The sequence below is a fragment of the Variovorax sp. LARHSF232 genome (genome assembly GCF_052871435.1).
In genome coordinates this window covers 221399-277741 of the sequence record NZ_JBIXJS010000008.1, presented here as the reverse complement: position 1 = coordinate 277741, position 56343 = coordinate 221399, and the positions used below count along the sequence as shown (strand labels likewise).

The 56343-nt window shown below is 67.7% G+C and carries 51 protein-coding genes and 1 pseudogene (1 of these 52 running past the window's edge); 25 read left to right on the top strand and 27 right to left on the bottom strand.

The window, feature by feature from the left end; translation table 11 throughout:
* From recC to ACIPRI_RS20540, 9 genes are all read right to left on the bottom strand, one after another.
* Positions 1–984, bottom strand: partial view of an exodeoxyribonuclease V subunit gamma gene (gene recC / locus ACIPRI_RS20580; RefSeq protein ID WP_446623324.1) — the start only. Its footprint begins 2571 nt before the window's first position; the window shows 984 of its 3555 coding nt (coding positions 1–984); its start codon is at positions 982–984; its stop codon lies off the left edge, out of view.
* Positions 985–1039: 55 nt separating this feature from the next.
* Entirely contained in the window at positions 1040–1516 is a 477-nt protein-coding gene (locus ACIPRI_RS20575; RefSeq protein ID WP_446623323.1) for a GAF domain-containing protein, read from the bottom strand.
* A 138-nt stretch (positions 1517–1654) separates the two neighbouring features.
* On the bottom strand, positions 1655–2134 hold the full coding sequence (locus tag ACIPRI_RS20570; protein ID WP_446623342.1) for a VOC family protein: 480 nt from the start codon (positions 2132–2134) through the stop codon (positions 1655–1657).
* A 141-nt stretch (positions 2135–2275) separates the two neighbouring features.
* Positions 2276–3274 (bottom strand): Bug family tripartite tricarboxylate transporter substrate binding protein, encoded by a 999-nt coding sequence (locus ACIPRI_RS20565; RefSeq protein WP_446623322.1) that lies wholly within the window; start codon positions 3272–3274, stop codon positions 2276–2278.
* Positions 3275–3306: 32 nt separating this feature from the next.
* Complete coding sequence (locus ACIPRI_RS20560; protein ID WP_446623321.1) at positions 3307–4302, bottom strand: hydroxymethylglutaryl-CoA lyase; 996 nt, start codon at positions 4300–4302, stop codon at positions 3307–3309.
* A complete protein-coding gene (locus tag ACIPRI_RS20555) occupies positions 4299–5534 on the bottom strand; it encodes a CaiB/BaiF CoA transferase family protein (protein ID WP_446623320.1) in 1236 nt (411 codons plus the stop codon). The genes ACIPRI_RS20560 and ACIPRI_RS20555 overlap by 4 nt, the downstream gene beginning before the upstream one ends.
* A gap of 128 nt (positions 5535–5662) precedes the next feature.
* A complete protein-coding gene (locus tag ACIPRI_RS20550) occupies positions 5663–6565 on the bottom strand; it encodes a LysR family transcriptional regulator (RefSeq protein ID WP_446623319.1) in 903 nt (300 codons plus the stop codon).
* A gap of 53 nt (positions 6566–6618) precedes the next feature.
* On the bottom strand, positions 6619–6894 hold the full coding sequence (locus ACIPRI_RS20545; protein WP_446623318.1) for a DUF2164 domain-containing protein: 276 nt from the start codon (positions 6892–6894) through the stop codon (positions 6619–6621).
* A gap of 60 nt (positions 6895–6954) precedes the next feature.
* Positions 6955–7860, bottom strand: a complete 906-nt coding sequence (locus ACIPRI_RS20540; RefSeq protein WP_446623317.1) for a DUF72 domain-containing protein — start codon at positions 7858–7860, stop codon at positions 6955–6957.
* Positions 7861–7965: 105 nt separating this feature from the next.
* Here ACIPRI_RS20540 and ACIPRI_RS20535 point away from each other — a divergent pair, with 105 nt between their 5' ends.
* A complete protein-coding gene (locus tag ACIPRI_RS20535) occupies positions 7966–8796 on the top strand; it encodes an alpha/beta fold hydrolase (RefSeq protein WP_446623316.1) in 831 nt (276 codons plus the stop codon).
* Positions 8797–8807: 11 nt separating this feature from the next.
* Here the strand turns inward: ACIPRI_RS20535 and ACIPRI_RS20530 are convergent, their stop codons facing one another.
* Together ACIPRI_RS20530 and ACIPRI_RS20525 are read right to left on the bottom strand one after the other, a co-directional pair.
* Complete coding sequence (locus tag ACIPRI_RS20530) at positions 8808–9428, bottom strand: TetR/AcrR family transcriptional regulator (RefSeq protein WP_446623315.1); 621 nt, start codon at positions 9426–9428, stop codon at positions 8808–8810.
* Positions 9429–9463: 35 nt separating this feature from the next.
* Complete coding sequence (locus tag ACIPRI_RS20525; RefSeq protein ID WP_446623314.1) at positions 9464–10570, bottom strand: aromatic ring-hydroxylating oxygenase subunit alpha; 1107 nt, start codon at positions 10568–10570, stop codon at positions 9464–9466.
* A gap of 18 nt (positions 10571–10588) precedes the next feature.
* Here ACIPRI_RS20525 and ACIPRI_RS20520 point away from each other — a divergent pair, with 18 nt between their 5' ends.
* Positions 10589–11128, top strand: coding sequence for a hypothetical protein (locus ACIPRI_RS20520; protein ID WP_446623313.1), 540 nt, complete (start codon positions 10589–10591; stop codon positions 11126–11128).
* A gap of 19 nt (positions 11129–11147) precedes the next feature.
* Here the strand turns inward: ACIPRI_RS20520 and ACIPRI_RS20515 are convergent, their stop codons facing one another.
* A complete protein-coding gene (locus tag ACIPRI_RS20515; protein WP_446623341.1) occupies positions 11148–11363 on the bottom strand; it encodes an alpha/beta fold hydrolase in 216 nt (71 codons plus the stop codon).
* Between the two features lie 364 nt (positions 11364–11727).
* Between ACIPRI_RS20515 and ACIPRI_RS20510 the strand changes: the two genes are divergently transcribed.
* The 6 genes from ACIPRI_RS20510 (at position 11728) to ACIPRI_RS20485 (ending at position 19302) form a co-directional block, all read left to right on the top strand.
* A complete protein-coding gene (locus ACIPRI_RS20510; protein ID WP_446623312.1) occupies positions 11728–13149 on the top strand; it encodes an FAD-binding oxidoreductase in 1422 nt (473 codons plus the stop codon).
* 65 nt (positions 13150–13214) lie between these two features.
* Positions 13215–14294, top strand: coding sequence for an ABC transporter substrate-binding protein (locus ACIPRI_RS20505; protein WP_446623311.1), 1080 nt, complete (start codon positions 13215–13217; stop codon positions 14292–14294).
* 12 nt (positions 14295–14306) lie between these two features.
* A complete protein-coding gene (locus ACIPRI_RS20500; protein ID WP_446623310.1) occupies positions 14307–15401 on the top strand; it encodes an ABC transporter ATP-binding protein in 1095 nt (364 codons plus the stop codon).
* A gap of 56 nt (positions 15402–15457) precedes the next feature.
* The gene (locus ACIPRI_RS20495) at positions 15458–17176 is read left to right on the top strand and encodes an ABC transporter permease subunit (RefSeq protein ID WP_446623340.1); all 1719 of its coding nucleotides are present in this window, start codon (positions 15458–15460) and stop codon (positions 17174–17176) included.
* Positions 17177–17219: 43 nt separating this feature from the next.
* The gene (dapA, locus tag ACIPRI_RS20490) at positions 17220–18122 is read left to right on the top strand and encodes a 4-hydroxy-tetrahydrodipicolinate synthase (RefSeq protein WP_446623309.1); all 903 of its coding nucleotides are present in this window, start codon (positions 17220–17222) and stop codon (positions 18120–18122) included.
* Positions 18123–18135: 13 nt separating this feature from the next.
* Complete coding sequence (locus ACIPRI_RS20485; RefSeq protein WP_446623308.1) at positions 18136–19302, top strand: alpha-hydroxy acid oxidase; 1167 nt, start codon at positions 18136–18138, stop codon at positions 19300–19302.
* A 2-nt stretch (positions 19303–19304) separates the two neighbouring features.
* Here the strand turns inward: ACIPRI_RS20485 and ACIPRI_RS20480 are convergent, their stop codons facing one another.
* Positions 19305–20144 (bottom strand): IclR family transcriptional regulator, encoded by an 840-nt coding sequence (locus ACIPRI_RS20480; protein ID WP_446623307.1) that lies wholly within the window; start codon positions 20142–20144, stop codon positions 19305–19307.
* Positions 20145–20700: 556 nt separating this feature from the next.
* Between ACIPRI_RS20480 and ACIPRI_RS20475 the strand changes: the two genes are divergently transcribed.
* The 5 genes and pseudogenes from ACIPRI_RS20475 (at position 20701) to ACIPRI_RS20455 (ending at position 26010) form a co-directional block, all read left to right on the top strand.
* Positions 20701–22182, top strand: a complete 1482-nt coding sequence (locus ACIPRI_RS20475; protein WP_446623306.1) for an aldehyde dehydrogenase family protein — start codon at positions 20701–20703, stop codon at positions 22180–22182.
* 43 nt (positions 22183–22225) lie between these two features.
* The gene (locus ACIPRI_RS20470; protein WP_446623305.1) at positions 22226–22945 is read left to right on the top strand and encodes a cupin domain-containing protein; all 720 of its coding nucleotides are present in this window, start codon (positions 22226–22228) and stop codon (positions 22943–22945) included.
* 20 nt (positions 22946–22965) lie between these two features.
* Entirely contained in the window at positions 22966–24291 is a 1326-nt protein-coding gene (locus ACIPRI_RS20465; protein ID WP_446623304.1) for an NAD(P)/FAD-dependent oxidoreductase, read from the top strand.
* A 115-nt stretch (positions 24292–24406) separates the two neighbouring features.
* A pseudogene (locus tag ACIPRI_RS20460) lies at positions 24407–24790 on the top strand (HAD family hydrolase); the annotation flags it as partial.
* Positions 24784–26010, top strand: a complete 1227-nt coding sequence (locus tag ACIPRI_RS20455) for a M20 aminoacylase family protein (protein WP_446623303.1) — start codon at positions 24784–24786, stop codon at positions 26008–26010. The pseudogene ACIPRI_RS20460 and the gene ACIPRI_RS20455, both read left to right, overlap by 7 nt.
* Here ACIPRI_RS20455 and ACIPRI_RS20450 read toward each other — a convergent pair.
* From ACIPRI_RS20450 to ACIPRI_RS20395, 12 genes are all read right to left on the bottom strand, one after another.
* Complete coding sequence (locus ACIPRI_RS20450) at positions 25999–27159, bottom strand: NAD(P)/FAD-dependent oxidoreductase (RefSeq protein WP_446623302.1); 1161 nt, start codon at positions 27157–27159, stop codon at positions 25999–26001. The genes ACIPRI_RS20455 and ACIPRI_RS20450 overlap by 12 nt on opposite strands.
* Positions 27156–28559, bottom strand: coding sequence for an FAD-dependent oxidoreductase (locus tag ACIPRI_RS20445; RefSeq protein ID WP_446623301.1), 1404 nt, complete (start codon positions 28557–28559; stop codon positions 27156–27158). The genes ACIPRI_RS20450 and ACIPRI_RS20445 overlap by 4 nt, the downstream gene beginning before the upstream one ends.
* Positions 28552–28935, bottom strand: coding sequence for a (2Fe-2S)-binding protein (locus ACIPRI_RS20440; protein ID WP_446623300.1), 384 nt, complete (start codon positions 28933–28935; stop codon positions 28552–28554). The genes ACIPRI_RS20445 and ACIPRI_RS20440 overlap by 8 nt, the downstream gene beginning before the upstream one ends.
* Positions 28936–28955: 20 nt before the next feature.
* Positions 28956–29450 carry an Lrp/AsnC family transcriptional regulator gene (locus tag ACIPRI_RS20435; protein ID WP_446623299.1) on the bottom strand — a complete coding sequence of 165 codons (495 nt, stop codon included), beginning with the start codon at positions 29448–29450 and terminating at the stop codon, positions 28956–28958.
* A gap of 32 nt (positions 29451–29482) precedes the next feature.
* Positions 29483–30886: an aminotransferase class III-fold pyridoxal phosphate-dependent enzyme gene (locus ACIPRI_RS20430; protein WP_446623298.1), complete on the bottom strand. Its 1404-nt coding sequence runs from the start codon at positions 30884–30886 to the stop codon at positions 29483–29485.
* A 149-nt stretch (positions 30887–31035) separates the two neighbouring features.
* Positions 31036–32394 (bottom strand): DUF3526 domain-containing protein, encoded by a 1359-nt coding sequence (locus tag ACIPRI_RS20425; protein ID WP_446623297.1) that lies wholly within the window; start codon positions 32392–32394, stop codon positions 31036–31038.
* Positions 32391–33818: an ABC transporter permease gene (locus ACIPRI_RS20420; RefSeq protein WP_446623296.1), complete on the bottom strand. Its 1428-nt coding sequence runs from the start codon at positions 33816–33818 to the stop codon at positions 32391–32393. Before ACIPRI_RS20420 ends, ACIPRI_RS20425 begins: the two co-directional genes overlap by 4 nt.
* Positions 33815–34573, bottom strand: a complete 759-nt coding sequence (locus ACIPRI_RS20415) for an ABC transporter ATP-binding protein (RefSeq protein WP_446623295.1) — start codon at positions 34571–34573, stop codon at positions 33815–33817. Before ACIPRI_RS20415 ends, ACIPRI_RS20420 begins: the two co-directional genes overlap by 4 nt.
* A gap of 25 nt (positions 34574–34598) precedes the next feature.
* Complete coding sequence (locus ACIPRI_RS20410) at positions 34599–36743, bottom strand: TonB-dependent siderophore receptor (RefSeq protein ID WP_446623294.1); 2145 nt, start codon at positions 36741–36743, stop codon at positions 34599–34601.
* A gap of 141 nt (positions 36744–36884) precedes the next feature.
* Positions 36885–37244: a DUF2946 family protein gene (locus tag ACIPRI_RS20405; RefSeq protein ID WP_446623293.1), complete on the bottom strand. Its 360-nt coding sequence runs from the start codon at positions 37242–37244 to the stop codon at positions 36885–36887.
* Between the two features lie 49 nt (positions 37245–37293).
* Complete coding sequence (locus ACIPRI_RS20400) at positions 37294–38226, bottom strand: 2-hydroxyacid dehydrogenase (RefSeq protein ID WP_446623292.1); 933 nt, start codon at positions 38224–38226, stop codon at positions 37294–37296.
* Between the two features lie 11 nt (positions 38227–38237).
* A complete protein-coding gene (locus tag ACIPRI_RS20395) occupies positions 38238–39116 on the bottom strand; it encodes a GNAT family N-acetyltransferase (protein WP_446623291.1) in 879 nt (292 codons plus the stop codon).
* A 674-nt stretch (positions 39117–39790) separates the two neighbouring features.
* Between ACIPRI_RS20395 and ACIPRI_RS20390 the strand changes: the two genes are divergently transcribed.
* The 8 genes from ACIPRI_RS20390 to ACIPRI_RS20355 all read left to right on the top strand — a co-directional run bounded on the left by ACIPRI_RS20390 (position 39791) and on the right by ACIPRI_RS20355 (position 49626).
* Positions 39791–40456 (top strand): haloacid dehalogenase type II, encoded by a 666-nt coding sequence (locus tag ACIPRI_RS20390; protein ID WP_446623290.1) that lies wholly within the window; start codon positions 39791–39793, stop codon positions 40454–40456.
* Between the two features lie 31 nt (positions 40457–40487).
* Positions 40488–41780 (top strand): NAD(P)/FAD-dependent oxidoreductase, encoded by a 1293-nt coding sequence (locus tag ACIPRI_RS20385; RefSeq protein ID WP_446623289.1) that lies wholly within the window; start codon positions 40488–40490, stop codon positions 41778–41780.
* 65 nt (positions 41781–41845) lie between these two features.
* The gene (locus tag ACIPRI_RS20380) at positions 41846–43465 is read left to right on the top strand and encodes an ABC transporter substrate-binding protein (RefSeq protein WP_446623288.1); all 1620 of its coding nucleotides are present in this window, start codon (positions 41846–41848) and stop codon (positions 43463–43465) included.
* 40 nt (positions 43466–43505) lie between these two features.
* Positions 43506–44462 carry an ABC transporter permease gene (locus ACIPRI_RS20375; RefSeq protein WP_446623287.1) on the top strand — a complete coding sequence of 319 codons (957 nt, stop codon included), beginning with the start codon at positions 43506–43508 and terminating at the stop codon, positions 44460–44462.
* Between the two features lie 10 nt (positions 44463–44472).
* Complete coding sequence (locus ACIPRI_RS20370) at positions 44473–45378, top strand: ABC transporter permease (RefSeq protein WP_446623286.1); 906 nt, start codon at positions 44473–44475, stop codon at positions 45376–45378.
* On the top strand, positions 45378–47006 hold the full coding sequence (locus ACIPRI_RS20365; protein ID WP_446623285.1) for an ABC transporter ATP-binding protein: 1629 nt from the start codon (positions 45378–45380) through the stop codon (positions 47004–47006). The genes ACIPRI_RS20370 and ACIPRI_RS20365 overlap by 1 nt, the downstream gene beginning before the upstream one ends.
* An 11-nt stretch (positions 47007–47017) precedes the next feature.
* Complete coding sequence (locus ACIPRI_RS20360) at positions 47018–48106, top strand: tartrate dehydrogenase (RefSeq protein WP_446623339.1); 1089 nt, start codon at positions 47018–47020, stop codon at positions 48104–48106.
* A gap of 29 nt (positions 48107–48135) precedes the next feature.
* On the top strand, positions 48136–49626 hold the full coding sequence (locus tag ACIPRI_RS20355) for an NAD-dependent succinate-semialdehyde dehydrogenase (protein ID WP_446623284.1): 1491 nt from the start codon (positions 48136–48138) through the stop codon (positions 49624–49626).
* Between the two features lie 718 nt (positions 49627–50344).
* On the opposite strand, the gene ACIPRI_RS20350 is transcribed toward ACIPRI_RS20355, so the two are convergent.
* Positions 50345–50569: a hypothetical protein gene (locus ACIPRI_RS20350; protein ID WP_446623283.1), complete on the bottom strand. Its 225-nt coding sequence runs from the start codon at positions 50567–50569 to the stop codon at positions 50345–50347.
* Between the two features lie 443 nt (positions 50570–51012).
* Here ACIPRI_RS20350 and ACIPRI_RS20345 point away from each other — a divergent pair, with 443 nt between their 5' ends.
* Genes ACIPRI_RS20345 through ACIPRI_RS20330 form a run of 4 tightly spaced genes read left to right on the top strand, consistent with a single transcriptional unit; the run spans position 51013 to position 55315 of the window.
* Positions 51013–51873: an FAS1-like dehydratase domain-containing protein gene (locus tag ACIPRI_RS20345; protein ID WP_446623282.1), complete on the top strand. Its 861-nt coding sequence runs from the start codon at positions 51013–51015 to the stop codon at positions 51871–51873.
* A 30-nt stretch (positions 51874–51903) separates the two neighbouring features.
* Positions 51904–53094, top strand: a complete 1191-nt coding sequence (locus tag ACIPRI_RS20340) for a CaiB/BaiF CoA transferase family protein (protein WP_446623281.1) — start codon at positions 51904–51906, stop codon at positions 53092–53094.
* A gap of 10 nt (positions 53095–53104) precedes the next feature.
* Positions 53105–53935, top strand: coding sequence for an HpcH/HpaI aldolase/citrate lyase family protein (locus ACIPRI_RS20335; protein WP_446623280.1), 831 nt, complete (start codon positions 53105–53107; stop codon positions 53933–53935).
* 33 nt (positions 53936–53968) lie between these two features.
* Positions 53969–55315, top strand: coding sequence for a class-II fumarase/aspartase family protein (locus ACIPRI_RS20330; protein WP_446623279.1), 1347 nt, complete (start codon positions 53969–53971; stop codon positions 55313–55315).
* A gap of 83 nt (positions 55316–55398) precedes the next feature.
* Here the strand turns inward: ACIPRI_RS20330 and ACIPRI_RS20325 are convergent, their stop codons facing one another.
* Positions 55399–56328, bottom strand: coding sequence for a LysR family transcriptional regulator (locus ACIPRI_RS20325; RefSeq protein WP_446623278.1), 930 nt, complete (start codon positions 56326–56328; stop codon positions 55399–55401).
* Between the last annotated feature and the right edge of the window lie 15 nt (positions 56329–56343).

Sequence of the window (56343 nt, the reverse complement as noted above, 5' to 3'; positions counted from 1 at the left end):
GATGAAGTCGCGGCCCTGCTTGCCCCAGGCCGCCAGCAGGGGCTGGGCATGCAGGTGCAGCTGCTCGTCGGGGATCTCGCCTTCGCTGCCGGGCCGGCGACGGCGGTGGTGCTGGCGCGAGCGGACCAGCTCGGCGCGCAGCAGGTCCTTGTCGGCCACGATGTGCGACCAGTCGTGCTCCGAGGGGTTGTGCACGCACATCAGCACCTGCACCCAATGGCCGAGCGCCGCCAGCACTTCCAGCGACTGCTGCGGCAGCGAGGAGATGCCGAACACGATCAGCCGGCGCGGCAGGCCGGCCGGGTGCTCACCGCCCTGCGTCATCTCCGCCACCCGGGCCAAAAAGCGCTGGTGCACCGCGGCGCGGCTGCTGGCGGCTTGCGCCTCGCCCACGTCCTCCTGCAGCGCGCGCCACAGGCGCGGTTGCCAGCGAAGTTCGGCCGGCACGGCCACGCGGCCGGTGCGGCTGCCGAGGATTTCATCCTGCCCCTGGGCCCAGGCCGCCAGCCAATCGGCCCGGTAGACCTGGTACTGATCGAACAGGTCGGCCAGGCGCTCGGCCAGCTGGTGGCGCTTGCGCAGGTCGGCGTCGTCGGCCAGGAAGCGGCGCAGCGGCGCGAACGCCTCTTCGCCCAGCAGCGCCGGCATGAGGCGCATCAGGCGCCACACCAGCAGCGACTTGTCGAAGGGCGATGCGGCCGGCACCGCATCGTGGCCCAGCACCGCGCGGTAGGCGCGCCAGATGAAGCTGGCCGGCAATTCGGTCGAAAGCGCGGCGGCGATGCCGGCCCCGCCCTCGCCCACGTCGCGCGCCAGCGAAAGCTTGAGCCACTGGGCCACGCCGTTGCTTTGCACCAGCACGCATTCGTCTTCCAGCGGCGCCAGCGGATGGCGCTGCATCCAGGCCAGCAGCAGGTCGCGCAGGGCCTCGGGGTGGTTGCCATGCACCACCATGAAGCCGGGGGGAAGAGATGAGGAATTCATTGGGCGCGACGAGTCTACGGCAGCGCCCATGGGGCCCTTGGGCCCCGCATGAAGATCAGGGCCGGCTCGGTGGCTGGCGTTCCAGTTGCTTCAGATGCCGGCCGAGCAGGCCCGCCGCGCTCTGCAGGAGTTCAAACTCCTCGTCTGGCAGCGGGAGGCTCTTCATGTCGAAGTGGCTCAGCGTTCCCCACAGCGACCCCTCGTCGCCGGTCGTCAAGGGGACGCTGTGGTAGGAGATGACGACCCCCTGGTAGGGGTTGCCGTCAAGCCTTCTGTCTTTCCGCGAATCCTCGGTTCGAAAGGCCTGGTCACGCAGCACGAACTGGCAGAAGCTGTGCTTGAACGGAACCGCCAGCAGGAAATCAGGACGGACCTGATCGAGCTTGTCGCACAGGAACATGTTGCGAAGAAGCTCGCCGTCAAAGCGGTAGATCGCGGTGTAGCGGTGCGGCACCCCCTGGTTCAGGTATTCCAGCGCCGCGTCCGGGCCGCCGCGCGTCAGGGCGGTGCGCAAGGCATCAAGTGAGCGCATGGTCTTTACTCCCACGGGGTTCGTGAGCATCTCGACCGCCGGCCGCCTGGACTGGCGCGCCGGCGTTGCTTCTGCGATCAACTATGGCAGGGGCGCGAGGCCTTGTCCATCGCCCATCGCGCGCCCGCCTGACCCCGCCTAGCCCCGCCGCGCCGCCTCGATCGTGGCAATGTCGATCTTCCCCATGGTCATCATCGCGTCGAACGCGCGCTTGGCTGCCGCGCGGTCCGGATCGTTGATGGCGCTGATGAGGGCGCGCGGCGTGATCTGCCACGACAAGCCCCACCGGTCCTTGCACCACCCGCATTCGCTTGCCTGGCCGCCATTGCCGATGATCGCGTTCCACAAGCGGTCGGTTTCGGCCTGGTCATCGGTCGCGATCTGGAAGGAGAAGGCCTCGCTGTGCTTGAAATGCGGGCCGCCGTTCAGCCCGATGCAGGGAATGCCGGCAACGGTGAACTCGACCGTCAGGACATCGCCCTGCTTGCCGTCGGGGTAGTCGCCCGGTGCGCGCATGACGGCGCCGACCGCGCTGTCGGGGAAGGTTTGGGCATAGAAGTTGGCAGCGTCGACGGCGTCGCCGTCGAACCACAGGCAGATCGTGTTCTTGCTGACCATTCGCGTGTCTCCTGAAGAAGCGTGGCGGGCCCGGAACCCGGCATGGGCCGGCGCCCAAAAGGCGCCAATCTGCTTCATTCCGGCGCCTTCGTCTGTCGGACGAAACCGACGCCTTGGGCCCTTTTGGGCTCAGGGCGGCGCTCAGTCCCCCTGGATCTTCGAAGCCTTGACGACCTCGCCCCAGCGCGCCAGTTCCGCCTTGCTGTAGTCGCCCAGCTTCTTTGGATCCATGTAGTCGGCCGCGGCACCTTGTTCGGCGGCCTTCTGCTGGAAGGCCGGCGAGGCGGTGATCCGGGCGATCTCGCCGGTCAGGCGGTCGACCACGGCCTGCGGCGTCTTGGCGGGCGCGAACAAGGCGAACCAGGAGGTGGCATCGAGCTTGGGCATGCCGGCCTCGGCGGTGGTCGGCACGTTGGGCAGCGAAGGAAGCCGCGTCTTTCCGGTGACCGCCAGCGCCCGCAGCTTGCCGGACTGGATGTGCTGCATGAAGGGCGGCGGCGTGCCGAAGGTCATGTCGACCTGGCCGCCCAGCAGATCCTGCAGCGCCGGGCCGGTGCCTTTGTAGGGCACGTGCGTGAGCTGCAGGCCGGCCTGCTGCTCCAGCATCGCGCCCGTCACATGCTGCAGCGAGCCGTTGCCCGACGACGCGTAGGTCAGCTTGCCCGGGTTGGCCTTGGCATAGGCGACCAGCTCGGCCAAGGTCTTGGCCGGAACGTCCTCGCGCACCACGATCACCTGCGGTGCGCTCAGCACGTTGGCCACGGGACGAAAGTCCTGTGCCGACCACTGCGGCTTTTGCTGGCTCACGTGCGGCGTGATCACGTGGTAGCCCGAGTACTGCATCAAGAGCGTGTAGCCGTTCGGCTCGGCGCGCTTCACCGCGATGGCAGCAATGGCACCGTTGCCGCCGGCCTTGTTGTCGACGACCACCGATTGGCCGAGCGCCTTGCCCAGCGGGTCCGCGAGCATGCGCGCCGAAATGTCCGTGGTGCCGCCGGGCGCGGCGGGCACCATCATGGTGATAGGCCGGTTTGGGTATGCATCGTCCGCCGTGGCCAGGCCCGTGGCGGCCGCGCCGGATGCTGCGATGAGCGCGGCGACCAGCGCGCGGCGAGTGAATGGGTGTCGTTGCAGTGCCATGGTTGTCTCTCTTTCTGTCGTGAATGGAAGTTTCAGTGGGCCGCGCGCGCCATCGCACGCTCGCGAATGGCGACGAAGTCGGCCGGTAGCGGATGCAGGTCGAGGCGCTGGCCGGCCTTGACGATCTGGCTCGGCGTGTCGTGGCCGACCAGGGCCGGCAGGCGCTTCGATGCGTCGATGAGGCGCGCCAGATCGACGCCGGTGTCGTAGCCCATCAGCTCGAGCGCATGGACGATCTCCTCGCTGCACACATTGCCGGTGGCACCCGGCGCGTAGGGGCATCCGCCGATGCCGCCGAGCGATGCGTCGAAGCGGTCGGCACCGGCGCCGATGCCCGCCAGCACGTTCGCCAGCCCCATGCCGCGCGTGTTGTGGAAGTGCAGCGTGAGCTCCGTGTGCGGCCAGCGCGCGCGAAAGGCGGTGGTGAGTGCCGCCACCTGCCCGGGAAAAGCCATGCCGGTGGTATCGCACAGCGTGACGCCGCCCGCGCCCATGTCGTCGACGAAGCGCGCGCACCAGTCGAGCACGGTGGCCACGGGCACGTCGCCCTCCATCGGGCAGCCGAACGCGCAGGAAAGCGACACGTTGACGCTCAGCTTGGCCGTGCGCGCCAGTGCGTTGACTTCCGACAACGCCGCGAAAGACTGGCCGCGCGTCATGCGCAGGTTGGCCAGGTTGTGGGTTTCGCTGGCCGACATGACCAGGTTCATCTCGTCCGCCAGCGCATCGATGGCGCGCTCGGCGCCGCGCAGGTTGGGCACCAGCGCGCTGTAGACCACGCCGGGCGCGCGCTCGATCTGCCGCAGCACCGCCTCGGCGTCGCGCAGGGCCGGGATCGCGCTGGGGGACACGAAGGCCGTCACCTCGATCTTGGCCATGCCGGCTTCCGACAGCGCATTCACGAGCGCGATCTTCTCCTCTGTCGGCACGAAGGCCTGCTCGGCCTGCAGGCCATCACGCGTGCCGACCTCCTGCATGTGGATGCGCTTGCCGGCACCGTCCCAGGGCGCGTCTTTTCTCGTGTTCATGCCACCACCTTCCTGCCGCGCAGCGCGGCGATGTCCTGCGTTGAAAAGCCGAGTTCGCCGAGCACCGCATCGGTGTCGTCGCCCAGGCGCGGCGCCGACGAGCGCACCGTGCCCGGCGTGCCCAGCAGCTTGGGCACCACGCCCGGCACGTCGACGACATGGCCGTCGCGCGTGGTCTGCGAAAGGATCATGTCGCGCGCCCGGTAGTGCGGGTCTTCGTCGATGTCCTTGGCGGTGTAGACCTTGCCGGCCGGCACCCTCGCCTCGCCCAGGAGCGCCAGCACATCGGTCACCGACCGGGCACGGGTCCAGGCCTCGATCGCCGCGTCGAGCTCTGCCACCCGGGCCACGCGGCCGGCGTTGCCAGCCAGCGCCGGGTCATTGCCCAGGTCCTCGCGGCCGATGGCCTGCATCAGCCGCTTGAAGATGCTGTCGCCGTTGCCGGCGACGAGTACGTAGCCATCGGTGCAGCGGTAGGCATTGGAGGGCGCGATGCCCGGCAGCGCGCTGCCGGCCGCCTCGCGCACCGCACCGAAGGCGCTGTATTCGGGCAGCAGGCTTTCCATCACGTTGAACACGGCCTCGTGCAGGGCCACGTCGATCACCTGCCCCTGGCCGCCATTGACCTTGCGGTGGTAGAGCGCCGTCAGGATGCCGATGGTGCCGTGCAGCGCGGCCAGCGTGTCGCCGATCGAGATGCCGCAGCGCACCGGCACGCGGCCCGGCTCGCCGGTGAGGTGGCGCAGGCCGCCCATCGCTTCGCCGATGGCGCCGAAGCCGGGCAGGTCGCGGTAGGGCCCGGTCTGGCCATAGCCCGAGATGCGCAGCATGACGAGCCCCGGGTTGAGCCTGGACAGCACGTCGTAGCCCATGCCCCAGCCTTCCAGCGTGCCGGGGCGAAAGTTCTCGATCAGCACGTCGGCATCGGCGATCAGCCGGCGGGCGATGTCCTGGCCTTCGCTGCTGCGCAAGTCGAGCGCGATGGAGCGCTTGTTGCGCGACTGGACCTGCCACCAGACGGAGGTGCCGTCCTGGAGCATGCGCCAGTTGCGCAATGGGTCGCCGGCGCCAGGCGCCTCGATCTTGATGACGTCGGCGCCGAATTCGCCCAGCGTCTTGCCGGCGAAGGGGCCGGCGATGAGCTGGCCCATCTCGATGACGCGCACGCCCTTCAGGGCAAGCGGCGTGGGGTGCGCCGGCGCATCGGGGCTGGGGGTGTTCTTTGAGCGCATGCAGGTCTCCTTGGAGTGCATGAATTCTGGGAATTCCCCTGCGTGAAGGGAAGGACAAAGCCGCCACGCCAGCTTTCGCGGATCGCGAAAGCTGGCCCGGGTTTCCCCCTAAGAGCAAGGTACGATGGTCAGCGTTGCGGCGCGGCGCAGAGGTGGTCGATCAACAGGCGCACGTGACGCGGCACCGCATTGGCATCGCGCAGGCCGATCAGCAGGCGGCGCGAGGCCCAATCGTCCTGCAGTGCGATCTGCCGCAGGTTCATCGAGCGCAGGTGCGGCTGAATCGCCTCGCGCGGCAGCACCGCCACGCCCAGGCCCGCGGCCACCATCTGGCACATCGCGTCGAAGCTGCGCACCTGCAGGCGCATCTTCAGGCTGCGCCCCAGGGCGCTGGTCTCTGCCTGCAGGCGCTTGGCCAGCGAGGTGCCCTTGGGCAGGCTGACGAAGTCGTACTCGATGGCATCTTCGAAGCGCACGCTGCGCCGGCGCGCCAGCGGATGCCCTTGCGGCACGACGAGCACCAGGCGGTCTTCGCGGTAGTTGATCTGGTGCAGGCCGAAGGCCTGCGTGCGGTCGGCAAAGATGCCGAAGTCGGCACGCCCGTCGAGCACCGCCAGCACCACGTCGCCGCTGTTCTCTTCCTCCAGCTCGATGCGGATGCCGGGGTTCGCGCGCACGAAGGACGAGATGTCCGCGGGCAAAAACTGCGTCACCGCAGACGTGTTGGCCCACAGGCGCACCACGCCGACCAGGCCGGTGGCGTAGTCCGACAGGTCCGCGGCCAGCTGGTCGACGTCGCTGAGGATGCGTTGGGCGTGCGCCTGTAGCGCCTGGCCGGCCACCGTCAGGGTGATGCCGCGCGAATGGCGCTCCAGCAGCGGGGCGCCCACGGCCGCCTCGAGGTCGGTGATGCGCTTGCTGGCGGCGCCCACGGCCAGGTGGGCCAGTTCGGCGCCCTTGCTGATGCTGCCGCTGCGCGCCACCAGGCTGAACAGCGAGAGCGAGAACAGGTCAAGCCGGTGAAGATTCACGGGGGTGCGCGAAGGAGGAAGGTCATGCGCCTATTTTCGCTGGGCCCCCGGCTTCACTTTCGCTCGCGCCCCTTGTGCTCGTACTTGCGCCAGTACTGAAACTCTTCCTCATGGACTTCGATGTCCAGCTCCGAGACTCTGGCCTGGAGGCGCTCCTGCGCGTCGGACACGGCCTGGTTGTAGATGACCGGGCCGATTTCCTCCAGGAAGAAGCCAAGGAGTGCGCCGGCAGCCAGGTTGCCGATGGGTTCCTCCATGTTCTCTCGAAAGTACCTCTCGATGGAGGCGATGGCTTCCTTGCGGGCTTCCTTGTTCAGCGCGATGGTCATGGCGGCTCTCGTCCAGTTGGCGTGCGGGGGTTGCGCGGCCTATTCTGGCTCGCGACGATTTCAAGCGCCGCCAAAGCCGGTGCGCACGCCCAGCCGTTGCGCCAGGCTGGCCGCATCGAAGGGCGCGTAGACCTTGGTGTCGTTGTCGAAGTAGCAGAACACCTCGCGCCGGCCGCGCCGGGCCGCCACTTCGGAAGCCAGCTTCGCGTCCTTCACCTGCCGGCCCTGCCGCCAGGCCCGGATGCGCTCGGCCCAGCGGTCCAGCGCCGCCTCGCCATAGCCGCTGGAATACAGCTTCTTGTCGCCGTGCAGGCGCAGGTAGACGAAGTCGGCGGTGAGGTCCTCGATCAAGGGCCAGCGCCCGGCCGTGTCCGCCACCACCAGCGCCACGCGGTGCCGGCGCAGTTGGTCGATGAAGGCCGGGTCGACAAAACTCTTGTGCCGAACCTCCATCGCATGGCGGATGCGCAGGCCGCGCGGCGCCTTCAGCCAGCTGCGGCCGTTCAGGCGCTCGTCATGCTGGCGGGCCAGCGCCAGCGCCGCGCGGCTGTCGTGCGGCAGCAGCGCGAGAAAGTCCTCGACGCGCTCGCCCTGGTAGGCCAGGTTCGGCGGCAGCTGCCACAGGATCGGCCCCAGTTTCTTGCCCAGCGCCAGCACGCCGGAGGCCAGGAAGTTGGCCAGCGCGCCCTGCACGTCCTTCAGCCGATGCATGTGGGTGATGTAGCGCGAGCCCTTGACGGCGAAGACGAAGCCCTCGGGTGTCTGGTCGTGCCATTGCTGGTAGGAATCGGGCCGCTGCAGCGAATAGAAGGAGCCGTTGAGCTCGATGGTGGGCAGCATGTGCGCGGCGAAGGTCAGTTCCTCGCGCTGCGGCATGCCGGTGGGATAGAAGCGCCCGCGCCACGGGGGATAGCGCCAGCCGGAGATGCCGATGTGGATGTCGCTCTTCGCGCCGCGGCGGGTCATGGCTTTGCCGTCCTCACACAAATTTACTCGGCTTCTCTCGCCTTTGGGTCGCTTCTGCCCCAACCTTGCGCTCCTTCCTTTTCACCCACCATGGAGCGCACAAGCATGAGCTTTTACACCACCCAAGATGGCACCCGGATCTACTACAAGGACTGGGGCGACAAGGGCGCCACCCCGGTCACCTTCTCGCACGGCTGGCCGCTGACGGCCGATGCCTGGGACGCGCAGATGGTGTTTCTGGGCGAGCGCGGCTATCGCGTCATCGCCCATGACCGGCGCGGCCACGGCCGCTCGAGCCAACCCTGGAACGGCAACCACATGGACACCTACGCCGACGACCTGGCCGGGCTGATGGATTCGCTGGCGCTGCAGGGCGCGGTGATGGTGGGCCACTCCACCGGCGGCGGCGAGGTGGCGCGCTATATCGGCAGACATGGCACCAAGCGCGTGTCCAAGGCCGTGCTGCTGGGCGCCGTGCCGCCGCTGATGCTCAAGACCGCGGCCAACCCGGGCGGGCTTCCGATCGAGGTGTTCGACGGCATCCGGGCCGGCGTGACCGCCGATCGCTCGCAGTTCTTCAAGGATCTGACCATTCCCTTCTACGGCGCCAACCGGCCGGACGCCAAGGTCTCCCAGGGCCTGCGCGATTCCTTCTGGCTACAGGGCATGGCCGGCGGCCACAAGGGCCTGCTGGACTGCATCAAGCAATTCTCGGAAACCGACTTCACCGAGGACCTGAAGAAGTTCGACGTACCCACCTTGATCGCGCACGGAGACGACGACCAGATCGTGCCCATCGGCGCCTCCGCCATGTTGGCGGCCAAGCTGGTCAAGGGCGCCACCCTGAAGGTCTACCCCGGCGCATCGCACGGACTGGCCAGCACCCATGCCGATCAATTCAACGCCGACCTGCTGGCCTTCATTCAACAGCCTTGAGAACCCTGGCTTCAGGTCGGCAGCGCGTCGCCGGTGGACACGACTCGCAGGACCTCGTGCGCGATGGCCTTCATCCATGCCGAGTCGCTCTTGAGCGCCGGCACCGGGAAGGCCTTGCTGAAGGTGGGGCGCACGATCTTGGCGTAGTTCAGCGTGCCCAGGATGATCGTGAGCACGACCACGGCCGGAATCTCGCGGCGAACCAGGCCGGCCGCTTGCGCCTCCTCCAGCAAGGCCAGGCTGCCGAGCAGGAAGACCTCGAGCGGGCGGGTTTGCGCCAGCTGAATCCGCTCGGAGTTGTCGAGCAGTTCGCGCGTGACAAGCCTGAAACCCGTGGGCCGTGTGTGCATCCATTCCACCTGCAGCGCCACGAAAGCCTGCAGGCGCAGCGCCAGGCTGCCGGCCGGCTCGACACGCCGCTGCATGAGCGCCATCAGCTCCTCGGCCTGCTTCTCGAGCACGGCGCGGTACAGCACCTCCTTGCTCGGGAAGTGATGGAGCAGCCCCGGGTTGCCGACCTCGGCGTCGCGTGCGATGGCCGACAGCGACGCGCCCTGAAATCCGTGGTCGGCAAAGTGCTGCTCCGCGCAAACCAGAATGATTTCCTTGCGAGACTTGGGTGGGCTTGGCATCTCGCAATTGTAGGAATCGGGCGTCAGTGAGCCCGCTAGGATGCGGGGCGCAAAGCGGCGAGCTGCTGCTGAAGCTGCGAATGAAAGCGCGGCGCGCTGTATTCGAAAGTGCCAAAGGTCAGTGCCGCGTTGGCGCCCGATGCGAGGCCTGCCTGGATCGACTCGGCCAGCGCGTAGTCTTCCTGGAGGGTGCGCCGGTACAAGGCGACATTGGCCTCCCAGTGCGCCTTCGCCTTGTCGGAGGTCGGCGCTTCCGGAATCAGGGTGAGCTCGTGCACGCGCGTGCGGGTGGGGCCGAGCGGCTCGAGGCTGCCGAGCTGCGCATGGTCGGGCTGGACCAGGACGGTTGTGTTCGGGAAGAAGAAGTAGGTCAGGTTGCCGTAGCGCCTCGGGTCGAAGCCGCTGACCTCGGGCTTGTCTTCCGAGAACTTCGCCTTGATGAGGTAGAGCCGCCGATGCAGGTCGAACTCGTCGACGACCTGCATGTTGTCCACGAACATGTGGGCGATGGTCTTGCGGTGCGCCACCTTGAAGTGATAGGCCTCGAAGGCGCCGTCGATGAGCAGCTTCCAGTTGGCGTCGACCTCGTAGGAGCGCGGCGCATACGCCACGGGCGCGCGCAGCCCGGCCAGCGACTCGAGGTTGTCCATCAGCGCGCCCAGGTGCGCACCGGGGTCGCTGGCCGACAGCGCCGGATCGAGCACCACCCAGACGGTCCCCGCGCGCTCGACTGTGGCCAGCTTGCGCAGGCCCGATTCTTCCTGCTTGAGGCAGGGGAAGCCGAAGGACGCGGGCACGCACCGCAGCGCGCCGTCGGGCCGGTAGGTCCACGCGTGATACGGGCAGACGAAGGCGCGCGCCTGGCTGCCGCTGCCCTCGGGCACCACGCGGGCGCCGCGATGGCGGCAGACATTCAGGAAGGCCTGGACCTGCCCGTCTTCCTGTCGCACCAAGAGCAGCGGAATGCCGAAGTGCGTCAGCGACAGCCAGGCGCCGGGCGACGCGAGTGACGAACTGCCGGCCACGGGTTGCGGGTGCTGGCGCAGCAGGCGCAGCTCCTGGCCGGCAATGGCCTCGTTCGTGTACTGGCCAACCTGGACCTGGCCGCTCTGCGCGGCGGCGTCTGCGCGCCCGGCCTGCATGGCAAGGGTTGCTCTGCGATGAAGATCGGCGGCAAAGTCATCGCTCATCTGAAGGGCTTCCGGTTCAATGGGACGAAGGCCCGACGACGGGGTCCCTTTGCCTCAATGTACCGACTGACCAGTCGGTATGTCAATCGGTCGCACTTCTTCTACCCCTGCCTTGACGGCTGGCGTGTCGTTGGCTCCCTTCATACTGCCGGCTCACTCCTGAAAGGACGCCGCATGATTCGCCTTGACTCCCTGCCCTTGAAGCTTGCCTGCGCCGCGGCGTTGATGCAGTTGCTTTGCGCATGCGCGGGTGCACCCGCCGCCGCGCCGGCGAGTCCGACTGGCCCTCAGGGCGCGGCTGGCAGCGCCGAGGGCTGCAAGGCCGACCAGATGCCGGACGCCGCCCTGGTCGGCAAGGCCGAAGCCGATGCGCTGGCCTTGCTCAAGGGTTGCCCGTGGCGCATCGGCGAACGCGACGGCCAGCAATTTCCCGGCACCATGGACTTTCAGCCGACCCGGCGGACATTGGGCATTGCCGCCGGCAAGGTGACTTGGGTTCGGCGCGGATAAAAGACGGGCACGCGGAAGCTTATTTGGCCGCGACCTTCACGTTGACGGCTGCCTGCTTGATCAAGTCAGCGACGGCTTTCGGCTTGGACACGTAGACCGCATGGCTGCCGCCGGTCTCGGCGACGGTGGCACCGGCACGCTTGGACATGAGACGTTGCGCGGGCGGCGGGATCATCTTGTCATCCGTGGCCACCAGCTGCCAACTCGGCTTGGACTTGAACTCCTTTGGCGTGATGTACGCAATCAGCCTTCAGCAGAGCCCGCGAACAGAAGGCGAGCCACAGCCCCGCGACTTGGCAAATCCCCGTCCATAGCACCAGCGTGGGGACAGGGACAAGGTGGGACACCGCAAGGAAGACCATCAGGTAGGCGATGGTGCAACTGCGGAAAACAAAAATCTGCGGCAAATCGCCCAAGGTGCCGAGAGGCGCAATGCGTTCTCGGGCTAACCCTGATTCCCATCAAACAAGGCAACATTAATAATCTTTATTCGATTGATGTAAGCGCATTGCGATTGCATGGCCTGGTAGTTGCTTGAATTAACCGCAGCCGCACTTGGACGGCTATCAGTCCCTGAAATGGTGCAAAAAGGACCCCGAATGAAGCTTATTGAAGCGTTGATCCAACTGCTCGGACCCGACGCCGTGCTCCAAACCGAAGCGGACATGGCAGGCTTTACGGAAGACTGGCGCGGACGCTATCGCGGGGTCGCCGCCTGCGTGGTGCTCCCGTCCTCGACGGAGCAAGTCGCCGCCGTGGTGAGCGTGTGCGTGCAATACGGCACCGCCGTCCTGCCGCAAGGCGGCAACACCAGCCTGTGTGGCGGCGCGGTGCCGGACGAAGCACAGGCGCCGCCCGTGATCGTGTCGCTCAACCGGATGCGCAAGGTGCGTTCGATCGACGCGGCCAACAACTCCATGGTGGTGGACGCCGGTTGCGTCCTTGCAGCGGTACAGCAGGCCGCAGTGGAGGCCCGGCGCTTCTATCCGGTGAGCCTGGGCGCCGAGGGCTCCTGCCAGATCGGCGGCACCATCGCCACCAATGCCGGCGGCACCGGCGTGCTGCGCTGGGGCGGCACGCGCGAGAACGTGCTGGGGCTGGAAGTCGTGCTGCCCGACGGCACCATCTGGGACGGCTTGTACGCCCTGCGCAAGAACAACACGGGAATCGACCTCAAGCACCTGTTCATCGGCGCCGAGGGCACGACGGGAATCATCACCGCCGCCACCCTGAAGCTGCACCCGCTGCCCACCAGCCATGCCATGGCCTGGTTCGCACCGACCGACCCGCAGGCCGCGGTCGAAGTGCTGGGCCTGTTCCAGGCGCGCTGCGGTTCCCAGCTTTCCGCGTACGAGATGATGGACGCGCGCCAGTTGAACCTGGTGCTCGCCCACGTGGCGGGGCGGCGCGACCCGCTGGCCTCGCCCCACCCCTGGCATGTGCTGGTCGAGCTGGCCGACACGGCCGACGCGGCGACGCTCGACCAGGCCCTGCAGGACGTGCTGGAACTGGCCAGCGAAAGAGGCTTGCTCAGCGACGCCGTGCTGGCCAGCACCGAGGCGCAGCGCGCCGCGCTGTGGGAAGTGCGGCACAGCGTGTCGGAAGCCAACAAGAAGGCCGGCATGGGCCTGACCACCGACTGCGCGGTGCCGGTTTCGGCCGTGCCGACCTTCATCACGCAGGCTACCGAGGCAGTGCGCGCCCTGGTGCCGGACATGCCGGTGGCGGTGGTCGCCCATCTCGGCGATGGCAACGCGCACTTCATTCCCTTCTATTCCTTCGAGCAATGGAAGGCGCTGCCCGACCAGGAAGCCGCGGCGCAGGCCGTGCGCCATGCCGTCAACGAGATTGCCCATGTCCTGGGCGGCACCTTCAGCGCCGAACACGGCGTCGGCCGCACCCAGCTGGCGGAGATGCGCAGCTACAAGTCCGCCGTCGAGCTGCGCTTGATGCGCACCATCAAGCAGGCGCTCGATCCCGAGCACCGCTTCAATCCCGGCCGGCTGCTGCCGTCCGAGTGAAGCGCATCCCGTCTCCCCCTTTTTTTTCACCCCTTCCTGTCAACCACTCTCATCCTGGAGCTGCCATGAGCGCCAAACAATCCCTCTCGCGTCGCGTCGTCCTGAAGTCTGCTGCCGCCGGTTTGACGGCCCTGGCCGCACCCGCCATCTGGACGCCCGCCCGGGCCGCCAGCAAGCGCATCGTCGTTCGCGACGACGGCGGCATCTACACCAAGGCCTACGGCGCGGTGTTCTATCGCCCCTTCACCGAGAAGACCGGCATCGAGGTCGTGGCCGTGCAGGCCAACGCCGAGCCCACTGCGCAGATCCGCAGCATGGTCGAGACCAAGAACTACACCTGGGACATGGCCAAGATCAGCCAGCCTGCCATCCGCACCCTGACCAGCGGCAGCAAGATCTATCTGGAAAAGCACGGCCTGGAAGCCGACCCGATGGTCGCGACCATCCCGGCGCAATTCATGTCGCCCTATGGCGTGGGCAACAACGTCTATTCCACGGTGCTGGCCTACCGCACCGACAAGTTCAAGGGCCGCAAGGCGCCCGCCTCGTGGGCCGACTTCTGGAACGTGAAGGACTTCCCGGGCCGCCGCGGCCTGCGCAAGCATCCCTTCGACACGATCGAGGAAGCGCTGATGGCCGACGGCGTGCCCAACGGGCAGGTCTATCCCTGCAACGTGGACCGCGCCATCGCCAGCCTCGACAAGATCAAGGCCGGCGTCGACGTGTGGTGGACCTCCGGCGCGCAGGTCGAGCAGATGCTGGGCAACGGCGAGGTCGACATGGTGGCAACCTGGGTGTCGCGCGCCCAGTCGGCCATCGCCAACGGCGCGCCGGTCGGCATCGTCTGGAACCAGAACCTCTGGGGCTGCGACAGCTGGTCGATCCTGGCCGGCACGCCCAACGCCGACGCCTGCCGCGAGTTCATCAAGTTTTCGTCCGACCCCAAGCGGATGGCCGCCCTCACCGAGTACTTCCCCGCCGGCATGACGCAGCCGTCCGCCTTCAGCTTCGTCAAGCCGGAGGTGGCCAAGGGCTGCCCGACGCACCCGGACAACATCAAGAACGGCCTGCAGATCGATGCCCGCTACTGGCAGGAGAACCAGGCACAGGTGCTGGAGAAGTTCAACGCCTGGGTCCTCAAGTAAGCGCCTTCCACCATGTCCAAGACCAGCCTGAAGATTTCCGGCCTTTCCAAGCGCTACGGCGACTTCGTCGCGCTCGCGCCGACCGACATCGACGTCGCCCAGGGCGAGTTCCTCACCCTGCTGGGCCCGTCGGGCTCCGGCAAGACGACCTTGCTGAGCCTGATCGCCGGACTCGCCCAGCCCGACGAGGGCCGGATGTTCATCGACGGCGTCGACGCCACGCACAGCGCGCCGTACGAGCGCGACATTGGCATGGTGTTCCAGAACTACGCCCTGTTCCCGCACATGACGGTGGAGGACAACATTGCCTTCCCGCTGCGCATGCGCAAGGAAGCGCAGGCCTCGATCGGGCGGCGGGTGGCGCAGGCGCTCGAGATGATCCGCCTGCCGCACGTCGCCAAGCGCTATCCGCGCGAACTCTCCGGCGGCCAGCAGCAGCGCATCGCACTGGCGCGCTGCATGGTCTACCGGCCCTCGATCATCCTGATGGACGAGCCGCTGGGCGCGCTCGACAAGAAGCTGCGCGACCAGATGCAGCTGGAGATCAAGCGCATCCACCGCGAACTGGGCACCACCATCGTCTACGTCACGCACGACCAGGAAGAGGCGATGACGATGTCGGACCGCATCTGCCTGATGAACGGCGGGCGCATCGAGCAGCTCGGCTCGCCGGCCGATCTGTACTTCCGGCCGCGCACCCTGTTCGTGGCGGACTTCCTGGGCGAATCGAACCTGCTGCCCGGCACCGTCGCCGGCGTGGGCGCGGACGGCGTGAGCGTCTCCTTGCAGGGCAGCCAGTTGACGGCACGCGGCGTGTCGAACGGCGCCGCGCTGGCGCCGGGCCATGCGGTGCGCGTGATGGTGCGCCCGCAGAACCTGAACGTGTCGTCGGCGCCGGCGGCGCCCGGCCAGCTGTCGGGCCAGCTGGTCGACACCATGATCACCGGCAGCCTGACCAAGCTCTACCTGCAGGGCGCCAGCCAGGCCGAGCCGATCGTGGCCGCCTTCCCGACCTGCCAGGCCACCGAGCGCTACGAGGCCGGCCAGATGCTGTCGCTGCACTGGCAGGCGAGCGACGCCGTCGTGATCGCGGAAGGGACGTCATGAACATCCGCGTCAAGGCGCCCCGGCGCCGCCTGGGCGAATCGTGGCGGCAGATTTTCATGGGCGCGCCGCTGGTGGTTCTGCTGCTGGTGATGCTGGTCTATCCGGTCGGACAGCTGCTGCTGCTCAGCGTCCAGAACGACGAAGGCTTCAGCCTGGCGTCGTACCGGCAGCTGTTCGCCTCGTCGGTGTACGTCAACGTCCTCTTGATCACGCTCAAGATCTCGCTGTGGACGACCCTGCTGTCCGTGCTGGCCGCCTATCCGGTGGCCTACCTGATCTCGGCATCGTCACCGAAGCGCAAGGGCACGCTGCTGTTCTGGGTGCTGCTGTCGTTCTGGACCAGCTTCCTGGTGCGCGCCTTCGCCTGGGTCGTGCTGCTGGGGCGCAACGGCGTCATCAACCAGTTGCTGGTGTCGATGGGCGTGATCGACGCGCCGGCGAGCCTGCTCTACAGCATGGGCAGCGTGCTGGTCGGCATGGTGCATGCGCTGATGCCGCTGGCGGTGCTCACCATGCTGTCGGTCATGGAGAACATCGACCGCAACCTGCCGCGCGCCGCCGCCACGCTGGGCGCGCCCCCGGGCACCGCCTTCTGGACGGTGTACTTCCCGCAGTCGCTGCCCGGTGTGGCGGCCGCCGCCATCATGGTGTTCGTGACGGCGGTCGGCTTCTTCATCGTGCCCGCCCTGCTGGGCGGGCGCCAGGAGACCATGATCACGCAGATCATCATCGACCAGGTGCAGCAGACGCTGAACTGGGGCTTTGCCGGCGCCATCTCGGTGCTGCTGCTGGTGGTGGTGCTGGCGGTGTTCGCGCTCTACGACAAGCTGCTCGGCCTGTCCACCATGACGGGCAGCGCACCCAGCCGCACGCGGCCCGTGGCCGCCTCGGCCGGCACCCGCTGGATCAAGCGCCAGGGCAGCGAGCTGCTGATCGCGCTGGGGCGCGGCTGCGACCTGCTCCTGGGCCTGCTGCCGCGTCGCCAGGCGCGCCGCGAAGGGCCGGCGCCCGGCTGGAGCCTGCTGGTCTGGGGCGTCCTGCTGTTCCTGAGCGTGCCGGCCTTCCTGATGATTCCGCTGTCCTTCAGCAGCGGCTCGGGCCTGGCCTGGCCGCCCAAGGGCTTCTCGCTGCAGTGGTACCAGCAGATGTTCGACTCGCCGCTGTGGGTGCAGTCCATCGTGCGCTCGCTCACCGTGGCCCTGGGCGCGGGCGTGCTGTCGATGCTGATCGGCACGCCGGCGGCCCTGCTGCTGGTGCGCGGGCAGATGCGCGGCAAGTCGGCCATGCTGGCGTTCGTGCTGTCGCCGATCATCGTGCCGCGCATGATCATCGCCGTCGGCATGTTCTATTTCTTCGCGCGGGTCGGCCTGGTCGGCACCTGGATCGGCCTGGTGCTCGGCCACACCGTGGTGGCGGTGCCCTACGTCGTGATGACCATGATGGCTGTGCTGCGCAACTACGACACGCGGCTCGACCTGGCGGCGCAGAGCCTGGGCGCCAGCCCGATGGCCACGCTGCGGCACGTGACCTTCCCGATCCTCGCGGCCGGCCTGCTGTCGTCCTTCCTGTTCGCCTTCGCCACCTCCTTCGACGAACTGACCATCTCGCTGTTCGCCTCCGGCGGCCTCAGCTCGACCTTGCCCAAGCAGTTCTGGGACGAAGTGACGCTGCAGCTGTCGCCGGTCATCGCGGCGGTGTCGACCTGCCTGTTCGTCTTCATCGCGGCGCTGATCTGGGTTGCCGACCGGCTGCGCCGCGCCAGCCTGGACCGCTGAGCGTTTCCTCCATTCATCCTGTTCACACAAGAAAACCGTTCCCATGAGCTTCATCGACGCATCCAAGCTGCGCGGCATCATTCCCGCCATCCCCACCCCGGTCAACGCCGACGACACGATCAACGTGCCGGCCACGAAGGCGCTGCTGGCCTACCTGCTTGCGCAAGGCATCGACGGCGTGCTGCCGCTGGGCGGCACCGGCGAATATGGCGCGCTGTCGCGCGCCGAGCGCACCAAGATGGTCCGCCTGACCGTCGACGCCGTGGCCAGCAAGGTGCCCGTTATCCCGGGCGTGCTCGACCCGGGCTTTCACGACGCGATGGATGCCGGCAAGGCCTTCGCCGACGCCGGCGCGGACGCGCTGCTGGTGCTGACGCCCTACTACACCAACCCCACGCAGGCCGGCATCCGCGACTACTTCCTGCGCTACGCCGACAGCTCGCCGCTGCCGATCCTGATCTACGAGATTCCCTACCGCACCCGCATCGCCATCGCGCCCGAGGTGCTGCACGAACTTTCGCGCCACGAACGCATCATCGGCATGAAGGCGTGCAACACCGACATGTACCACTTCCTGCGCACCATCGCGGGCGTGGACGATTCCTTCGCCGTGCTCAGCGGCGAGGACACGCTGTTCCCCCTGCATGTGGCCGCCGGCGCGCGCGGCGGCATCGTGGTGACGGCCAGCCTGCTGCCGTGCGCCTGGCGCAACATCTACGACGCGGCGCGCGAGGGCCGCACCGGCGAGGCGCTGGCACTGCACCGGGAGCTGATTCCGCTGATGGACCTGGCCTTCGCCGAGACCAACCCGGGGCCGATGAAATCCGTCATGGACCTGATCGGCGTCGACGCGCCGCAGATGCTGGCGCCGCTGGTGCCGCCGGCGCCGGAACTGCAGGCCGCGCTGCGCGAAGAGCTGGCACGCCAGCTGGCGCGCGCCGCCTGATCCGGGGCACGCCATGGCGGCATTGCCGGCGGTGCAAGACTACCGCGCGCTGGCGCACAAGCGTCTTGCGAGGATGGCCAGGGACTACCTGGAAGGCGGTGCGGAAGACCTGCGCACCCTGGGGCGCAACCGGAAGGCCTACGACGCCCTCCTGTTCAAGCCTACCGTGCTGACCGACGTCACGTCGGTGGACGCGAGCGTGGAGGTCCTCGGACAGCCGCTGGCGATGCCCGCGGTGGTGGGCCCGACTGGACTGAACGGCCTTTACTACCCGCGCGCCGAAGAGGCGCTGGCGACGGCCGCGCACCGGGCCGGCCTGCCCTTCGTGGTGTCCACGGCCTCCACTTCGCTGCTGGAGGACGTGCGCCGCGCAAGCGACGGCGAACTGTGGCTTCAGCTCTACGTGCAGCGCGACCGCGGCATCTCCCAGCGCATGATGGAGCGCGCCCGAGCGGCCGGCTACTCGGTGCTGATGCTCACCGTCGACACGCCGGTGCACGGCGTGCGCGACCACGACATCCGCAACGGTTTCAAGATGCCGCTGCGCATCACGTCGCGGCTGATGGCCGATGTCATCACCCATCCGCGCTGGTGCCTGCGCATGCTGCGCCAGGGCGGCTCGCCCCAGTTGGTGAACTTGGCGCGCAGCGCCGGCACGGCGGTCAACCTGGCGGCCCAGGCCGCCGCCATGAGCCGCCAGATGGACATGTCGCTCGACTGGCAGGACATCGACTGGCTGCGCGCGCACTGGCCCGGCCGCCTGCTGGTGAAGGGCATCCTGTCGGTGGACGACGCACTGAAGGCGCGTGCGACGGGCGTGGACGGCATCGTGCTTTCCAACCATGGCGGCCGCCAGCTGGAAAGCGCGCCCAGCCCGCTCGAGCTGCTGCCGGCCGTGGCCGAGGCGGCGGGTTCGGCAATGACGGTCATGATGGACGGCGGGATCCGGCGTGGCAGCGACATCGTCAAGGCGCGTGCCCTGGGTGCCCAGGCGGTCCTGCTGGGGCGCGCGCCGCTCTACGGACTGGCCGCACGCGGTCCGCGTGGCGTCGACGAGGTGCTGCAGATATTGCGGCGCGAATGCGAGACGACCCTGCGCCTGCTCGGTTGCCCGCGAGCGGCGGAACTGAGCCCTTCGGTGTTTCAGCCGGCGTGGAAAGAGCGGCTGAAGGCGCTCTGACGCTATTCGACGTAGCCTGCGAACTTGGCTTTGGAGATGGAGGTGGCAGCCACCTGCACGTGCTGCGCAAGTTGCGCCTCCACCTGCTCGGTGGTCCATCGGGTCGTCGGCACGGCGATGTTGATCGCCGCCACCGCGATACCGCGGTGGTCGGTGATCGGGGCGGCAATGGAGATGTCGCCCAGAACGGTCTCGTTGGTGATCACCGCATAACCACGCTCGGCCGCACGTTCGATGCGCGCAAGGAGTTCTTCCATGCGCGTCTCCGTGTAGGGCGTGATCGCCGTCAGGCGTGAGCGCTGCAGGATCTCCGCCCGCTGCTGCGGCGCCATGCGCGCCAGGATGGCCGTGCCCGAGGCGGTGCAGAAGGCCGGCAGCCGGCTGCCCACGGCGATGTCCACATTCACCAGATGCATGCCGGGAAAGCGGGCCACGAACACGATCTCGGTGTCGTCGAGTTCCTGCAGGTTGGCGGTCTCTCCCAGCGTCCGGCTGATGTCCAGCAGGTACGGCGACGCCTTGTCCACCAGCGCATTGGTGCGCAGGTAGTTGTAAGACAGCTGCAGCACCTTGGACGTGAGGCCGTATTGACGCGTGTCCGGAATACGGCGCAGGTAGCCTATTTTTTCCAGCGTGTACACCACGCGCTGCGTCGCGCTGCGGTCGAGACCCGACACGCGCGCGATATCCGCAATGGTCAGGTGGCCCCGCGTGCCGTTGAATGCATCCAGAACCTGAAAGGCCTTTTCCGTCGAACCGATGAACAGCGACGAATGGCCATGGCGCCTGGTTTGCTGGTTTTCCGAGGGGATCTCGGGAGATGGATCCGACGGGCTGGGCATCTGCGCGGAAAAACTGAGGTGGAGGAAACGCCCATCGGGCCATCCGCCGTGGTTGCAGCGGGCGGGCCGGGCAAGTTTACCGCGTGTCCGAAGCCGTGCGCGACATCAGAGCAGCGTGCCTCAGGCGGACAGGAGGCATTGCGGCATTTCGGTGTACGACCTCGGAAGTCACGCCCTCTTGTACCCCCAACAGCGCTTTGTGCCGACTTCATGGCCTCTCCCACACGGCAAGGCGTGACGAAGGTCCGGTCGTGGCCGGGTCCAGCCCATCGCGAGGCCGAAGTCTACGACCGCTCCCGAGTGCGTCCGACGTGAAAGCCTCTGACGTATGCACGACGGCAGGATCTGCTGTCGCGACTCGCATAACCGCAGCCTGCTTTGTGCAAGACCTTCATTGCAGCACCGGCGCGAGGGGCACGCGGCCTAAACTTTTGGACATCCAAAGGCCCGACCTCAGCCCATCATGACGCACCCCACCGCATTGCCAAGCATCCGTGGCCACGCTTTTATGGATCGCAATGAGCAACCCTGACGCCGTTTCCAAAGGACCGACTCCGTGAACTCCTCCATCATCGAACACCTCAGGAGCACTGGCCGCCTGGATCGCATGTTCGTTGGCGGCGAGTGGGTCGTGCCCGAGACGCAAGCTCGCAGCGCCGTCGTCGACCCATCGACTGAGGAGCCTGTCGCGGAGATCGCACTGGGCAGTGCAAAAGATGTCGCCGCAGCCGTGACTGCGGCGCGGCGCGCATTCGCGACCTGGTCCGTGAGTTCCGCCCAGAGCAGGGCCTTGCTTCTCGACCGCGTCCACTCCCTGATCCTCGAGCGCGCAGAACTGTTCGCTCAGGCGATCTCGTTGGAGATGGGCGCTGCCATCGGCTTTGCGCGCAGCACGCAGGTGCCGTCTGCGGCACAGCACATCCGCGTGGCCCGCGACAATGCGCTCGGTTATCCATTTGTCACCCATCGGGGGGACATGGCCATCATGCGCGAGGCCATCGGCGTGTGCGGCCTGATCACACCGTGGAACTGGCCGCTCTACCAGATCACAGCCAAGGTCGGGCCCGCCCTGGCAGCCGGATGTACGGTCGTTCTCAAGCCCAGCGAGCTGTCGCCCCTGAGCGCCTTGCTCTTTGCCGAAGTGGTGCACGATGCCGGCATCCCGCCGGGTGTGTTCAACCTGGTGAACGGCAATGGGCCGGAGGTCGGCGCCGCCTTGGCGTCGCATCCGGACGTGGACATGATCTCGATCACCGGTTCGACAAGGGCCGGCGTCCTGGTTGCTCAGGCGGCGGCCCCGACGGTGAAGCGCGTGGCCCAGGAACTCGGCGGGAAATCGCCCAACCTCATCCTGCCGGATGCGGACCTGGCGCGTGCCATACCGACAGGCGTGGCGGCCGCCTTCCGCAACGTCGGCCAATCCTGCAGCGCTCCGACGCGCATGATCGTGCCCCGCGCGCGCCTACAAGAGGTCGAACGGATCGCGCTCGAAGCGGCATCCAGCATCGTCGTGGGCGATCCCCGCTCGCAGCAGACCACGCACGGCCCGCTGGCGAATCGCGCGCAGTTCAATCGGGTGCAGGAAATGATCGGCATCGGAATCGCCGAAGGCGCGCGGCTCATGTGTGGCGGCCTCGGGCGGCCGGAGGCCTTGGGCCGCGGCTTCTACTGCCGTCCGACCATCTTCACCGCGGTGCATCCTCAAATGCAGATCGCACAGGAGGAGATCTTCGGGCCTGTGCTCGCGTTGATCCCCTATGACAGCGTGGACGCGGCCGTGGAAATTGCCAACGGCACCGTCTACGGCCTGGGCGCTCACGTGCAAGGGCAGGACCTTGCCGCGGCTCGCGCCGTCGCGGCGCGGATCCGGTCCGGGCAGGTGCACATCAACTATCCGGCCTGGAACCCCCATGCCCCCTTCGGTGGCTACAAGCGCTCCGGAAACGGCCGCGAATACGGAATAGAAGGTCTCGAGGAGTACCTGGAAACCAAAGCCATTCTTGGCTTCCAGGATGCCTCGGCACCCAGTAGCGACTGACAGGCTTTTCACAGAAGACATCGCGCATCGCGCAGGAGCAATCATGACAGTGGCCCTAGTACTGCACCGCGCCGACGGCGCACCCCTTTCGACCGCTTTCCGCAGGGCGCCGTTCGGCAAGAACGACCCCTTTGCGCGGCATCGCGAAATCGCGTGGGAAGGACCGGACTCGATGATCGCGGGCCGGGCCAGCTTCATTGGTGAGCTTGAAGTCGCAAGCTATCCCCACATCGAAACCATCGTCGTCGTCGAGGGGGGGCTGACGCTGACTGGGGCCGGGGCGGCCCCGCTGGTGCTCGGTCCCCAGGCGGGTGCCGTCATCGGATGCGGTACATCGCTTCATATCCAGGCCGGATCCCGCGTGCGCTTCGTGTTTTGCGCGGCCGCTTGCGAGAGACCGACGAAGCGCGGTCTCTTCCCCCTGCACGCCGACGCCAACTTCAAGCCCACCGCCACGCTACCCGCGGAAGTGCTGCTGGGCGCCTCGCCCGAGTGCCGCAGCGACAACGTCTTCATCGACGACGGCGCGCAGTACAGCGCCGGCACGTGGGACTCGACCCCCTACCACCGGATCGTTCGCCCGCATCGCATGAACGAGTTCATGCATCTCCTGGCCGGCAGCGTGCGGTTCGCAGCCCCTGCCGGTAGCGTATTTTCGGCGGGCACGGGCGATGCGCTTTTCGTGCCCCAGGGCGCACCGATCGGGTGGGAAAGCAGCGATCGCGTGGCGAAGTTCTACGTGGTTCAGAGCCGCCAGTCTTGAACGGGCGAGCGAGATTCATCATGTCCCCTCCGCTGCACCACGTCCAAACTTCGCCCACGCTGCCGGCTTCAGCTGACGTCGTCGTGATCGGCGGCGGCATCATCGGCGTCTTTACCGCCTACTACCTGGCCAAGCGCGGCGTTTCGGTGGCCTTGGTGGAAAAGGGCAGGATCGGCGCCGAGCAATCGAGCCGCAACTGGGGTTGGTGCCGGCAGCAGAACCGCGACGCTCGCGAACTGCCGTTAGCGAGCAAGAGCCTCGACCTGTGGGAACAATTTGCCGCCGAGAGCGGTGAAGACGCGGGCTTCCATCGCTGTGGGCTCTTGTATCTCAGCAATGACGAGGCCGAAATTTCCCGTTGGGCCAGCTGGCGCGATTTTGCGACAACCGCAGGCGTGACGACCCACATGCTGAGTGGCCGTGAGGCCGCCGAGCGCGGTCAGGCGACCGGCCGCGCCTGGAAAGGCGGCGTCTTCTCGCCCAGCGATGGCACCGCCGATCCTGCCAAGGCCGCGCCGGCCGTGGCCGCTGCGCTCATGAAGCTCGGGGGCAGCGTCCACCAGAATTGCGCTGCCCGCGGCATCGAAACGGAAGGCGGACGGGTCAGCGGCGTCATCACGGAAGCCGGAGTCATCAAGACCAGCACGGCCGTGCTCGCCGGTGGTGCCTGGGCATCCTCGTTCTGTCGCCAGCTGGGCATCCGTTTTCCCCAGGCCTCGATCCGCCAATCCATCCTGAGCGTGTCCCCTGTGGAGCATCGCTTGCCGGATGCCGTGGTCAGTGCGGGCGTGTCTGCCACGCGCCGCAACGACGGACGCTACGCACTGGCTATCAGCGGCCGCGCGCGCGTGGACGTCACGCCACAGTTCATGCGATTCGCCCCGCAGTTCGTGCCCATGTTCGCCAAGCGCTGGCGCAACCTTCTTCCGGGAGGCCTGGAAGGCTTTCGTGGTGGCCACGAAACGCTCACGCGGTGGCGGCTCGATGCGCCGACGCCCATGGAGCGGGTGCGCATCCTCGATCCGAAGCCCGATTTGCCGACGATCAGGGAGACCCACCGCCGCGCCGTCGAACTGCTACCGGAGCTGCGCGCAGCAAAGATCACGCACGCGTGGGCCGGTTTCGTCGATAGCACGCCGGATGGTGTTCCCGGCATCGGCGAAGTGCCGTCCATACCGGGCTTCATCCTGGCCGCGGGCTTTTCCGGGCACGGCTTTGGCATCGGCCCTGGCGCCGGCCACCTCATCGCGGACCTTGCCAGCGGCGCCGAACCGATTGTCGACCCCGTACCGTATCGGCCGGAGCGCTTCAGCAACTCGGCATGGGGCAAGGTCGCTGATTTCTAGGCCGCGTCTGCAAGGAGCGGCTCCCATGCTCGTGTCAATCGGCATTCCTACATCACTGGAGCTCTTTCCATGCCACTGAGAGATTTCAAGGTTCTGACCTTCGACGTCGTCGGCACGCAAGATCTTCAAGCTGGTGACAATGACCAACGCGCAGCATTGGGCGCTGGCCCATTTCGACAAGACGCTGGGCTCCGGATTCGACATGCTGCTTAGCTGCGACGACGCACTGTGCGAGAAACCCGACGCGCGCTACTTCGCCTACGCCCGCGGCCGCTTCGAAGGCGCCTGGGGCTACAAGCAGGCCGACAACCTGCATGTGGCGCAAAGCCAATACCACGACATCGGCATTGCCAAGCAGCTGGGCATCAGCATCTGCTGGATCGAGCGGCGCCATGGACAGAAGGGCTCCGGCGGCACGATCGAATCCGGGCATACCGTGCCGGACTATCACTTTCACACGCTGGCCGAGCTGGCCGATGCGGTGGAGGCTGGATGTTGACCCTGGACGCTGTCGCGGCACCGGTCGCGGACCTGCTGCCGCAGCTGATCGCGCTGCGCCGCGACCTGCATGCGCATCCCGAGCTCGCGTTCGAGGAGCGGCGCACAGCGGGCGTGGTGGCACAAGCGCTGCGGCTCCTGGGCCTCGAGGTCCATGAGGGGCTGGGCGGCACGGGCGTGGTGGGCACACTACGCTGCGGCGGCGGCACGCGCAGCGTCGGCCTGCGCGCCGACATGGATGCGCTGCCCATGGTCGAGTTGGGGCGCGCGCCCCATACCAGCCGCACGCCGGGCGTGCACCACGGCTGCGGCCACGACGGTCATACCAGCATGCTCATTGGCGCTGCACGCCAGCTGGCGCGCACGCGGCGCTTTGACGGCACGGTGCACTTCATCTTTCAGCCCGCGGAAGAAGGCAAGGGCGGCGCGCGCGCGATGATCGAGGACGGCCTGTTCGAGCGCTTCCCTTGCGACACCGTCTACGCACTTCACAACTGGCCCGACCTGCCGCTGGGCCAGGCGCAGACACGGGCCGGCCCGATCATGGCGGCGGCCGACCGCTTCGACGTCGTGCTGCGCGGCCGCGGGGGCCATGCCGCGCAGCCGCATCACACGCCAGACGTCCTCCTGGCCGCCAGCCAGCTCGTCGCGCAGTTGCACACCATCGTTTCGCGCCGCATCGATCCGGGAGAATCGGCTGTGCTGTCGGTCACCCGCATCGAAGGCGGCCACAGCCACAACGTCTTGCCGGCGGAAGTGAAGATCACCGGCACGGTGCGCAGCTTCGACGCCCAGACGCAGGACCGCATCGAGGCCGCGCTGCGCGCGACGGTCGACGGGGTGGCGCTGGCCAGCGGCACCGAGGGGGAAGTGCTCTATGTGCGCTACTACCCTTCCACCATCAACACAGCCGCCGAAGCGGCGCTCGCGCTTGAGGCGGCGGCTTCCATCGGCTTGCAGGCAGACATGGCGCCGCGCGCGGCCTTCACGTCCGAAGACTTTGCCTTCATGCTGAAGCAGCGCCCTGGCGCCTACCTGTGGCTGGGCCAGGGCCGCGTCGACCCGGGACCGGACGGCGAGCACGCGCTGCACCACCCTTGCTACGACTTCAATGACGACGCGTTGCCGCTGGGCGTGCGCTGGTTCTGCGAGGTGGTCGAACGTGCGCTCGCCCCGGTGCCCCTCGCCTCCCTTCCTTTTCAAAGTTCCTTATCCGCCTGAGCATCCCCATTCGGACGCGAAGCGGCCGATCGAGAAGCTTTCGATCGGCGTCGACGTGCGGCCCGTGGCAATCAGCTCGGCCATGGTCTCGCCGACACCGGGGCCGATCGCGAATCCTTCGCCGTTGAAACCGAAGGCGTAGTGCAGGCCCGATACGCGCGCACTGGGACCCATCACCGGTTGCCAGTCCGCGGTGTAGCCCTCGATGCCGCTCCACACGCGAATCAGCTGCACGTGCTCGAAGGCCGGTACCAGGCGCCGCAGTTCGCGCAGTTGGCGCAGAACATTGTCGGGCTTGACGTACGCGCGGATCAGATCCGCATAGGCGGGCCCCTTGAGCCCGCCGCCGAAAATGATGTTGCCGCGCACGATCTGTCGGAAATACAGGCCCTCGTGCTCGACCGGCGACGATACGCCGATCGACGGGCCGATGGCGTAGGGCAGCGGCTCCGTCACGCCCATCTGCGGGCCGCGCGCATCCATCGGCACGGCCTCGCCGAACTGTTCGGCCAGTCGGTTCGACCAGGCGCCGCAGGCCACCAGCAACTGCGCCGCGCGAAAGCGCCGGCCGTCCGCGGTGTGCGCCACGAACCCCGCGGCGTCGCGCTCGACCTGCAGCACCTCGGCATGCTCGACGACGTTCGCGCCTTCGCGTCGAGCCGCCCGGGCGAAGGCCGGGCCTGCGAGCCGCGGATTCGCGTGGCCGTCGTTGGGCGAGAGCGAGCCGCTCACCACCTCGGGCGCGAAAATGCCCCAGCGCCGGCGCAGCTGCGCGGCGTTGAAGAGTTCGAGTTCGAGGCCCAGCGGCTTCACGTCCTTCGCGTGCTGCTCCAGCACCGCGGCCTGCTTGTCGGTGTAGCAGACGCGCAGGTGGCCATAGGGCACGAATTCCAGGTCTTCGCCCAGCAGTTCCTTCACGCGGCCCCAGACGGCACGCGCGCGATTGGCCAGCGGTATCTGCGCCAGCGCGCGGCCCTGGCGACGCACGTTCCCGAAATTGGTGCCGCTGGCCTGGCGGCCCACCAGTTCGCGCTCGAGCAGCGTGACCGAGAGGCCGTGCTGCCAACGCAGGAAGAAGGCCGCCGTGGTGCCCATCAGGCCCCCGCCCAGCACCAGCACATCCGTGTCATGCGTTGCCGCATCGCTCATGCCTGCACCTCGCGCGTGTTCATCATCAGCGGCTTGACCGGCGCCTGCGTGCGCAGGCGGCCCACCTGCTCCACGGGCACGCCACAAGCCTGTGCCACGATCTCGGCCGACGCATGGCCGCAGAAGCGCCCTTGGCAGCGACCCATGCCAACGCGGCTGAAGGCCTTGGCGCGGTTGACTTCGCGGCTGTCCAGTTCGTTGACGCAGCGCCGCAGCTCTCCGGCGGTCACGGCTTCGCAGCGACACACCACCGCGTCGTCGGGCAATGCGGCGGCCTGCGCATGCGGCCATGGGAAGGCGCGCGCCAAGCCCTTGCGGAAGCGGTCCATCTGGGCCAGCGTGCGCCGCAGCATCGCGGACTCGCTTTCGTACAGCGCTCGGCCCTGCGCGTGCCCCAGGTCGGCCAGCGCCGCCAGCGCAGCGAGCCGACCGGCCGCCTCGGCACCGTCGGCTCCGAGGATGCGGGCGCCGTCGCCGGCGAGGTACACGCCCCGTGTGCTGCTGCGGCCATCTGCGTCGATGCGCGGCAGCCACTGCCGGCTCGCGGGCTCGAACTCGAACTCGCAGCGCGCGAGATCGGCAAGTTGAGTTTCGGCACGCAGGTGCCAGCCCAGGCCGACCGCGTCGCATTCGAAGTGCTGCTCGCGGCCAGTGGAATCGCGCACAGCCACGCTCTGCACGCCGAGACTGTCGTTGCCGTCGATGCGAAGGGGCGTGACACCCTGAAGCACCGGCACGCGGGCACGGCGCAGGCTGCGGATCAGCGCGAGGCCGCGCAGCGCCAGCCCTGGCCGCGCCAGCAGTCCGAGCACTGCGGCCCAGGACTTGGCAGCCGGCGCCGTGTCGAGCACCGCCGCCAGCTGTGCGCCGGCCTGCACGTATTGCGAGGCGACCAGGTACAGCAGCGGCCCGCTGCCGAGAAACACGACGCGCGCGCCGATGGCGCACGCCTGCGCCTTCAGCGCGATTTGCGAGGCCCCCAGGCTGTAGCAGCCGGCGTGCTGCCAGCCGGGCACGGGCATCAGCCGGTCGGTGGCGCCGGAGCAGACCAGCAGGGCATCGAAGGGCAGGATCTGCGGCTCGCCGGCGTGCACCACGTGCAGTTCGCCCTCGCTCAGGTTCCAGGCCAGGGTGTCGCTGCGGTAGTCAACCTGTGTGCGCAGGGCATCGAAGTCGCGGTGTAGCGCCTGCGCCTTCGCGGCTTCGGTTCCATAGAGCTTGGCATAGGAGCGCTTGAAGCCTTCGGGCTGACGGCGGTAGATCTGGCCGCCGTCGCGCCGGCCCTCGTCGATCACGACGGGCCGTAGGCCAGCCTGCACCAGGGCCTGCGCGGCACGCACGCCCGCCGGGCCTGCGCCGACCACGACGACGCGAGGTTCGCGAATCCCCGTATCACTCATTCGAAGCTTGCAGGGAGATGCGCGCCATCAAATGCTCCAGGTCGGGCGTCGCCGGCCACAGGTCCGCCGGCGGGCTCGTTCGCACCGTCATTCCCGCCTCGACCGGCGTCGAGCAAGCACGCAACCGCTCGCCGGTTGGCGTCCACACCCAGCAATCCTGGCAAGCGCCCATCAGGCAAAAGCCGGCGCGTGGACCGTCGCCAAATTCGCTGTCGCGCAGGCGCCGCCCGTGGCAGAGCAGCGCCACCAGCAGCGTGTCGCCCGCCAGCGCGGCGGCGGGCTGCCCGTCGATCTGCAGGGCGATCGCTGGTCGATCGGTTTCGGCCAGCCGGACGAAGCGGGCGGGCGATCGGGAGCGAGGCTCGGAGTCAGGCATGGACGGTCGGGAGCGCTGGCTCAGCGCTCCTGGGGAAACAGCCGCTCGATCGGACAGTGCGTCTTGATGAACGGCGACTTGATGACGATGTAGCTGAAGTACTTCGCGATGCCGATGTTGCGTTCGAGCAGTTCCTCGATCACTTCCTGGTAGTGGTTCACGCCTCGGGTCAGGAAGCGCAAGAGATAGTCGTAGCCACCACTCACCAGGTGGCATTCAAGGACTTCGTCGACCTCGCGGATGGCCGCCTCGAAGCGCACGAAGTCCTCGCGATGGTGGTCCGACAGCGTGACTTCGGTGAACACGGTCAGCGTGTCGCCCAGCTTCTCCAGGCGCAGGTGCGCGCCGTAGCCGGCGATGTAGCCGGCCTGCTCCAGCCGCTTCACCCGGATCAGGCAGGGGCTGGGCGAGAGGCCCACCGCATCCGCCAAGTCCACATTGGTCATGCGGCCGTTCTTTTGCAACTGGGCCAGGATGCGCAGGTCGAGTCGGTCGATCTTGAAGGCTTCGGACATGGCGGCGGCGAAAAAGGAAGAGAGCCCGATTCTCAGCCCGCCAGCGCGGCGCGGACATCGGGGGCTTCGAGCACCTCGTCGAGCGTCCTGGTCAGCCGCGCGAACATCTGGGCGAACTCGTCCTCGGTGAAGGTGAGCGCCGGCGCAAAGCCGAGGATGTGATCGCCGAAGGAGCGGAACACCAGGCCGTTCCTGTAGCCGGCTGCGAAGATGCGCTCGGGCAGGCCGAGCGCCGCGTCGAAGCCGCGCTTGCTGGCCTTGTCGCTGACCAATTCCAGGGCGCCCAGCAGGCCGCGGTGGCGTGCATCGCCCACCAGCGGATGCGCGCGCAGGCCGTCCAGGCCCACCGCGAAATGGGCTGCGCCGCGCTGACCGTTGGCAAGCACGCCGCCCTCTTCATAGAGACGCAGCACCTCCAGCGCGACCGCTGCGCTGACCGGGTGCGCGGAATACGTCGCGCCGTGGCCGACCGAGGCGCCGGCCGGGGCGCCATCGGCGATGCCCGCATAGACCTGCTCCGACATCATCGTCGCGCCCATGGGCACGTAGCCCGCGGTCAGGCCCTTGGCCAGGGTCATCAGGTCCGGCTCCACACCCTCGGCCTCGCATGCGAACATGGGGCCAGTGCGGCCGAAGCCGGTGATGACCTCATCGACAACGAACAGGATGTCGAGTTCGCGCGCCGCCTCGCGCATGGCTTTGAGCCATCCCTTGGGCGGCACGATGACGCCGCCCGAGCCCTGGATCGGCTCGCAGAAGAAGGCGGCCACGTTGTCTGCGCCGAGCTCCGCGACCTTCGCGCGCAGCGACGCGACCGACGACGCGATCAGCGCCTGGGGGTCGGCGCCATCCGCATGGCGATAGGGATTGGGCGACGGGATGTAGTGCTGCGTGGGCAGCGGCAGGTCGAAGCCACGATGGAAGGCGGGCAACGCCGTCAGGCCGGCGCCGGTCGACGAGGAACCGTGGTAGCCGCGCTCCAGCGCGATGAACTGCTTCTTCGACGGTTTGCCGATCGCGTTGTAGTACTGCACGATGAAGCGCACCGCGGCATCGATCGCCTCGGAGCCACCGAGCGTCAGGTAGACGCGCGTCAGCGACGCGGGCGTGATCTGAACCAGCTTCTCGGCCAGGCGGATGGCGGGTTCGCTGCTGAAGTGGAAGTAGCCGGTCGCGTACGGAAGGCGGCGCATCTGCTCGGCCGCGGCCTGCACCACGCTCTCCTGCCCATAGCCGACGTTCACGCACCAGAGGCCTGCGAAGGCGTCGAGCAGTTCGTGGCCGCTGGCATCTGTGAGCCACGCGCCGCGGCCCGAAGCGAGCACGGTCGGGCCGCGCTCTTCATGCACGCGCCAGGGCGAGACGGGGTGGATGAGGTGGGCGCGGTCGATGACATCGAGCGCGGCCAGGTTGGGGAGTGCGGCGGAGTGCGTCATGGAGGGGCGGTGGTCGGGCTTTGGGATGTCCAAAAGCTTAGGCCGCGCGCCTCTTGCGCTGGTGCTGCATTGAGGGCTTTGCGCAAAGCAGGCTGCGGTTGTGCGAGTCGCTACAGCAGAAACTGCCGTCGCGCCCATGCCGGGAGCCCCTACATCGAGCGCACGCGACCGGCGGCAGCCGCGCCCGACACCAAGGCCACGACGCCGATCAAAACCAGTGCCAGCGATTGACCCATGGGTGTCTGCGCCGGCCGGGACGACGGGCTGAAGCGCGGCTGGGCGGCGAAGTCGCCAGCACCGAAGCGCACTTCGTTGAACAAGTACGGGTAGTAGTAGGCCCGCAAGCGTGCGTGGAAATCTGCGATGCGGTCCTGATAGGCGAGCTGCGCCTGCAGATCGGTATCGGCCTGCCGATGCAGCGCGGCCTGCACGCCGACGCTCGGCAGCAGCCAACCCAGGCGTGCGGTCCACTCCTGGCGCGCGAGCAAGCCTTCGCGATAAGCCGCCACCTGCGGCGCCACGCTCTCGTCGCCGAGCTGCTGAAAAGCGAAGTACCACTTCCAGTGAAAGCCCGACGGCAGTGGCGCGGTGTGCTTCCATTCGGGATGCGTGCGGAAGAACTTTTCCATGGTGTCCCCTGGTGGCAGGTCCCACGCGCCGTGCACGGCCTGGCGCTGCGCCAGCATCAACTCCACGCCCTGGTGCACCGGCACGGCGCGCGCGAGCGCGGCGTTGGCGATCGTGGGCAGGACGAGGGTCAGCACCGCCCAGCAGCCCATGAGTGCCGTTGCGTTGGCGGCAGAGCTTGCGCTTCGTGTCGCCACGATCAGCGCCAAGCCGCTCCAGACCGCCAGGTAGGCCGCTGTGACCAGCAGCGCGGTAGTCAGGGCTGTCATCGTGGTGCCGCTGCGGAGGCCACCGGCCAGCACTGGCAGCACGAGGCAAGCGAAAACCAGCGCCGCGCGCAGGCCTGCACGGCGCAGCCACAGACAGCGGCCGGCGCCGGGCATGGCCAGCAGCGTACCCAGCCGGCCCGACCGGCGCTCGCCCGACACCAGGTCATACAACAAGGCGATCAGGAACAGCGGCGCCAGGTACACCAGCACGAAAGCGAAGTCGAAGCGTCCGGCCACTGCCAGTTCGGAATTGAAACTCTCGCCTTCGTGCAGTTGAGCCTGCAGCGCCAATGCGCGCACGCGCAGCACATAGGGCGCAGCATCGCGCAGCCCGAGTGCGAGGAAGGCCGTGGGAGACGGTGCATCCCAGGTGCTGTGGAAGGTGTAGTAGGCGGCGGAGCCAGCATCACCGCCGCGGGTGTACTGGCGCGCCTGCGCAGCCAGATCGTGCTGCTGGAGCCCGGCCAGACGCTCGATCGTCTGCTGTTGGCGCGCCACCTCGCGGGTGCCCGAAAGCACGGCGAGAGTCGACAGCACCAACAGCAACGCCAGCGCAATCAGGGCCAGTCTCGAGCGCGCCAGAAGGCGCCATTCGTGCGCGAGCCAGCTCATCGCGTGATCCTCCCCAGACGGCGCGTGGCCGGCATCAACAGGCCGGCGAGCGCAAGCAGCCAAAGCAGCAGGACACCCGCAGCGGGCGCCGCACGGCGCAGCGCCTCGCCGGGCGGTGCGCCTTGGTAGCGAAACTCGGCCAAGTCGTGCCAGTGCGCGTGGCTGATGCGACTGTCACGGCTGGAACGGTCGCCCGCGAAGCTGAGCTTCTCGGCCTGCAGCCGGTTGAGTTCCTGCACCAGTCGATAGCGATGGTGCTCGGCCCGCTCGACGAAGCGACGGTAGTTGTGCAGGTCGGTGCCTGCGGCCGCCATCGAGAGGCGGCGCAAGGCGATTACCGGGCTCAGCAGCGCAAAGCGGTCGACTCGGCGCAACTGCAAGTCCTGGCGCTCGAAGCTGGCGTTGGCGTAGCGCTCGAAGAGCGCGCTGGTCAGCCGCTCGCCCTCCATGCCAAGCAGGCCTTTGTAGTTGACAGGAAGGTCTTCCACTTTCGAGACGCCGTACTGCGCGAGCACCTTCTTCTTGAAGTCCGCGAAGTAGGGGTCGTTGGGGTCATGGCTGTCGCCCAGTGCCGCCAAGTCGCGCGCCACCGCAATGTCTGTTTCGAAGCGCGTGGGCAGTGCCAGCGACGAGGCGATGAGTTCGGGCGCCAGGCGCGGCACGAGCACGACGCTGAGCGCCCAGACCGCCAGCAATGCCACCAGCGCGTCGCGCCCGCGCACGAACCATGCCGACAGGCCGACGATGCCGACGGTCCAGAGCAGCAGCCACAGCCCATAGCCCACCGCCAGCAAGAGCGCCAGGCTGACTGGTGCCGGCGTTGCGGCGCCGATCCAGATCAGCGCCAGCAGCGCCGGCAGCAGCACCAGCGCGGCCACGCCGCTCAGGGCCAGCAGCTTGCCCGCCATGATTTGTCGCGGTCGAACGCCCTGGGCCAGCAGGATGCGCAGCGTGCCCGACTCACGCTCGCGCGCCAGGACCCCATGGCCCACGAAGATGAGCAGCAGCGGTGCCAGCACCTGCAGCACGAAGGCCGGCGTGAGCTGACCGAAGCGCAGCAGCAGCGAGGCTTGCCGCACGTCGCCGAAGTTGGCGCTGTTCTGACGATGTCCCTCGAGAAAGAACGTGTGCCCCGTGTAGGCGTCCACCCCGGAGTCGAAGGCCGCCAGCGGGTTCAGCGGCCGAAACACGAAGTGCCCGTAGTGCACCATGCGGTGCGGGTGCCGATCGGGCTGTGCCTCGAACTCGTGGTCCACTTGCGCCTGATGACGCGCGCGCTGGGCGTCCGTCGTGCGGCGCTGTTCCCAGGACGTGAATGCAGCCACGGCCGTCAACAGCAGCAGCAAGGTCAATCCGAGCACCGCTACGCGGTCGCGCCGCAGCAGGCGCCATTCCTCGCGCGCGATGCGCAGCGCGGCGCTCATCGCTGCGCCTCGTGGTTCGCGTAGCGCCGGTGCAATGCTCGCACGTCGAAACGCTGCGAGCCTGATGCCGCGACTTCTTCAACCAGCCGCCCACCGTCGATGAAGCCGATTCGATCAGCCACGTCGGCAGCACTGAGCAGGTCGTGCGTGACCATGAGGATGGCCACCCCCTGTGCGCGCAGCAGTGCCAGCAGACGATTGAATTCGGCCGTGCCCTTCGGGTCGAGGCCCGAAGTGGGCTCGTCGAGCAGCAGCGCCGGCACCTTGCGCGCCAGCGCCAGCGCGATCGACACCTTCTGGCGCATGCCTTTGGAAAACCCCGACACGCGCCGCTCGTGCGCCGCGGCGTCCAGGCCGGCTGCTGCCAGGGCCTCGTTGACGGCCTGCTTGCCGGCGGGCTGGCCTGCGAGGTCGAGCAGGTAGGCCACGTTCTCGCGCGCGCTCAGGTGTTCGTAGAGCGCGACGTTCTCGGGGATGTAGGCGAGCTGGCGCCGCGCGGCCGTCGGATGGGACAGCGGGTCGGCGCCGTTCACTCGCACGCGACCGCGCCCGGGCTGCACGAAGCCCAGGAACAGGCTCAGCGTGGTGGTCTTGCCGGCGCCATTGGCGCCCAGCAGCGCATAGATTTCACCGGCTTCGACCCTGAGGTCCAGGCCGTGCAGGATGGTGTGGGCACCGTAGCCGGCGACCACGTCGGACACCTCGAGGACCGGGTGGCGTGCGGCCGCGGCGCGCGGCGGTGAGAGATTGGCCATGGGCATGGTTGACACTCGATCGGGTTCAGAACTTGGCTTGCAAGCCGATGGTGATGGCGCGCGCCGTGCCCGGTGTCACCCACAGGCGGCTGTAGGAACTGGTGTAGTAGTCCGTGTCGAACAGGTTGTCGACGTCCAGCGTGGCGCGCAGCGCCGGGTTGATGCGCCAGTAGGCGACCAGCTTGGCGGTGGTATAGCTCGGCAGATCGAAGGCGGGTGTGCCGGCGGCTGCTTCGGCCTGCGTGCGGGCCTGGCCCAGCCGCTTGCCCACGTACGTGAGGCCGCCGCCGACGCCGTAGCGCTGTCCATTAGCGAACATGCTCTCGTAGACCGCGAGCAAGCTGCCGCTGACCTTGGGCACGTTGAGCAGGCGCCCGCCGATCTCCAGCGTGTTGTCCTTCAGGATCTGTGCGTCGTCGAGCATCAGGCTGGCATTGAGGCGCCAGTTCGTCGTCAGCTGGCCCGCGACGTCCAGTTCGAAGCCGCGGCTGCGCACCTCGCCCGCAGCGATCGAATAGCCCGTGTTGACCGGGTCGGAGGTCAGCACGTTGCGCTTGCGGATGTCGAACACGGCGGCGGTCGCACCCATGGCCTTGTCCGCGCTTTCCCACTTGGTGCCCAGTTCGAGCGCACGGCCGTTCTCCGGCTCGAAGCCCTGCCCGGCAAAGTCGATTCCGGCGTTGGGGCGGAAGGAGCGGCCGGCGTTCGCGTACACCGTCCACTGCGGCGCCGGCAGCCAGCTCAGGCCGACGCGTGGCGAGGTCGCCGACGGATCCTGGCGCGTGCTCGTGTTGCTGATGCGGTTGTCCAGCGACTGGCGGTAGTTGTCCACGCGCACGCCGGCAACCAGGCGCCATTCGGGCGCGAGCTTGACCGCGTCCTGCACGTAGAAGGCCGTGTTGCGCTGCTGCTCGAGGGTATTGGTATTGGGGCCCGGCACCGGCTGGGGCTGGCCGTAGACCGGGTCGTAGATGTCGATCGCATAGGGCCGCGCGGCCGTCGGATTGGCGCGCAGCATGAGCGTGTCCATGTCGAAGCGGAACGTTTCCAGGCCGAACAGCAGTTCGTGCTCGATGGCACCGGTCTTCACATTGCCTTGCAGTTCAGCCTGCAAGGCGAGGTCGTCCGAGTCGAAGTCGCGAAAGCGCCGCTGGCGCGTGAGCGTGGCGTTGTCGGCGAGCAGGGCCGACGCCTCGGTCGAGAATCCGTTCAACGAGGTTTCGCGGTACGACAGGCCCAGCCGGCTGCGCCAGGTGGAGCTCCATTCGTGCGACAGGATGAACTGATGGGTCTGGTTGTCCACCGTCACGTCACCGTCGGCGGGTTCGCCCAGGAAGCGGCTGCGCGGTATGGCGCCCAGGCGGTTGTTGACGGCGACCACGCCCCGGTCCAGCGGGGTGCTGTGCCGCAGCAGCTCTCCCGAATAGTCCAGCACGGTGTCGCGCCCGAGCCTCCAGGTGAAGGCGGGCGCAACCACCCGCCGCTGCGCACTCACGTGGTCGCGGAAGCTGTCGCGGTCTTCTACTGCGACGTTGAGGCGGTAGGCAAAGTCTTCGCCAATTGGCCCGGTGCTGTCGAAGGCGCCGCGCTTGAGGCCATAGCTGCCGAGATAACCTTCCACTGAGTGGGCCGCCTTCCAGAGCGGCCGCTTCGACACGATGTTCAGCGTGCCGCCGGGCTCGCTGCTGCCGTACAGCGCGGCCGCCGTCCCCTTGAGGAACTCGATGCGCTCGACGCTCGCCAGGTCGCGCGGGGCATTGAAGCCGCGGTTCGAGGAAAAGCCGTTCAAGAGCGTGGCCATGCCGGTGTTCTCGTTGCCGGGCAGGCCACGGATGGCGATGTTGTCCCACAGGCCGCCGAGATTGTTCTGGCGCGAGACGCCGCCGACGTAGTCCAGCACGTCGTCGAGCCGGGTCGCGCGCAGGTCGTCGATGGCCTGTCGCGTGACGATGCGCACCGACTGGGGCAGCTCGCGCAGCGGTAGATCGGTCTTGGCGCCGGCGGCTTCTTCGGCGTGGTACGCACCCGACTCGGTGCGGCCCACCACTTCGATGGTGGACAGTTGGGGGGCTTCCGAAGGCTGGGCGCCGACCGGCCCCGAAAACAGGGCAGCCACGGCAAGGGCGAGAGGCAGGGGCGCACCGGCCCCGGGATACTGGATGGATGTCATGAATGGCACGCGGTACGACGGCTCGGCCGCGCAGATTCAGCGCGGCCGAGACCAAAACAGGGGCGAGGCGCCGTGGCGCGAAGCTTCACGCCGGGCGACAGGCAGGAGAGGGGAAGGACAGCGCCGCCGAAGTGGCGGGCGTCAGGCGGCAGCGCGAGGAGGGTCGCGCGAGGCGAACGGCCAACGGCCGGGACCAAGTATGAATTCCGCCGGCGCCCGCGATGCTGGAAGCTCGGCGGGCAAAGCCGACGCTTGCACGGCCGGCCGAGATGCGAGTGCAGTGCCGAGATGCCCCAGCGCAAGGCACCATGCGCACACACCGTGCGCTTCACCGCCCTGCTCCTGCGACGCATCGGCGCCGTCCGCATCCAGGCCAGACAGTGCCGTCGCCACCCCCTCCGCCTGCCGCAGATGCCCCGCCTCGTGCGCAGGCATGCCGATGACCGTGTTGAAGAACACGGCCAGCAGCAAAAGTCGAATCAGTACGCGGCGCAAGGGCATGGCATGGGCTTGGGGCCCGCATCTTACTGTTGCGGGCGGCAAGGCAGGCTCAGTACCCGCGGGCGCGATCGACCAGGCCGATCATCGGATGACCGGCCTCGAAGCGGCGCAGGTTGTCCAGCACGGCCTGCGCCGCGCTCAGCGGCTGCGTCATGCTCGCGATGTGGGGCGTGAGCTGGATCCGGGGATGCCGCCAGAAGGCATGCGCCGGCGGCAGCGGCTCAGGCTCGGTCACGTCGAGCACGGCATCGCCGATCTGCCCGTCGGCGAGCGCGTCGAGCAAGTCGGCGTTCACGAGCTGCGGCCCGCGCCCGACATGCACGAGGCTCGCTCCTCCCGGCAACATCGAGAACAGCCGCGCATCGAGGAAGCCGCGCGTCGATTCGGTCAGTGGCAGCAGACACACGAGGATGTCGGTGCGCGCCAGGAAGGGCTCCAGCCCCTCTTCGCCCGCGTGGCATTGCACGCCTTCCATTGAATGGAGCGAGCGGCTCCATCCCGCGCAATCGAAGCCCAGGCACACCAGCTGCGCCAGCACCGCCTGGCCGAGCGAGCCGAGACCGAGAACGCCGACACGCCGTTCGCCAGCAGGCCGCACCGGCAGCGGGCGCCACTGGCCTTCATGCTGCTGGCGCCGGTACTGCGGCATGTCGCGGTGCAGGCCGAGAACCGCGTGCGTCACATACTCGACCATGCCGCGCACGATGCCGGGCTCGACCATACGCACCACCGGCAGCGCGGCCGGCAGCGCGGCCAGGTCGAACTGATCGACGCCCGCGCCCGAGGAAAACAGCAGCTCGAGATTCGGAAAGAGCGCGCCCAGGTCCTGCGGCGGCTCCCAGGCCGCGAGGAAGCGCACGTGCGCCGGATCGCCGATGTCCGGCCAGATCCGAAAGTCGATGTCCGGCGCGCGGCGCCGGAACACCTCGGCCCACTGGCGCCCGCGCACCGGGTCGGACTTGTAGAGGAAGGTGGTGGGCATGGCCGATCCGGTCAGCCCATGGCCTGCGTCACGATCGCGAACAGGGCCGGACCGCCCGGCATTTTGGCGAGCGGGGTGCCTCGCACCATCGTCGTGGGCGCATCCACACGCAGCAGCCCGATGCTTTCGAGCCACTCCGCCAGACCGCTCGCAAAATCGATGTCGATGCGCGTGAAGTGACCGGCATTCAAGCTCGCAAGGTGTGCGATCAGCGCCTTCGCGCCCTCGGCGTCCGGCGCAACTACGGGGCCGATCGCATGGCCGCGGCCGAAGCGGCGCAGCATCGCAAAACCGCGCGGCTCGCTGTCGTGGTCGAGCACGACGCAGGCATCGGCACTGCCCAGCAGTTCGCAGATCAGTGCATCGCGTGGCATGCCGCGCGCCGCGGCGTCGAGGGCCTGCAGTGCCGGCGCTTCATTCAGACCGGCCGGCCGCAGGCGCCAGCCCGGTGGGAGCGCGACCAGCGGCGCCGGCTGTGCGGCGCCCTGGTGCTGGCGCAGTTCGCCGGTGCGCACAAAGCCCAGCCGCTCGTACAGGCCCCGCCCCTCGGCGGTCGCGTGCAACAGCACCGTGTGGTCCTCCAGGCCGTCGAGCAGCGCACTCATCATCCGGTGACCGATACGCCGCCCCTGGCAGGCCGGCGTCACGATCACCAGACCGATGGTGGCATGGCGCTCGCCCCACCGCCAGCGCAGGCCGGTGGCGACCATTTCGCCGTCGCGCTCGGCGACAGTGCCTTCCGCATGCGCGAACACCTGCTCCCAGTCGGCCTGGCGGTGCGGCCAGCGCAGTTCGGCCGACAGCGCGTGGGCGAGCGGCAGGTCGGCGGACGTCATCGGTCTCAGCACCACGCCATCCATGACTGAGGGATTGAGGGTGGGATCGGGCATGGAAAAACTCTCTGTGGCGGTTGAAGGGCTTGCCCATCTTGGACGACATCGGCGCCCGACACCAGACCGAATTCATGGGCACTCGCAACTTGCAAGCTTCGACTGTCGCGCACCCGCGTTTTGCAATTCGCTGCCGCAGCGGGCGCGCTTACGCACACAAATGCTGTCCCGATCTGCCTAGGATCGATCGGCATTTCCGGTGCCACCCGCGACCCTACCTCCATGCAAGTCTTCGACCCTCAACAAATCCAGGTGCCCGGGCCATTTCATCGGCGGGACGCCTCGTCCCCGACACCGGCCGCATGGCCGTGTACCGGCCTTCTGTCGTGCAGGGCGATGGTTGCACCACGGGCGGTGCGCGAAGAGATCGTCGGCCCCCTTCGTCACGGTCCAGACTGCGCCAGGCGGTCGAGGCCAATCTTCGCTTCAAAAGCGTGCCAATCGACTTCGCCGCGACGCACTGAGGTGCACCACCGCACCCACTGAGGGCAGACCGCACGGCATGCCGCCGCACTCCCTCCAAACCGCAGCTTTGGTTCGGCAAACGCCCGATTTCCCTACAACTCTCACGCGACTGCGTGCTGCAATCACCCCGTAGTGAGTTTGTCGCGTTTGCCCTGCAAGGCAGACAACCCGCGCCGGTCGGCAACCGGTTTGAAACAGGATTCGTGATCATGAGCTTCCGTCCCAAGTACATCTCCTTCGACTGCTACGGCACGCTGACACGCTTTCGCATGGGCGACATGGCGCGCGACATGTTCGCCGACCGCATCCCGGCCGAGCGCATGGAGCAGTTCATCGCCGACTTCTCGGCCTATCGCTTCGACGAGGTGCTGGGCGACTGGCAGCCCTACGAGGTGGTGCTGAAGAACGCGGTGCGCCGCCTGTGCAAGAAGTGGAAGATCCAGTACCTGGACAGCGAAGCGCAGAAGTACTACGACGCGGTGCCCACCTGGGGCCCGCACGAGGACGTGCCTGCCGGCCTGGCCAAGATCGCCAAGGAGATCCCCCTGGTGATCCTGTCGAATGCCTCGGACAACCAGATCCAGAAGAACGTCGCCATGCTCGGCGCGCCCTTCCACCGCGTCTACACGGCGCAGCAGGCGCAGGCCTACAAGCCGCGGCTCCAGGCCTTCGAATACATGCTCGACTCGTTGGGCTGCAACCCGGAGGACGTGCTGCACGTCTCCTCCAGCCTGCGCTACGACCTGATGTCGGCAGACGACCTGGGCATCGTCAACAAGGTCTTCGTGAATCGTGGCCACGGCCCGGGCAATCCGGCCTACCGCTACGTCGAGATCAAAGACATCGGCGGCCTGCCCGGCGTCGTCGGCCTCTGATTCACCTGCACCCGCACTACCGCAGCACGCCATGAAGCTCGATTCCTACTGGACCGATTCGGCGCCCGCGTTCGTCCCAGCGCCGCGCGATCTGCCGGCACGGGTCGATGTGGCGATCGTCGGCGGCGGCTTCACCGGCCTGTCGGCGGCACGGGCACTGGCCAGCCGCGGTGCCGACGTGCTGGTGCTCGAGGCCGGCGAGCGCGTGGCGGCCGAGGCGTCAGGCCGAAACGGCGGACATGTCAACAACGGACTGGCGGTCGATTATGCGGAGGTCGCCGCCAAGGTCGGCGTCGAGCGTGCCCGCGCCTGGTACCGCGCCTACGACGATGCAGTGGACACCGTGGCTCGGTTGGTGCGCGACGAGGCGATCGATTGCGACTTCCTGCGCCATGGCAAGCTCAAGCTCGCGACGCGACCGAACCAGATGGCTGCGCTTGAGCGCAGCAGAGAGCGCCTCATCGCCGACGCTGTGGACAGCGATGTCGAGATCCTCGACGCGGCGCGCGTGCGTGCCGAGGTGCAGAGCGAGCGCTTCCACGGCGGCCTGCTCTACAAGCGAAGCGGCCAGATGCACATGGGTCGTTTCGCACAGGGCTTGGCGGCAGCGGCCGAGCGCCATGGTGCGCAGATCCACACCGGGACCAGTGTGCATCGCCTCGAACGCCTGGGTTCTGGCCCTGCGCACCGGCTGCACACCGCGCGCGGCACCGTCACGGCGCAGCAGGTGCTGCTGGCCACCGGCGCCACGCGCCACGGCGGCTACGCCAGCTTCGGCTGGCTGCGCCGGCGCATCGTGCCGATCGGCAGCTTCATCGTCGTCACCGAGCCGCTCGGCGCAGCGCGCGCGCAGGCCCTGCTCGCTGGCCGGCGCACCTACGTGACGGTGGCGAACATCCACCACTATTTCCGGCTCACCACCGACCATCGGCTGGTATTCGGTGGACGCGCGCGCTTCGCCGTCTCCAGCCCGCAGATGGATGCGGCGAGCGGCGAGATCCTGCGTGCGAATATGGCCGAGATTTTTCCGCAACTGGGCAACGTGCGGCTCGATTATTGCTGGGGCGGCCTGGTCGACATGACGCAGGACCGTCTGCCTCACGCCGGCGTGCGCGACGGCCTCTACTACGCAATGGGCTACAGCGGCCACGGCACGCAGATGTCAGTCCACATGGGCGAGCGCATGGCTGCCGTGATGGGTGGCGATGAGAGCGCCAATCCCTGGCAGGGTCGGGACTGGCCTGCCATCCCCGGTCACTTTGGCCCGCCGTGGTTCCTGCCGGCGGTGGGCCTGTACTACACGCTCAAGGACAGGCTGGCCTGAGCCTGTCGCGCAACAAGATTCTTTTCCCCACGCTTCTACAAACAGATTTACCAGGAGATGCCACCATGAACGACATCCAGAACCCGTTGACCCGTCTTGTCGGTCCGCGCGACAGCCTGCGCGTGATGGAGGCGCTGCGCCGCGGTGCCACCCGGCGCGACATCCTGACGATGCTGATGGCCGGCGGCATGCAGGCCACCCTGGCCGGCAGCCTGGGAGGCCTGGCGATGTCCGCGCATGCGCAGACGCCCCGGCGCGGAGGCCGCATCCGCGTGGCCGGTGCGACCGCCGCCGCAACCGACACGCTGGATCCGGCCAAGCAGTCGAATCACACCGACTACTCGCGCTGCAACATGATCTACAACGGCCTCACGTCACTGGACGGCAGCCTGACGCCGCAGCCCGCCCTGGCCGAGTCGTTCACGACCAAGGATGCCAAGACCTGGGTATTCACGCTGCGCAAGGGCGTGACCTTTCACGACGGCAAGGCGCTCTCGCCCGCCGACGTCGTGTTCTCCGTGATGCGTCACAAGGACCCGGCCACCGCCTCCAAGGCCAAGATCCTGGCCGACCAGATCGAAAGCGCCAAGGCCACCGGCGCCAACGAAGTGACCTTCGTGCTCAGCTCACCGAACGCCGATCTGCCGGTGATCCTGGGCACCTTCCACTTCCACATCGTCAAAGAAGGCACGACCGATTTCAATGCCGGCATCGGCACGGGCCCCTACAAGCTCAAGGAATTCAAGCCCGGCGTGCGTTCGCTGATGGTGCGCAACGACGCGTACTGGAAGCCCGGCAAGCCCTACCTGGACGAGATCGAATTCGTGGGCATCGGCGATGAGAGCGCGCGCGTCAACGCGCTGCTGTCCGGCGGCATGGACCTGGTGGGCTCGGTCAATCCGCGCTCGGTCGAGCGCGTGAAGGGCACCCCCGGCTATGCGATCTTCACCACGCAATCGGGCCAGTATTCCGACCTGGTGATGCGCAAGGACGTGGGCCCCGGCGCCAACCCGGACTTCGTGCTGGCGATGAAGTACCTGTTCGATCGCGAACAGATGAAGAAGACCATCGCGCTCGACTATGCGGTGGTCGCCAACGACCAGCCGATCGACCCGACCAACCGCTTCTACTTCGCCGGCCTGCCGCAGCGGCCCTTCGACCTGGACAAGGCGAAGTTCCATCTGCAGAAGTCCGGCGTGACGGGCAAGGTGCCGATGGTGGCTTCGCCCGCGGCCCTGTACTCGGTCGAGATGGCGCTCCTGCTGCAGCAGACAGCGCAGCGCGCGGGGCTGGAACTGGACATCAAGCGCATGCCGGCCGACGGCTACTGGTCCAACCACTGGCTCAACAGTCCTGTGGGCTTCGGCAACGTCAACCCGCGCCCGAGTGCCGATGTCCTGCTGACGCAGTTCTTCCAGTCAGGCGCAGCGTGGAACGAGTCGCGCTGGAAGAGCGAGAAGTTCGACCAACTGCTCTTGGCTTCGCGTGCAGAGATCGACCTGGCCAAGCGCAAGCAGATGTACGCCGACATGCAGACCATGATCCACCAGGACGCCGGCATCGGCATCCCGCTGTTCCTGACAAGCATCGACGGCCACACCTCCAAGCTCAAGGGCCTGTCGCCGATCCCCCTGGGCGGCCTGATGGGCTACAACTTCGCCGAGAACGTATGGCTGGAGGCATGACGCCTGCCCAGCCGCGCGTCTGGCCCTACGGAGCACCCAGATGAACCATGTGATCCTGAAGCTTCTTGCCCAGCGCATCGCGCTGGCGCTGGTGTCGCTGCTCGCAGTGTCGGTGATCGTCTTCTCGATCACCGCCGTGCTGCCCGGCGACGCCGCCCAGGAGCAACTCGGCCAGGACGCCACGCCCGAGGCGGTGGCTGCGCTGCGCGCCCAGATGGGCCTGGACGTGCCTGCGCCCGAGCGCTACGCGAAGTGGCTGCTCGGCATGGTGCAGGGCGATGCCGGCCGTTCGGCCACCACGCAGATGCCGGTGGCCGAGCTGGTCGCCAGCCGCCTGCCCAACTCGCTGCTGCTGGCCGCCGTCACGGCGCTGTTCTCCGTTCCGATCGCGCTGGCGCTCGGCATCGCCTCGGCGGTCTGGCGCGGCTCCTGGTTCGACCGCGCCGCCTCGACGACGGCGGTGGGCGTGGTGTCGGTGCCGGAGTTCCTGGTCGCGACGCTGGCGGTGCTGGTGTTCGCGGTCCAGCTGCGCTGGCTGCCCGCGCTCTCCTTCGTCAACGACATCGAGTCGGTCGGGCAGATGCTGCGCGCCTTCGCCATGCCGGTGCTGGTGCTGTGCTGCGTGATCGTCGCGCAGATGATGCGCATGACTCGCGCGGCGGTCATCGACCAGCTCGAGGCGCCCTACATCGAGATGGTGCGGCTCAAGGGCGCCTCGCCGATGCGCATGGTGCTGGCGCATGCGCTGCCCAACGCGGTGGGGCCGATCGCCAACGCCGTGGCACTGAGCCTGTCGTACCTGCTCGGCGGCGTGATCATCGTCGAGACCATCTTCAACTACCCGGGCATCGCCAAGCTGATGGTCGACGGCGTATCGCAGCGCGACATGCCGCTGGTGCAAACCTGCGCCATGATCTTCTGCTGCGCCTACCTGATCCTGGTGACGACGGCCGACATCTGCGGCATCCTCGCCAACCCGCGGCTGCGGCACCGTTGAGGAAAGCACCATGGAAACGTCCACCTCTCCAACGGTCGTGAGCGCCACGGCTTCCCTGGCGCCACTGCCGCAGGAGCGCCGGGGCGGCCCGCTGCGCTGGCTCACCGGCTTCGGTCCATCCGGCCTGCTTGGTCTCGCGGTGCTGCTGTTCTGGCTGCTCGCGGCGCTGCTTGGTCCCTGGCTGCTCTCGCACAGCACGGCGGCCGCGGGCACCTCGAACGTTTTCTTGCCAATCAGCGCGGCGCACTGGCTGGGCACCGACTACCTCGGCCGCGACATGCTGGCGCTCGTCATCGAAGGGGCGCGCTACACGATCGGCGTCGCGCTGCTGGCCACGCTGCTGGCGAGCGGCACCGGCATCACGCTGGCGCTGCTGGCCGCCGCCAGCGGCCGCTGGATCGACGCGGTGCTGAGCCGCGGCCTCGACACGCTCACTGCCATCCCGAGCAAGATGTTTGCGCTGATCATGGTGGCGGGTTTCGGCTCCTCGGTGGCGATGCTGGTGATCACCGCGGCCATCATCTACGTCCCGGGCGCCTACCGCATGGCGCGCTCGCTGGCCGTCAACATCAACGCACTCGACTATGTGACCGTGGCGCGCACGCGCGGCGAAGGCACGCTCTACATCATGCTGCGCGAGATCCTGCCCAACATCATCGGTCCGATGCTGGCCGACCTGGGACTGCGCTTCGTCTACGTCGTGCTGCTGTTGGCGAGCCTGAGCTTCCTCGGTCTGGGCATCCAGCCGCCGGCGGCTGACTGGGGCTCGCTGGTGCGCGAAAACATCGGCGCGCTGGCCATGGGCGGCGCCTCGGTGATCGTGCCGGCGCTGGCCATTGCGAGCCTGACCATCTCGGTCAACCTGGTGATCGACAACCTGCCGGGCCGCACCGCCCGCGAAAGAGGAGCACGCTGATGGGCGCACCACTCACTGTCCAGGGCCTCAGCATCTGCGCCGGCGCGTACACGCTGGTGGACAACCTGAGCTTCTCCGTGCAGCCCGGCGAAGTGCTGGCGCTGATCGGCGAGTCCGGCTCCGGCAAGACCACCACCGCGCTGGCGCTGATGGGCTATGCGCGCCACGGCTGCCGCATTTCGGCCGGCCTGGTGCAGATCGGCGCCACCGACGTGCTCGCGCTAAATGCCGCGCAGCAGCGCGCACTGCGTGGCCGCACCGTCTCCTACATCGCGCAGAGCGCGGCGGCCTCCTTCAATCCCTCGCGAACGATCATGGACCAGGTGGTCGAGCCGACCGTCATCCACCGGCTGTGCACGCGGGCCGAGGCGGAGGCGAAGGCGGTGCAGCTGTTCCGCGAGCTCGCACTGCCCGACCCGGAAACCATCGGCGCGCGCTATCCGCACCAAGTCTCCGGCGGCCAGCTGCAGCGGCTGATGGCCGCGATGGCGCTGATCGGCGACCCGGACCTGGTGATCCTCGACGAACCGACCACCGCACTGGACGTGACCACGCAGATCGAGGTGCTGCACGCCTTTCGCCGCGTGGTGCGCGAGCGCCGCGCCACCGCGGTGTATGTGAGCCACGACCTGGCCGTGGTGGCGCAGATGGCCGACCACATCCTGGTACTGCGCGACGGAAAGATGCGCGAGTTGAACGCGACCGGACAGGTCCTCTCGGCGCCGGCGGACGACTACACCAAGTGCCTGCTGGCCGCCGCCCGGCCGGTGCCGCGCGAATCGGGCAAGGCAGCGAACGACGAGCCCGAGCTGCTGCTCCACGTGCAGCAGCTCTCGGCCGGCTACGGCCCGATGGATGCGCAGGGGCGTCCGGCCAACCCGATCCTGCAGGACATCGACCTCAAGCTCCACCGCGGCCAGGCGATTGGCGTGATCGGCGAGTCGGGCTCGGGCAAGACCACGCTGGCGCGGGCGGTGGCCGGCCTGCTCAAGCCCAGCCACGGCAGTGTGCTGTTCCGCGGCCGCGAGCTCAAGCCGACGCTGCAGCAGCGCGAGCGGGACGAGCTGCGCCGCATTCAGATCGTGTTCCAGATGGCCGACACGGCGCTCAACCCGTCGCAGACCATCGAGCGCATCCTGGCGCGCCCGCTGCAGTTCTACAAGGGGCTGCGCGGCGAGCCGCTGAAGCGCCGCATTCGGGAGCTGCTCGATCTCGTGAAGCTGCCACAGACGGTCGCTGGCCGGCTGCCGGGCGGCCTCTCGGGCGGGCAGAAGCAGCGGGTGAACCTCGCGCGCGCACTCGCGGCCGAGCCGGACCTGATCCTGTGCGACGAGGTGACCTCGGCGCTGGACACCGTGGTCGCCGCGGCGGTGCTCGATCTGCTGGCTGAGCTGCGGCGCGAGCTCGGCGTGTCCTACCTGTTCATCAGCCACGACCTGCACACGGTGCGCGCGGTGTGCGATGAGATCGTCGTGATGCAGCACGGCCGCAAGCTCGCGCAGGTGGCGCGCGCCGACTACGAGCGTGGCCCGCACCACCCCTACTACGAACTGCTGGCCCGTTCGGTGCCCGAGCTGCGCCAGGGCTGGCTGGACGACATGGACCGCATCGCTGCGGCAGCAACATGATGAAAACCGACATGACACCCACCTTCCGCATCGCACTCATCGCCGGCGACGGCATCGGCAAGGAAGTGATGCCCGAGGGCCTGCGCGTGATTCAGGCGGCTGCCGCGCGCTTTGGCTTCGAGCTCGACTGCCGCACCATCGATTGGGCGAGCTGCGACTACTACGCCGAGCACGGCCAGATGATGCCCGACGACTGGAAGCAGCAGCTCCAGGGGGTCGACGCGCTGTACTTCGGCGCCGTCGGCTGGCCCCAGACTGTGCCCGACCACGTCTCGCTGTGGGGGTCGCTCCTGAAGTTCAGGCGCGAGTTCGACCAGTACATCAACCTGCGCCCGGTGCGCCTGTTCGAGGGTGTGCCTTGTCCGCTCGCGGGCCGCAAGCCCGGCGACATCGACTACCTGGTGGTGCGCGAGAACACCGAGGGCGAATACACCTCGCTTGGCGGCGTGATGTACGAAGGCACCGAGCGCGAGATCGTGATCCAGGAGTCGGTCTTTTCGCGCCACGGCACCGATCGCGTGCTGAAGTACGCGTACGAGCTCGCCAAGGCGCGCAAGCGCAAGCACCTGACCGTGGCCACTAAGAGCAACGGCATCGCCATCAGCATGCCGTGGTGGGACGGCCGCGCCGATGCGATCGGCCGCGACTACCCCGAGGTCACGATCGACAAGCAGCACATCGACATCCTCTCGGCGCGCTTCGTGCTGCAGCCTACGCGCTTCGACGTGGTGGTGGCGAGCAACCTGTTCGGCGACATCCTCTCCGACCTCGGCCCCGCGACCACTGGCACCATTGGCCTCGCGCCCTCGGCCAACCTCAACCCGGACCGCCGGTTCCCGTCGCTCTTCGAGCCGGTGCACGGCTCGGCGCCCGACATCTACGGCCAGAACATCGCCAACCCCATCGCCATGATCTGGTCGGGCGCGCTGATGCTGGACTTCCTCACGCAAGGACAGGGCGCGGGCCGCGCCGCGCACGACGCCATCCTGGCTGCTATCGAGGCGGTGCTGCGCGACGGCCCGCGCACGCGTGACCTCGGTGGCACCGCCTCGACCACCGAGCTGGGCATGGCCATCGCCGAGCGTGTCGCCGCTGCCTGAACCCGTTAACCTCTTCGATCTTTTCGACCATGACACTGACCCTTGAACGCCAGGACCTGATGCCTGGCACCCAGCTCATCGGCGCCGAATGGCGTGCGGCCAGCGATGCCCGCTGGCTTGATGTGACGGACCCCGCCACCGATACCGTCTTCGCCAGCGTGCCCGATGGCACGGCCGCCGACGCGCGCTTCGCGGTCGATGCTGCGCATGCAGCCTTTCCCGCCTGGCGCGCCGTACCGGCCAAGGAACGCGCGCGGATTCTCAAGCGCTGGAATGACCTCATGCTCGCGCATCAGCAGGACCTGGGCCGCCTGATCTCGCGCGAACAGGGCAAGCCGCTGGCCGAGGGCCAGGGCGAAGTCGCCTACGCCGCGAGCTATGTCGAGTGGTTCGCCGAGGAGGCGACGCGCGCCAATGGCGACGTGATTCCGGCGCCGGTGACGGGCCGCCGCATGCTCGCCTTGAAGGAGCCGGTCGGTGTGGTCGCCGCGATCACGCCATGGAACTTTCCGGCGGCCATGATCGCGCGCAAGATCGCGCCCGCGCTGGCCGCCGGCTGCACCGTGGTGTGCAAGCCGGCCGAAGACACGCCCCTCACCTCGCTCGCGCTCGTCAAGCTGGCGCAGGAGGCGGGCGTGCCGGCGGGCGTGATCAACATCGTCACCGCCTCGCGCGAACGCGCGCCCGAGGTGGTGGACGTCTGGCTCGCCGACGCGCGTGTGCGCAAGATCAGCTTCACCGGCTCGACGCCGGTGGGCAAGCACCTCGCGCGCGCTTCGGCCGACACGCTCAAGAAGCTCTCGCTCGAACTCGGCGGCAATGCGCCTTTCATCGTCTTCGAAGACGCTGACATCGACGCCGCAGTGGAGGGCCTGATGGCCGCCAAGTTCCGCAACGGCGGCCAGACCTGCGTGTGTCCGAACCGGGTGTTCGTCCAGGCAAAGGTGCATGACGCCTTCGTCGACAAGCTGGCTGCGCGGGTCGGTGTCCTCAAGGTCGGCCCGGCCACCGAGCCGAACTCGCAGATCGGCCCGATGATCAACGCGCGTGCGGTCGAGAAGATCGAACGCCATGTGCGCGATGCCGTCGAGAAGGGCGCACGCATCGTCGTCGGCGGCCAGCGGCTGCGCTCGGCGCGCTGCGACGGCCCCAACTACTTTGCGCCGACCGTGCTGGTCAACGCCGACGCAAGCATGGAATGCAGCTGCGAAGAGACCTTCGGGCCGGTGGTGCCAGTCACGCGCTTCGAGACCGAGGCTGAGGTGATCGCCGCCGCCAACGACACGCCCTTCGGGCTCGCGGCCTACTTCTACTCAACCGACGTGCGCCGCATCTGGCGCGTGGCCGAGGCGCTGGAATCGGGCATCGTCGGCATCAACGAAGGCGCACTGGCGGCAGAGGCCGCGCCCTTCGGCGGCGTGAAGGAGTCCGGCTATGGCCGCGAAGGCTCGGTGCATGGCCTGGACGAGTACATGCACATCAAGTACGTCTGCCAAGGGCAGTTGGCTGTGCAGCTGTAGGTCACACAGCGATCGGTCCAGTGGCCCGCAACATATCCGACCAGCACTCATCACGCCCGATGGCGCGTCGACTTTCCACAGAATGCTTTGCGAGACTGATAGGCGGGCATTCGGAGTGAACGCCCCCTGGCCCACACGATATGAGCGACTGCTGGACCTGGGTTTCTTTTTTTCCAGGCGGGTTCGAGGTTTCTCTTCACGACACGCAAGAACGCCACTGCCTCGACGTCGACGGCAATTGAAGTGCAGGGACTAGAGGATAAGGACCATGCAAAACTGGTCCACTCATGGCCCGGCGCCGCTGAGCAACTGCAATGCCGGAGGGTGCTGGGACGATCAAGGCAACCGATACAACAACACAGGCGACGGTTCCCGGTTTGTCAGTCCGGAAGGAAAGCTGTGCCAGGCCAACGGGAAATTCATCCACTGCAACTGAAGCGCCAATGGCCGCATTGAGGTGGTCAGAGTGGTGGCTACAGGGGTGCTCGGCAATCCAAAAGCTGCGCCGGTCTCCGTGGCAGATGTCTCGAACCCTTCTAGAAGCGAATGGCTTGGCCATCCCTCCATCGCGCCGCAGCCATCCGCGGCCACGAACTGGAGTCTCAACCGCATTCCATGCTATTGCTGCAACCCAGACACCGCACGCGTCTGCTCGCGCCCAATCGCTCGTTCGTCCGTACCCCATTGCTGACCCAGGTTTAATGCCCAAAGGCAACGCCTAGCCACCCGGAGCAGGTTCGCGTATCGGCCAGAAAAATGCGATGCCTTCGCGAGCGCACAGAGCCTTCGCTTCCAACTCCGAAAGCTCGCTGACCGTCACCCCGTTGTCCAGTTCGGCACGACCTTGCGGAACCAGCATCGCAGGGGTCTGCGGGTTAGGGCGGCTCGATTGGAGCGGTCTTGCCGCTAGATCGCGGTGGCGGGACTGGAAGAAGTTGCGCATGTTCGGGCTCCAGGACGGTCGCTCAATTGACTATGTAAGCCATTTTGATTATTTCGCGTCTGCAAGCCTAGGAAGCAATGCACACCTAGGTACGAACCTTTTGCTTCGAAAGCAGAAAGTGCATCAGATGGCCGCTGATATTTCGTGAGGCAGACCCGTGACACGTGCGCGAGCGGCCTACCCATCTGGCAGGATGCGGCCCCATTGCGGTCCTTCCAAGAGGCGTAGGGAACGACCGCTCTGCGCCCAAACGGACGTTCGACCCTGGCGAGATGGCGCGCCGCATGCAGCGGTCGAATTGCGTTGCGTTCGACAGGGAACAGTCCTTTATTGCACTAAGTGCATCAATAGGACCAAACATTGCAATTCCCTTGGCGTGACCGGCGCCGCACACTCGCTTCCAACAACTGCTGCCATTTGGTGCAACCAGTCAAGGAGACGAAGTGGACGTACAGCAAGATCAGTTGCAATCGTGGATTGGACGCAGCGAGCGATTCGAAGACACCATCTACCCCACGCCCGTCGTCGCGCTGACCGCGACGCTGGACCATCCGGCGACGCCAGCCACAGCCGGCAGCCCCCTTCCGCCGCTTTGGCATTGGCTCTACTTCCTGCCGATGCATCGCCAAAGCGAGATCGGCGCCGACGGCCATGCCAAGCGCGGCGGCTTCCTGCCACCGGTTCCCCTGCCCCGCCGCATGTGGGCCGGCAGCCAGTTCGAGTTTCGTTCCCCGATCCGCGTGGGCGACCGCGTGGCGCGCACCTCGACCATCGACGACGTCTCGATCAAGGAAGGCCGCACCGGCAAGCTCGTGTTCGTGAAGGTGCGCCATGAGGTGCGCTGCAACGAGGCGACCGAGCCGGCGCTTGTCGAGTTCCACGACATCGTCTACCGGGAGGCGCAGGGTCCGAACGATGTCGCGTCACCCCCGCAGACCGCGCCGACCGACGCCGCCTGGCGCCGCGAGATCGTGCCCGACGACGTCCTGCTGTTCCGCTACTCGGCACTCACCTTCAACGGCCACCGCATCCACTACGACCGCCAGTACGTCACGCAGGTCGAGGGGTACCCGGGCCTGATCGTGCACGGTCCGCTGATCGCCACGCTGCTGATGGACCTGTTGCGCCGCCAGTTGCCTGACGCACAGGTGGCGAGCTTCCGCTTCAAGGCCGTGCGCCCCACCTTCGACCTGAACGCCTTCCACGTCAGCGGCGAGCCGCTGGCCGACGGCAAAACGATCCGCCTCTGGGCCTCGGACCACGAGGGCTGGCTGACGATGGACGCCACCGCCGTGCTGCGCTGATTCACCCACCCCATCCACAGAGAAAAAGACATGCAGCCACTCAAGGGCATCACCGTCGTCACGCTGGAGCACGCGATCGCGGCGCCCTTCGCCACCCGACAACTGGCCGATCTCGGCGCGCGCGTCATCAAGATCGAGCGCCCCGGCTCCGGCGATTTCGCCCGCGGCTACGACGAACGCGTTCGCGGCTTGGCGTCGCACTTCGTCTGGACCAACCGCTCCAAGGAAAGCCTCACGCTCGACGTGAAGCACCCCGAGGCGGCGCGCGTGCTCGAGCGCCTGGTCACGGAAAAGGCCGACGTCGTGGTGCAGAACCTGGCACCGGGCGCGGCAGCACGCCTGGGCCTGGGCTACGACAAGCTCTCCGCCGCCAAGGCCGGCTTGATCGTTTGCGACATCTCCGGCTATGGCGACGACCCGCACAACCCCGGCCCGTACCGGGACAAGAAGGCCTACGACCTGTTGATCCAGAGCGAGGCCGGCTTCGTCTCGATCACCGGCACGCAGGACGAGCCCTGCAAGGCAGGCCCCTCAATCGCGGACATCGCCGCCGGCATGTACGCGTACAGCAACATCCTCGCGGCCTTGTTGCAGCGCGGTCAGACCGGCAAGGGCCAGCGCATCGACATCTCGATGCTGGAGTCGCTGGCCGAGTGGACCAGCTACCCGCTCTACTACGCCTTCGAAGGCGCTGCGCCGCCGCCGCGCACCGGCGCGAGCCACGCGACCATCTACCCCTACGGCCCGTTCCCGGCCGGCGACGGCGCCACGGTGATGCTGGGCCTGCAGAACGAGCGCGAATGGGTGAGCTTTTGCGACAAGGTGCTGCAGCAGCCCGAACTCGCCAAGGACCCGCGCTTCACGGCCAACTTCAAGCGCGTGGCGGAGCGCTCGGCCTTGCGTCAGATCATCGTGGATGCCTTCCAACCGCTGACGGGCGCGCAGGTGGTCGAGCGGCTCGAACTCGCGCAGATCGCCAATGCCCAGGTCAACACCATGAAGGAAGTCTGGGCGCATCCCCAGCTCCAGGCACGCGGCCGCTGGACCGAGGTCGCAACGGCCACGGGCCCCGTGCCCGCCATGCTGCCGCCCGGCAGCTGGGATACCGGCCCGCGCATGGACCCGGTGCCCGCGCTCGGCCAGCACACGGATGCGATCCTGGCGGAACTGGGCTACAGCGCGACGGAGATCGCCCACCTGCACACCTCCAAGGCCGTCTGAGGCGCTTGCCATGCCCGACGCAATGCTGCCGCTCCCTCGCACCTACCTCTTCGTGCCCGGCGCGCGGCCGGAACGCTTCGACAAGGCCCTGGCCAGTGGCGCCGACCGCGTCGTGCTCGATCTAGAGGACGCCGTGGCTGCCGACGACAAGGCCAGCGCCCGCAAAGCCATCGCGACATGGCTGCAGGGTGCAAGCCCGATGGACCGGTCGCGCATCGTCGTGCGCATCAATGACGCCGGCTCGCCCTGGTTCACGGCCGACCTTGCGGCGTTGGCCGACGTGCGTGCCGACGCCGTGCTCCTGCCCAAGGCCGAGTCGGCAGCGCAGGTCGCCGAGACGCAAGCTGCCCTGCCGGGCGCGAGCATCCTCGCGCTCATCGAAAGCGCGCGCGGCGTGGCCGAGGTAGACCGCATCGCGGCCGCCGGCACGCAGCGCCTGGTGTTCGGCACGCTCGATTTCGCACTCGACCTGGACATGGACATCTCCACCGACGCCACCGGCCTGGGCTATGCCGCCAGCCGCATCGCGATCGCCTCGCGGCTGGCCGGCCTGCCGGCACCGGTCGCAGGCGTCACGCCGCAACTGGACGACGAGGCACGCCTGCTGTCGGATCTCGCCGATGCGCGACGCTTCGGCTTCGGCGCCAAGCTGTGCATTCACCCGCGCCAGGTCCAACCGATCCACGTCGCACTGCATCCGGGTGCAGCGGCGCTGGACTGGGCTCAGCGCGTTCTGGTTGCCGATGCCGCGTCGCCCGGCGCTGCCCGCCTGGACGGGCGCATGGTCGATCGGCCCGTCGTGCTGCAGGCACAACGCACGCTGGCCCTGGCCCGCACCTGACCCCATTCATCCACTTCCACCGAAACAAGCACCATGGCCTCCACCATCATCGATTCGCGCATCTTCGGCGACATGTTCAGCGACGCGCGCATGCGCGAAGTCTGGTCCGACGAGAACCGCACCGCCAAGTACCTGGACATCGAGCGCGCCCTGGCGAAGGTCCAGGGCGAGCTCGGGATCATCCCGAAGGAAGCCGCTGACGAGATCGTCCGAAACTGCAACCTGTCGCAGATCGACTGGGCCAAGCTGAAAGCCAAGACCGAGCAGATCGGCTATCCCATCATCGCGGTGGTCAACCAGATCAATGCGAACTGCCGCGACAAGCTGGGCGAGTACTGCCACTGGGGCGCCACCACGCAGGACATCACCGACACGGCGGCCGTGCTGCAGATGCGCGAGGGCCTGGCGCTGGTCGAGCAGGATCTGGACGAGATCGGCGATGCGTTGGCCGCGCTGGCGAAGAAGTACCGTGATACGCCCGTCATCGGCCGCTCCAACCTGCAGCAGGCCACGCCCATCACCTTCGGCTACAAGATGGCGAGCATCCTGGCCGGCATCGATCGCCACCGCGAGCGCCTGCAGCAGCTCAAGCCGCGCGTGCTGATGGGCGAGTTCGGCGGCGCGTCGGGCACCCTGTCCTCGCTGGAGAAGGGCGCCATGGAAACCCAGGCCGGGCTGATGAAGGAACTCGGGCTGGCCCAGCCGCTGATCTCGTGGCACACGGTGCGCGACACCATCGCCGAGGTGGGTGCCTTCCTCGGGCTGGTCGGCGGCTCGCTCGGCAAGATCGCGATGGACGTCAAGCTGATGATGCAGACCGAGGTGGCGGAGGTCTTCGAACCCTTCGCCCCAGGGCGCGGATCGTCATCGACCATGCCGCAAAAGCGCAACCCGATCTCCTGCCTCTACATCCACGCCAACATCTCGGTCGCACGCCAGCACGCCGCTGCGCTCATGGATGCGATGGTGGCCGATCACGAGCGCTCCACGGGCCCGTGGGAGATCGAGTGGGTGTCGCTGCCAGAGATCTTCTGCCTGATGTCCGGCGCCCTGAAGCAGACCAAGTTCATCCTGAAGGGCCTGGAGGTCGATGCGACCCGCATGCGCGCCAACATCGACATCACCAACGGGCTCGTGATGTCCGAGGCCGTGATGATGGGCCTGGGGCCGTACATCGGCCGTGAGTACGCGCACGACCTGGTCTATGACCTGTGCCGCCAGGCACTGGCCAGCAACCGGCCGCTGATTGAGATCCTGGCCGCCCACCCGGAGATCAACAAGCACGTCACGCGGGCCCAGCTCGACGCCATGTGCGATCCTTCCAACAACCTCGGCCAGGCCGGCGTCATGGTCGATCGGGTGCTTGGCGCCCGGCGCTGAGCCCGTCCCTGATCTTCGCTATCGACCAAGCCGGGGCCTGCATCGTGGTGTCGATCTGGGAGAACGCCTGCGCCTCCAGCCATTCAACTTACCGCGCGGCGGCCTTGGGGCTTGCCGCGCGTTGCTTTCATCTCCGAGAAGAAGGCGTAGAGCTGTTGCGCTGCCGGGGATAAGGTGCGGCCCTTGCGCCGGATGAGGCCGATTTTGCGGGTGATCACCGGGTCGTAGAGCGGAACGCTCACCAGCAGCGGATGGTCCGCGTCCGGCATGGCGATCGACGGCACCGCGGCCACGCCGAGCCCCGCCTCCACCAGACCGAGCATCGTCGTCACGTGCTGGGTCTCGTAGATGCTCTGCGGGCGACCTGGCAAGTTCGACAATGCCTGGTCCAGCAGCAGCCGGTTGCCCGAGGCCTTGCTCACCGAGATGAAGTCGTACTGCCCCAGTTCGGTCCAGCTCACCCGGCGCTTCTTGGCGAGCGGATGGTCGCGCCGGCAGGCCGCGACGAAGCGCTCCTCCATCAAGGGCTTGAACTCGATCTCCGGTTCCTTGCCGCCGACGAAGTTCAACCCGAAGTCGGCCTCGCCGCTCGACACCACCGACAGCACCTCATTGGCGCTGGCGTCGAAGATCTTCACCCGGATCTTCGGGTAGCGCTCGTGGTAGCGCGAGATCACCTGCGACAGGAAGTAGTAGACGGTCGACGGCACGCAGGCGATCGTCACCTCGCCCATGCGCGTGGCCGCCACGCCGCGGATGCCCAGGAGCGTGTGGTCGAGGTCGTCCAGCAGCTGCTGCACCTTGCGGTCGAAGTCGCGCCCCACCGAGGTCAGGTTCACGCGCCGGGTGGTGCGGTCGAGCAGCCGCACGCCGAGGGCCTCCTCGAGCTTTTCGATGCGCCGGCTGAACGCCGGCTGCGAGACATGCAGCGCCTCGGCGGCCTTGCGGAAGCTGTTGAGCTCGGCCACCGCTCGGAACGCCTGCAGGTCGTTGAGATTGAAGTTGATGGCCATGGCGCGGGGCTCCTG

Coding starts and splice junctions, on each gene's coding strand:
- ACIPRI_RS20575 (WP_446623323.1), bottom strand. CDS start 1,516: ATGCGCTCACTTGATGCCTTGCGCACCGCCCTGACGCGCGGCGGCCCG.
- ACIPRI_RS20570 (WP_446623342.1), bottom strand. CDS start 2,134: ATGGTCAGCAAGAACACGATCTGCCTGTGGTTCGACGGCGACGCCGTC.
- ACIPRI_RS20565 (WP_446623322.1), bottom strand. CDS start 3,274: ATGGCACTGCAACGACACCCATTCACTCGCCGCGCGCTGGTCGCCGCG.
- ACIPRI_RS20560 (WP_446623321.1), bottom strand. CDS start 4,302: ATGAACACGAGAAAAGACGCGCCCTGGGACGGTGCCGGCAAGCGCATC.
- ACIPRI_RS20555 (WP_446623320.1), bottom strand. CDS start 5,534: ATGCGCTCAAAGAACACCCCCAGCCCCGATGCGCCGGCGCACCCCACG.
- ACIPRI_RS20545 (WP_446623318.1), bottom strand. CDS start 6,894: ATGACCATCGCGCTGAACAAGGAAGCCCGCAAGGAAGCCATCGCCTCC.
- ACIPRI_RS20540 (WP_446623317.1), bottom strand. CDS start 7,860: ATGACCCGCCGCGGCGCGAAGAGCGACATCCACATCGGCATCTCCGGC.
- ACIPRI_RS20535 (WP_446623316.1), top strand. CDS start 7,966: ATGAGCTTTTACACCACCCAAGATGGCACCCGGATCTACTACAAGGAC.
- ACIPRI_RS20530 (WP_446623315.1), bottom strand. CDS start 9,428: ATGCCAAGCCCACCCAAGTCTCGCAAGGAAATCATTCTGGTTTGCGCG.
- ACIPRI_RS20525 (WP_446623314.1), bottom strand. CDS start 10,570: ATGCAGGCCGGGCGCGCAGACGCCGCCGCGCAGAGCGGCCAGGTCCAG.
- ACIPRI_RS20520 (WP_446623313.1), top strand. CDS start 10,589: ATGAAGATCGGCGGCAAAGTCATCGCTCATCTGAAGGGCTTCCGGTTC.
- ACIPRI_RS20510 (WP_446623312.1), top strand. CDS start 11,728: ATGAAGCTTATTGAAGCGTTGATCCAACTGCTCGGACCCGACGCCGTG.
- ACIPRI_RS20505 (WP_446623311.1), top strand. CDS start 13,215: ATGAGCGCCAAACAATCCCTCTCGCGTCGCGTCGTCCTGAAGTCTGCT.
- ACIPRI_RS20500 (WP_446623310.1), top strand. CDS start 14,307: ATGTCCAAGACCAGCCTGAAGATTTCCGGCCTTTCCAAGCGCTACGGC.
- ACIPRI_RS20495 (WP_446623340.1), top strand. CDS start 15,458: ATGGGCGCGCCGCTGGTGGTTCTGCTGCTGGTGATGCTGGTCTATCCG.
- dapA (WP_446623309.1), top strand. CDS start 17,220: ATGAGCTTCATCGACGCATCCAAGCTGCGCGGCATCATTCCCGCCATC.
- ACIPRI_RS20485 (WP_446623308.1), top strand. CDS start 18,136: ATGGCGGCATTGCCGGCGGTGCAAGACTACCGCGCGCTGGCGCACAAG.
- ACIPRI_RS20480 (WP_446623307.1), bottom strand. CDS start 20,144: ATGCCCAGCCCGTCGGATCCATCTCCCGAGATCCCCTCGGAAAACCAG.
- ACIPRI_RS20470 (WP_446623305.1), top strand. CDS start 22,226: ATGACAGTGGCCCTAGTACTGCACCGCGCCGACGGCGCACCCCTTTCG.
- ACIPRI_RS20465 (WP_446623304.1), top strand. CDS start 22,966: ATGTCCCCTCCGCTGCACCACGTCCAAACTTCGCCCACGCTGCCGGCT.
- ACIPRI_RS20455 (WP_446623303.1), top strand. CDS start 24,784: ATGTTGACCCTGGACGCTGTCGCGGCACCGGTCGCGGACCTGCTGCCG.
- ACIPRI_RS20450 (WP_446623302.1), bottom strand. CDS start 27,159: ATGAGCGATGCGGCAACGCATGACACGGATGTGCTGGTGCTGGGCGGG.
- ACIPRI_RS20445 (WP_446623301.1), bottom strand. CDS start 28,559: ATGAGTGATACGGGGATTCGCGAACCTCGCGTCGTCGTGGTCGGCGCA.
- ACIPRI_RS20440 (WP_446623300.1), bottom strand. CDS start 28,935: ATGCCTGACTCCGAGCCTCGCTCCCGATCGCCCGCCCGCTTCGTCCGG.
- ACIPRI_RS20435 (WP_446623299.1), bottom strand. CDS start 29,450: ATGTCCGAAGCCTTCAAGATCGACCGACTCGACCTGCGCATCCTGGCC.
- ACIPRI_RS20430 (WP_446623298.1), bottom strand. CDS start 30,886: ATGACGCACTCCGCCGCACTCCCCAACCTGGCCGCGCTCGATGTCATC.
- ACIPRI_RS20425 (WP_446623297.1), bottom strand. CDS start 32,394: ATGAGCTGGCTCGCGCACGAATGGCGCCTTCTGGCGCGCTCGAGACTG.
- ACIPRI_RS20420 (WP_446623296.1), bottom strand. CDS start 33,818: ATGAGCGCCGCGCTGCGCATCGCGCGCGAGGAATGGCGCCTGCTGCGG.
- ACIPRI_RS20415 (WP_446623295.1), bottom strand. CDS start 34,573: ATGGCCAATCTCTCACCGCCGCGCGCCGCGGCCGCACGCCACCCGGTC.
- ACIPRI_RS20410 (WP_446623294.1), bottom strand. CDS start 36,743: ATGACATCCATCCAGTATCCCGGGGCCGGTGCGCCCCTGCCTCTCGCC.
- ACIPRI_RS20405 (WP_446623293.1), bottom strand. CDS start 37,244: ATGCCCTTGCGCCGCGTACTGATTCGACTTTTGCTGCTGGCCGTGTTC.
- ACIPRI_RS20400 (WP_446623292.1), bottom strand. CDS start 38,226: ATGCCCACCACCTTCCTCTACAAGTCCGACCCGGTGCGCGGGCGCCAG.
- ACIPRI_RS20395 (WP_446623291.1), bottom strand. CDS start 39,116: ATGCCCGATCCCACCCTCAATCCCTCAGTCATGGATGGCGTGGTGCTG.
- ACIPRI_RS20390 (WP_446623290.1), top strand. CDS start 39,791: ATGAGCTTCCGTCCCAAGTACATCTCCTTCGACTGCTACGGCACGCTG.
- ACIPRI_RS20385 (WP_446623289.1), top strand. CDS start 40,488: ATGAAGCTCGATTCCTACTGGACCGATTCGGCGCCCGCGTTCGTCCCA.
- ACIPRI_RS20380 (WP_446623288.1), top strand. CDS start 41,846: ATGAACGACATCCAGAACCCGTTGACCCGTCTTGTCGGTCCGCGCGAC.
- ACIPRI_RS20375 (WP_446623287.1), top strand. CDS start 43,506: ATGAACCATGTGATCCTGAAGCTTCTTGCCCAGCGCATCGCGCTGGCG.
- ACIPRI_RS20370 (WP_446623286.1), top strand. CDS start 44,473: ATGGAAACGTCCACCTCTCCAACGGTCGTGAGCGCCACGGCTTCCCTG.
- ACIPRI_RS20365 (WP_446623285.1), top strand. CDS start 45,378: ATGGGCGCACCACTCACTGTCCAGGGCCTCAGCATCTGCGCCGGCGCG.
- ACIPRI_RS20360 (WP_446623339.1), top strand. CDS start 47,018: ATGACACCCACCTTCCGCATCGCACTCATCGCCGGCGACGGCATCGGC.
- ACIPRI_RS20355 (WP_446623284.1), top strand. CDS start 48,136: ATGACACTGACCCTTGAACGCCAGGACCTGATGCCTGGCACCCAGCTC.
- ACIPRI_RS20350 (WP_446623283.1), bottom strand. CDS start 50,569: ATGCGCAACTTCTTCCAGTCCCGCCACCGCGATCTAGCGGCAAGACCG.
- ACIPRI_RS20340 (WP_446623281.1), top strand. CDS start 51,904: ATGCAGCCACTCAAGGGCATCACCGTCGTCACGCTGGAGCACGCGATC.
- ACIPRI_RS20335 (WP_446623280.1), top strand. CDS start 53,105: ATGCCCGACGCAATGCTGCCGCTCCCTCGCACCTACCTCTTCGTGCCC.
- ACIPRI_RS20330 (WP_446623279.1), top strand. CDS start 53,969: ATGGCCTCCACCATCATCGATTCGCGCATCTTCGGCGACATGTTCAGC.
- ACIPRI_RS20325 (WP_446623278.1), bottom strand. CDS start 56,328: ATGGCCATCAACTTCAATCTCAACGACCTGCAGGCGTTCCGAGCGGTG.